The 40,722-nt window shown below is 63.7% G+C and carries 32 protein-coding genes; 6 read left to right on the top strand and 26 right to left on the bottom strand.

Annotation, left to right across the window (positions count from 1 at the left end):
• Nucleotides 1–554, top strand: a 554-nt coding sequence (locus ACREXZ_RS28855) for a hypothetical protein (protein ID WP_431767547.1), incomplete at its 5' end; no start/stop codon positions are given.
• Between the two features lie 209 nt (nucleotides 555–763).
• On the opposite strand, the gene ACREXZ_RS28860 is transcribed toward ACREXZ_RS28855, so the two are convergent.
• From ACREXZ_RS28860 to ACREXZ_RS28890, 7 genes are all read right to left on the bottom strand, one after another.
• Nucleotides 764–1,612: an OmpA family protein gene (locus ACREXZ_RS28860; RefSeq protein ID WP_431767548.1), complete on the bottom strand. Its 849-nt coding sequence runs from the start codon at nucleotides 1,610–1,612 to the stop codon at nucleotides 764–766.
• 723 nt (nucleotides 1,613–2,335) lie between these two features.
• Nucleotides 2,336–3,091, bottom strand: coding sequence for an ROK family protein (locus ACREXZ_RS28865; protein WP_431767577.1), 756 nt, complete (start codon nucleotides 3,089–3,091; stop codon nucleotides 2,336–2,338).
• A 211-nt stretch (nucleotides 3,092–3,302) separates the two neighbouring features.
• Nucleotides 3,303–4,871 (bottom strand): glucose-6-phosphate dehydrogenase, encoded by a 1,569-nt coding sequence (gene zwf / locus ACREXZ_RS28870; RefSeq protein WP_431767549.1) that lies wholly within the window; start codon nucleotides 4,869–4,871, stop codon nucleotides 3,303–3,305.
• A 126-nt stretch (nucleotides 4,872–4,997) separates the two neighbouring features.
• On the bottom strand, nucleotides 4,998–7,727 hold the full coding sequence (locus ACREXZ_RS28875) for an MGH1-like glycoside hydrolase domain-containing protein (RefSeq protein ID WP_431767550.1): 2,730 nt from the start codon (nucleotides 7,725–7,727) through the stop codon (nucleotides 4,998–5,000).
• Between the two features lie 110 nt (nucleotides 7,728–7,837).
• Nucleotides 7,838–9,775 carry an amylo-alpha-1,6-glucosidase gene (locus ACREXZ_RS28880; RefSeq protein ID WP_431767551.1) on the bottom strand — a complete coding sequence of 646 codons (1,938 nt, stop codon included), beginning with the start codon at nucleotides 9,773–9,775 and terminating at the stop codon, nucleotides 7,838–7,840.
• Complete coding sequence (locus ACREXZ_RS28885; protein WP_431767552.1) at nucleotides 9,772–10,470, bottom strand: nitroreductase; 699 nt, start codon at nucleotides 10,468–10,470, stop codon at nucleotides 9,772–9,774. The genes ACREXZ_RS28880 and ACREXZ_RS28885 overlap by 4 nt, the downstream gene beginning before the upstream one ends.
• 45 nt (nucleotides 10,471–10,515) lie before the next feature.
• Nucleotides 10,516–11,061 (bottom strand): glutathione peroxidase, encoded by a 546-nt coding sequence (locus tag ACREXZ_RS28890; RefSeq protein WP_431767553.1) that lies wholly within the window; start codon nucleotides 11,059–11,061, stop codon nucleotides 10,516–10,518.
• A 441-nt stretch (nucleotides 11,062–11,502) separates the two neighbouring features.
• On the opposite strand from ACREXZ_RS28890, the gene ACREXZ_RS28895 reads away from it, so the two are divergent.
• Complete coding sequence (locus ACREXZ_RS28895) at nucleotides 11,503–11,904, top strand: hypothetical protein (RefSeq protein ID WP_431767554.1); 402 nt, start codon at nucleotides 11,503–11,505, stop codon at nucleotides 11,902–11,904.
• A gap of 57 nt (nucleotides 11,905–11,961) precedes the next feature.
• Nucleotides 11,962–14,118 (top strand): phosphocholine-specific phospholipase C, encoded by a 2,157-nt coding sequence (locus ACREXZ_RS28900; protein WP_431767555.1) that lies wholly within the window; start codon nucleotides 11,962–11,964, stop codon nucleotides 14,116–14,118.
• Between the two features lie 158 nt (nucleotides 14,119–14,276).
• On the opposite strand, the gene ACREXZ_RS28905 is transcribed toward ACREXZ_RS28900, so the two are convergent.
• The 8 genes from ACREXZ_RS28905 to ACREXZ_RS28940 all read right to left on the bottom strand — a co-directional run bounded on the left by ACREXZ_RS28905 (nucleotide 14,277) and on the right by ACREXZ_RS28940 (nucleotide 23,999).
• Entirely contained in the window at nucleotides 14,277–15,617 is a 1,341-nt protein-coding gene (locus ACREXZ_RS28905; protein WP_431767556.1) for a Fic family protein, read from the bottom strand.
• Between the two features lie 288 nt (nucleotides 15,618–15,905).
• The gene (locus ACREXZ_RS28910; protein WP_431767578.1) at nucleotides 15,906–17,303 is read right to left on the bottom strand and encodes an MFS transporter; all 1,398 of its coding nucleotides are present in this window, start codon (nucleotides 17,301–17,303) and stop codon (nucleotides 15,906–15,908) included.
• Between the two features lie 208 nt (nucleotides 17,304–17,511).
• Nucleotides 17,512–18,402 carry a LysR family transcriptional regulator gene (locus ACREXZ_RS28915; protein WP_431767557.1) on the bottom strand — a complete coding sequence of 297 codons (891 nt, stop codon included), beginning with the start codon at nucleotides 18,400–18,402 and terminating at the stop codon, nucleotides 17,512–17,514.
• A 146-nt stretch (nucleotides 18,403–18,548) separates the two neighbouring features.
• Nucleotides 18,549–19,343 carry an HpcH/HpaI aldolase/citrate lyase family protein gene (locus tag ACREXZ_RS28920; RefSeq protein WP_431767558.1) on the bottom strand — a complete coding sequence of 265 codons (795 nt, stop codon included), beginning with the start codon at nucleotides 19,341–19,343 and terminating at the stop codon, nucleotides 18,549–18,551.
• Complete coding sequence (locus tag ACREXZ_RS28925) at nucleotides 19,340–20,761, bottom strand: MmgE/PrpD family protein (RefSeq protein ID WP_431767559.1); 1,422 nt, start codon at nucleotides 20,759–20,761, stop codon at nucleotides 19,340–19,342. Before ACREXZ_RS28925 ends, ACREXZ_RS28920 begins: the two co-directional genes overlap by 4 nt.
• Nucleotides 20,762–20,780: 19 nt before the next feature.
• Nucleotides 20,781–21,959 carry a CaiB/BaiF CoA transferase family protein gene (locus ACREXZ_RS28930; RefSeq protein ID WP_431767560.1) on the bottom strand — a complete coding sequence of 393 codons (1,179 nt, stop codon included), beginning with the start codon at nucleotides 21,957–21,959 and terminating at the stop codon, nucleotides 20,781–20,783.
• A gap of 10 nt (nucleotides 21,960–21,969) precedes the next feature.
• Nucleotides 21,970–23,133, bottom strand: coding sequence for an acyl-CoA dehydrogenase family protein (locus ACREXZ_RS28935; RefSeq protein ID WP_431767561.1), 1,164 nt, complete (start codon nucleotides 23,131–23,133; stop codon nucleotides 21,970–21,972).
• 17 nt (nucleotides 23,134–23,150) lie between these two features.
• Nucleotides 23,151–23,999 (bottom strand): FAS1-like dehydratase domain-containing protein, encoded by an 849-nt coding sequence (locus ACREXZ_RS28940; protein WP_431767562.1) that lies wholly within the window; start codon nucleotides 23,997–23,999, stop codon nucleotides 23,151–23,153.
• A gap of 319 nt (nucleotides 24,000–24,318) precedes the next feature.
• Here ACREXZ_RS28940 and ACREXZ_RS28945 point away from each other — a divergent pair, with 319 nt between their 5' ends.
• Nucleotides 24,319–24,723 (top strand): transposase, encoded by a 405-nt coding sequence (locus ACREXZ_RS28945; RefSeq protein ID WP_431767563.1) that lies wholly within the window; start codon nucleotides 24,319–24,321, stop codon nucleotides 24,721–24,723.
• A gap of 110 nt (nucleotides 24,724–24,833) precedes the next feature.
• Here ACREXZ_RS28945 and ACREXZ_RS28950 read toward each other — a convergent pair whose 3' ends face one another.
• Entirely contained in the window at nucleotides 24,834–26,234 is a 1,401-nt protein-coding gene (locus ACREXZ_RS28950) for a sigma 54-interacting transcriptional regulator (protein ID WP_431767564.1), read from the bottom strand.
• 496 nt (nucleotides 26,235–26,730) lie between these two features.
• Nucleotides 26,731–27,435 carry a response regulator transcription factor gene (locus tag ACREXZ_RS28955; protein WP_431767565.1) on the bottom strand — a complete coding sequence of 235 codons (705 nt, stop codon included), beginning with the start codon at nucleotides 27,433–27,435 and terminating at the stop codon, nucleotides 26,731–26,733.
• A 694-nt stretch (nucleotides 27,436–28,129) separates the two neighbouring features.
• Here ACREXZ_RS28955 and ACREXZ_RS28960 point away from each other — a divergent pair.
• Complete coding sequence (locus tag ACREXZ_RS28960) at nucleotides 28,130–28,807, top strand: OmpA family protein (protein WP_431767566.1); 678 nt, start codon at nucleotides 28,130–28,132, stop codon at nucleotides 28,805–28,807.
• Between the two features lie 45 nt (nucleotides 28,808–28,852).
• On the opposite strand, the gene ACREXZ_RS28965 is transcribed toward ACREXZ_RS28960, so the two are convergent.
• The 9 genes from ACREXZ_RS28965 to ACREXZ_RS29005 all read right to left on the bottom strand — a co-directional run bounded on the left by ACREXZ_RS28965 (nucleotide 28,853) and on the right by ACREXZ_RS29005 (nucleotide 39,032).
• On the bottom strand, nucleotides 28,853–30,166 hold the full coding sequence (locus tag ACREXZ_RS28965) for a galactosyl transferase GMA12/MNN10 domain protein (RefSeq protein WP_431767567.1): 1,314 nt from the start codon (nucleotides 30,164–30,166) through the stop codon (nucleotides 28,853–28,855).
• Nucleotides 30,163–30,858: a class I SAM-dependent methyltransferase gene (locus ACREXZ_RS28970; protein WP_431767568.1), complete on the bottom strand. Its 696-nt coding sequence runs from the start codon at nucleotides 30,856–30,858 to the stop codon at nucleotides 30,163–30,165. Before ACREXZ_RS28970 ends, ACREXZ_RS28965 begins: the two co-directional genes overlap by 4 nt.
• Nucleotides 30,859–31,025: 167 nt before the next feature.
• Nucleotides 31,026–32,876 carry a tetratricopeptide repeat protein gene (locus ACREXZ_RS28975; protein WP_431767569.1) on the bottom strand — a complete coding sequence of 617 codons (1,851 nt, stop codon included), beginning with the start codon at nucleotides 32,874–32,876 and terminating at the stop codon, nucleotides 31,026–31,028.
• A gap of 61 nt (nucleotides 32,877–32,937) precedes the next feature.
• Nucleotides 32,938–34,065 carry a DUF2827 domain-containing protein gene (locus ACREXZ_RS28980; RefSeq protein ID WP_431767570.1) on the bottom strand — a complete coding sequence of 376 codons (1,128 nt, stop codon included), beginning with the start codon at nucleotides 34,063–34,065 and terminating at the stop codon, nucleotides 32,938–32,940.
• Complete coding sequence (locus tag ACREXZ_RS28985; RefSeq protein WP_431767571.1) at nucleotides 34,062–34,544, bottom strand: DUF4019 domain-containing protein; 483 nt, start codon at nucleotides 34,542–34,544, stop codon at nucleotides 34,062–34,064. The genes ACREXZ_RS28980 and ACREXZ_RS28985 overlap by 4 nt, the downstream gene beginning before the upstream one ends.
• Before the next feature lie 57 nt (nucleotides 34,545–34,601).
• The gene (locus ACREXZ_RS28990; protein WP_431767572.1) at nucleotides 34,602–35,183 is read right to left on the bottom strand and encodes a hypothetical protein; all 582 of its coding nucleotides are present in this window, start codon (nucleotides 35,181–35,183) and stop codon (nucleotides 34,602–34,604) included.
• A gap of 10 nt (nucleotides 35,184–35,193) precedes the next feature.
• Nucleotides 35,194–36,324: a DUF2827 domain-containing protein gene (locus tag ACREXZ_RS28995; protein WP_431767573.1), complete on the bottom strand. Its 1,131-nt coding sequence runs from the start codon at nucleotides 36,322–36,324 to the stop codon at nucleotides 35,194–35,196.
• On the bottom strand, nucleotides 36,321–37,484 hold the full coding sequence (locus tag ACREXZ_RS29000) for a DUF2827 family protein (RefSeq protein WP_431767574.1): 1,164 nt from the start codon (nucleotides 37,482–37,484) through the stop codon (nucleotides 36,321–36,323). The genes ACREXZ_RS28995 and ACREXZ_RS29000 overlap by 4 nt, the downstream gene beginning before the upstream one ends.
• 102 nt (nucleotides 37,485–37,586) lie before the next feature.
• Entirely contained in the window at nucleotides 37,587–39,032 is a 1,446-nt protein-coding gene (locus tag ACREXZ_RS29005; RefSeq protein WP_431767575.1) for a YadA family autotransporter adhesin, read from the bottom strand.
• Here ACREXZ_RS29005 and ACREXZ_RS29010 point away from each other — a divergent pair.
• Nucleotides 39,025–40,722, top strand: a 1,698-nt coding sequence (locus tag ACREXZ_RS29010; protein ID WP_431767576.1) for a hypothetical protein, incomplete at its 3' end; no start/stop codon positions are given. The two genes, ACREXZ_RS29005 and ACREXZ_RS29010, sit on opposite strands and share 8 nt — an antisense overlap.

The following is a 40,722-nucleotide window of genomic DNA, read 5'->3' on the forward strand; positions in this document are numbered from 1 at the left end:
TCGTGGTGTTCGCGTTGCTACCGCTCGCGGTGCCATTGACCGAGTTCGAGTTTGCGCCCGACGCCGTACCGTTCGTGGTCTTCGCGTTGTTACCGCTCGCGGTGCCACCGACCGAGTTCGAGTTTGCGCCCGACGCCGTACCGTTCGTGGTCTTCGCGTTGTTACCGCTCGCCGTACCATCGATCGAGTTCGAGTTTGCACCCGAGGCCGTACCGTTCGTGGTCTTCGCGTTCTCACCGCTCGCGGTGCCACCGATCGAGTTCGAGTTTGCACCTGACGCCGTGCCGTTCGTGGTCTTCGCGTTCTCACCGCTCGCGGTGCCACCGACCGAGTTCGAGTTCGCACCCGAGGCCGTACCGTTCGTGGTGTTCGCGTTGACGCCCGATGCGCCGCCGTTGTTCGTCGAGGCGCCATTGCCCGACGCACCGCCGCCCTGTGGAGCTGAAGCAGCGGACGGAGGAGGGAAGGCTCCACTCGCGTCCTGCTGGAGTTCCGCCCCGGTTGTGGGGTCCAGACACCTTCCATGTCCCCGTGGATCCGCTCCAGTCCCCTGAGTAAAAGGTCCAATACCGCCCGGGCCTGTCCACGTATCTCCGGCACGGTTACATGCGACATCGCTACTCCTATTTACAAACGGATGTCCGGGTCCGATAGCACCGGGGAGAGTTTGCCCATAAGCAACATTCAACGAAGAAGCCAGCAACGCCACAAGAAGCGGCGACATCTTTTTACGATTCATTTCAAAAACTCCGGCACTCAAATATCAATTGATCGATTTAATGAAAATCTCAACCCGACGATCCGATTTCAAACAATCGATCACTGCCGGACTCCGCCCACCGGGGCAATGCGAAACTGACTCGCTTGCTCCCACTCCACGCGTATGAATAATTTCTCGGTCAATGCCGTGCTTCACGAGATAATCGCGAATGGCATTGGCACGCTGTACCGATAATCGCCGGCTCGCTGCGGCTGACCCGATACGGTCGGTATGTCCGACGATATCAATCGACCCGATCTTGTTGACCTGCTTCAACTGCGCGATCGTGTCGTTCAATTCGTTTATCCCTTCGTCGGACACCGTTTTCATACTGGCTCCGCCGAAAGCAAACAACGCATCGCTACGCAGCGAAACGTGATTGACCGTCGTCGCAACAGGTTCAGCCTGAAGTTTGGGATTCGCAACCGGCGGCGCAGGCGGATTAACCAGATCCGCACATGAAGCTTCCTGCCAATAGGTCGCCTCTACCTTCATCTTCTTGTCGAACTTGACCTGGTATTGGCAGGTCACGACTTCGCCGGCGTGGCGGAAATTCAACAGGTAGTTCCATTCATGAACGCCAAAGACGCCCTCATGAAAATGGGGCACGCCGATCAGGTAATGCACCTGATCCTTCGACAGCCCGACCGCCATGTTGCGCAGATTGCCGATGTCTACAAATTGCCCCTCCGGCAGCGTCGCTGACGAGCGCTGCGGAAACACCGGTAGTTGCGGCGCCGCTTCGGTCGCTTCGGCTGCTTTCGGTTCATGCGGCTTATTCGACGCACACCCTGCAATCCCGATGGCGATCGAAATCATAAAAATCTTCAAATGCGAATTAAACTTTGTCATTAGTCATCCTTATTTTATTTAAACGAGAAAAACCCTTTGCCCCTGACTTGTATGGATCAGAGGTATCTTTTTAGCCAGCTCTTCAAGAGAAACCGCGTGCCGTGGAGATCGGGATTCGCCTTATCGACGTGACCGATCCCACCCAAAATGGCATCCGTTTAAATGAGTTTTTCAACCGGCGCTCGCGGCGACACCTGGGAATCCCAGTTTCCCGGCGAGCGAATCGAAGTGGCTGCTCTATTGAAATTCCATGCACCCGTCGACGTACTGGTAGTACGTCACACGGTAGATTTCGAATGCTGTTCGCGGCAGAGCAAAGTGGGACGCATCGATCACATAGATTTCGCCAAAGATCTCATCATCGGAAGCGTAAGGGTATCGATATTCCGATGATGCTTTGTGAATTAATATGTCTCTTCCGGCATCACCAGTTTCGCGAGATGCCGATAATCAAAGCGTGAATATTTGTGAATAATCAGACAACAAAACGCGTCTCGATAAATCGAGTCCTGCCGGCCTCGCTGACGCGCGACGAAGCAGCGGTGATATCAATGCCGGGATGAGATGAATGAAATCGCCGCACACACGGGACGTGTGCGGCGTCGTCAAAGAGAGTCGACCAGGTAACGAAGAGAAGGTGGAATCCGCACGCCGTGACGTTCGAAGTCAAATACGCGCCGCAGGGGGCGCGCCGCGTGCGTCCAGGCCGGTCTCGCTAGTTCATCAACCAAACGCCCCGGTCCGCGCATTCGCATCGGGCAACTGCCGCGTCTCGCGCAGCGAACGCGGATGCCACAGCTTCGCGCCGCCCTCGATGCCCGCATCGTTCGACACGACTGCAACGTTCGGCGGCAGCTTGAACGTGAGTCGCGCCGCGTTGCCGCCGCCGATCCACAGCTTGTCGTAATTCACGAGCGACGAGAGGATCTCGATGATCTTCCCGACGCGACGATTCCACTGCTTGCTGCCGGCTTTCTTGCGCGCGGCGTCGCCGATGTACTGATCGTATGCGCGGCCCTTGCTGACCGGATGATGCGCAAGCTCCAGGTGCGGCATCAGTTCGCCGTCGCGAAAGATCGCGGTGCCCACGCCGGTGCCGAGCGTCAGCACGAACTCGATCCCGTGACCTTCGATTGCCGCAAACCCCTGCATCTCCGCATCGTTGATCATCCGCACCGGCAGATCGCCGAGGCGCGCGGCAAACGCGGACGCGAGCGGAATGTCGTGCCAGCCTTCGACGCCGATATTCGGCGCCGTCAGCACGCGGTTGTTACGCACGAAGCCCGGAAAGCCGATCGAGATCTGCGTCGGCGGGTACGTCGCGATGATGGGCTGCACCAGCGCGACGAGCGCATCGACGAGTTGTCCCGGTGTGCATGGATGCGGCGTCGCGACGCGCACGCGTTCGGTCAGCATCTTGCCGTGCGCATCGATGATCGACGCCTTGAGCCCGGTGCCGCCGACGTCGACGGCGAGAATGTGCTCGGTCTTGCGGCCGCGTGTGCTGGCTGCGCGGGTCGCTTTCTTCGCGACAGGCTTGGCGGATTTCACGGCCTTCACCGCGCGGACCGTTTTGACGGTCCTGGCAGCCTTAGCCGTCGCGCGCCCCTTGGCGCCGGACGTGGAAGTGGTCTTGCGAGTCGTCACGCTATGCCCCCTGTCGGTTGAAATCGTTCGTACACCCGGTTCACTACTTCGAATCCTGCTTCTTTGCAGCAGCCGCAGGCTCCTGCTCGAGCGACCGCCACGCGTGGCCATTGCGCGCGAGCAGCGCATCGCTTTCCGCCGGACCTGCGCTACCCGCCGGATAGCCATGCACAGGCACCGCCCCACCCTTCGGATGCAGCACATCCTCGACCACGGCCCAGCTCGTCTCGATGCTGTCCGCGCGCTGGAACAGCGTCTCATCGCCGAGCATGCAGTCGTACAGCAGCGTTTCGTAGCCGACGTTCGCGCGTTCCGCGAAGAAGTTCGAATAGTCGAACGACGATTGCACCGCGCCGATCTGCATCACGGGTCCCGGCACCTTCACGTTGAAGTCGAAGCTCGTGCCGTGCGCGGGATCGATGCGCAGCGTCATCACGTTCGGCGTCAATGCATCGACCGGCGTGTCGCGAAAGAGCCGGAACGGCACGGGCTTCAGCTGCACCGCGATTTCCGTGCGCCGAGTGGTGAGCCGCTTGCCGGTGCGCAGATAGAACGGCACGCCGGCCCAGCGCCAGTTGTCGACGAACACGCGCGCCGCCGCATAGGTCTCCGTCGTGCTGCCTTTCTCGACATCCGGTTCCTCGCGATACCCCACGCCCGCCGGCCCTTTTTCATACTGGCCGAACACGACGTCGTCCGGATGCAGCGGCTTCATCGCATCGAAAATCTCGGCCTTCTTGTTGCGCACGTTTTCGGCGTCGAACGAATTCGGCGGCTCCATCGCGACCATGCCGAGCAGCTGGAACAGATGGTTCGGCAGCATGTCGCGGAACGCGCCGGTCTGCTCGTAGAACTTGCCGCGCCCCTCGACGCCGATCGTCTCGGCCGCGGTGATCTGCACGTGATCGATGTACTCGCGCCGCCACACCGGTTCGAGCAGCGCGTTCGCGAAACGCACCGCGAGAATGCTCTGCACGGTGTCCTTGCCGAGAAAGTGATCGATGCGGTAGATCTGCGATTCCTGCGCATACGTCAGGATGTGCGCGTTCAGTTCGCGCGCCGACGCGAGATCGGTGCCGAACGGCTTTTCGATCACGAGGCGCCGGAACGCGCCGTCGCTTTCCTTCAGCAGGCCGACCTTGCCAAGCCGCTCGACGATCGGCTCGAAGAAGCGCGAGCTCACCGCGAGATAGAAGACGACATTGCCGCCACCTGCGCTATCGAGCTGCTGCTTCAGCTTCGCGAACGTATCGTCCGTTTCGAACTCGCCGCCCATGTACTGCAGCCGCTGCGCGATGCGGTTCCACGCATCGTCGTCGAGCTTGCCCGCATGGAACGTGCTGGCTTTGTCGGCGGCGAACTGGTCGAGCGAGCGTTTCAGGTCGTCGCGCCAGGCGGCGGTTTCCTGTTCGCCGTGATTCACGCCGACGATCTTCATGCCGGGGTCGAGCAGCCCATCCACCGACAGGTTGTACAGCGCGGGCATCAGCAGACGTTTGGTGAGGTCGCCACCGGCGCCGAAGATCACGAGCGTGCACGGCGGCGCAGGATGCCGTCCGGCGGGTGCCGGAGCGGATGCGGAAGAAGCGGTTGCGTTCGGGGTAGTCGTCATGGGTTGCGCCTGAAGAAGAGTCGAACGAAGCGGTACAGGAAAGACAGCACCCGAACCCGGACAGTTCAAAACAATCCGCATCGCGGAGGCGCCGACGTTCCTTCACGCTGCGCCCAGCCCTTGCGGCTACTTCATCTCCGCCATATCCGCACCGGCCGTGGCCGGCATGCTGCCGGACACGCCTACTGCACGGGGCTGCAACAGCAGCGCGACGAGCCCGCTCCAGCCGGTCTGATGCGATGCACCGACGCCGCGGCCGTTATCGCCGTGAAAGTATTCGTGGAACAGCACGAGATCCTGCGAACGCGGGTCCGCTTCGAGCAGCGGGTACGCGGCCATCACCGGCCGCATCCCATCCTTGTTGCGCAGGAACAGCGTCGTGACGCGGCGCGCGAGTTCGTCGGCGATTTCGCTCAATGAGAACTTCTGTCCCGAGCCGGTCGGGTACTCGATGCGGAAATCGTCACCGTAATAGCGGTGGAATTCGTACAGCGATTCGATCAGCAGGTAGTTGACCGGCATCCACACCGGTCCGCGCCAGTTCGAATTGCCGCCGAACACACGCGAATCCGATTCGGCCGGCAGGTATTTCACGCTGAAGCTCTGGCCGTTGTGGTGGAACTCGAACGGCGCGTCGCGATGCACGCGCGACAGCGCGCGCACGCCGTGATCGGACAGGAACTCGGTTTCATCGAGCGTGCGGCGCAGCAGCGCCTTCATCCGATGGCCGCGCAGCAGCGACAGCAGCAGGCTGTTGCCCTTCCCTGGCTCGTTCCAGCGCGACACGAGGCGCGCCAGATCCGGACGATGCTCGAGGAACCACACGAGCCGGTCGCGCAAGCCAGGCAGATCGCCGTGCAGCCGATGTTCGAGCACGTGCACCGCGAACATCGGAATCAGACCGACGATCGAGCGGATGCGCATCGGAATGCTCGTGCCGTCGGGCAGCCGCAGCTTGTCGTAGAAGAATTCGTCGGCGCTGTCCCACAGGCCGGTTTCGCAATCGTCATCGCAGCTGACCGCTTCGGCGATGTACAGGAAGTGCTCGAAGAACTTCACGCCGATGTCGACGAACACGTGATTCGCCACCGCAAGTTCGAGTGCGATCCGCATCAGGTCGAGCGCATACGCCGCCATCCACGCGGTGCCGTCGGACTGGTCGATGTGGCCGCCGGTCGGCAGCGGCGACGAACGGTCGAAGATACCGATGTTGTCGAGCCCGAGAAAACCGCCCTGGAAAATATTGTGGCCGTCGGCATCCTTGCGGTTCACCCACCACGAGAAATTCAGCAGCAGCTTGTGGAACACGAGTTCGAGGAAATCGCGATCGGCCTTGCCGGTCAGCGCGCGGTCGATCTCGTACACGCGCCATGCGGCCCACGCGTGCACCGGCGGATTCGCGTCGCCGAGCGCCCATTCGTACGCCGGCAGCTGTCCGTTCGGATGCTGGTAGCGGTCCTTTACGAGCAGCAGCAACTGGCGCTTCGCAAACGCGGGATCGATCAGCGCGAACGCGGCCGCATGAAACGCGAGGTCCCATGACGCGTACCACGGGTACTCCCACTTGTCCGGCATCGACACGATGTCCGCGTTGCACAGATGCCGCCAGTCCGCGTTGCGACCGCGCTTGCGGCCGGCCGGCGGCGCCGGTTGCGCCTGGTCGCCGTCGAGCCAGCGCTGCACGTCGAACTGGTAGTACTGCTTCGACCACAGCATGCCCGCGAGCGCCTGGCGCTGCACGAGCCGCGCGTCGGGATTCGGAATCTCGTGCTGCAACGCCGCGTAGAACGCATCGGCCTCGGCGATACGTTGCGCGAACAGTGCATCGACGTCGAGCGGATCGCCGTCCTGTGTCGAGTCCGGCCGCCAGCGCAGATAGACGACCGCACGACCATGCGGACCGAGTTCGAGTGGCACGTGCGCGGCGGCCCGCGTGCCGGTGTCGCTACGCACCGCGTTCGCGTCGCCGTCGACGAGCCAGTCGTTGAAACCGTCCTTGAACGGCCCTTCGCCTTGCATGCCGAAGTGGCGCCGTACGTTGGTCTCGTTCTCGCAGAAGCGCCAGTCGGGTGCGGGCATGCCGGGGGTACCGGTCCACGCGGTCACGACGATGGTCTCGTGTCCCGCCTGACGTCCGGTCAGCTCGATGTCGCCGCGCTTCGAACGGTTTATCGTCAGCGACGGCTTCTCCTGACCGCCCTTCCACGACCACTTGTTGCGCGCCCAGATCTGCGGCAGCACGTCGATCGATGCGGCCGCGTCGGCGCGGTTTTCCACCGTCACGCGCATCACGATGTCTTCGGGCGTGTGCTTCGCGTATTCGACCTGCACGTCGAAATAGCGGTCGTCGTCGAACACGCCGGTGTCGAGAATCTCGTACTCGGGCATGTCGGCGCCGCGGCGCGCGTTCTCCCGGATCAGGTCGTCGTAGGGGAACGCCGCGTGCGGGTACTTGTAGAGCATCCGCATGTACGAATGAGTCGGCGTGCCGTCGACGTAGAAGTACAGCTCCTTCACGTCTTCGCCGTGATTGCCCTGTGCGTTCGTCAGGCCGAACAGGCGTTCCTTCAGGATCGGATCGTGCCGGTTCCACAGCGCGAGCGACACGCACCAACTGAGCGTGTCGTCGCCGAAGCCGGCGATGCCGTCCTCTCCCCAACGATACGCGCGGCTGCGCGCGTGATCGTGCGGGAAGTAGTCCCACGCGGTGCCGTTCTCGCTGTAGTCCTCGCGCACGGTACCCCACTGCCGCTCGCTGAGGTACGGTCCCCAGCGCTGCCAGCGCGCGCATTCGTGCGAATGCAGGCGGGAGCCTTCGATGGTGTCGAGCAGATTGGCGGCGCGCAGCGGTGGCATGAAGATCCTTTTACCTGGCTTGCCCCTGGGCATCGGGACCCACATCGTAGCGCGGTTTGCACGTGCCTGCGCCTTTGTGCAGTGCGCTATAAACGCGCCGCGAGTGCGTGCTACCCCCCGGCAAGCAGCCGCTCGATCCGCAGCAGTTCGCCAAGCGACCACGCCTGGAACGGCGTGCCGCCCGGTGTGTGCGGCGCGTCGCCGTCCGCGACTTCGGACACGTGATCGAGCCCGGCCTCGTCGAGATGCGCGTACAGCGGCGCGAGAAAACCCTCGCGCACTTCGGCGCGACTCACGTCGCTCATGCCGTGCACACGCAGCCATGCCTCGACGAACGGCCCGAGCAGCCACGGCCATACGGTGCCCTGGTGATACGCGCCATCGCGCGCGCGGGGGTCGCCCGTATAGCGACCGCGATACGCGGGATCGGACGGCGCGAGCGTGCGCAGCCCGAGCGGCGTCAGCAGATGCGCGTGGACCTGGTCGACGACCGCGCGTGCCACCGCGCCTTCGAGTAACGCAAACGGCAGGCCGCCCACGGCAAAAATCTGGTTCGGGCGCAGCGCACGATCCACGGTGCCCGCCACGTGATCGACATCGACGACGTCGAACAGACCGCCGCCCGCCGGATCGACGAAGCGCTGGATGAATGCATCCGTCGCGCGCGCGGCAGGTGTCTGCCACGCGGGATTCCACGCGGACGCGATACGCAGCGCGTTGACCCACAGCGCCTGCACTTCGACCGGCTTGCCGATGCGCGGCGTGACGACCCAGTCGCCGACCTTCGCGTCCATCCACGTCAGCTGCACACCTGGCACGCCGGCGCGCAGCAGGCCGTCGTCCGCGACGGCGATGCCGAAGCGCGTGCCTCTTGTATAGCCCGTGAGGATTGCGTCGACGGTGTCCTGCAGGCGACGGCGCGTCGCATCGGATGCCGCGCCTGTCGCCAGATAGTCGTGTACCGCGACCACGAACCACAGCGACGCATCGACCGAGTTGTATTCCAGTGCGCTGTTGCCGTCCGGAAAACGGTTCGGCAGCATACCCTCCGACAGCGTGCCGACCCATTCGAGCAGGATCGATTCCGCTTCGTTGTAGCGACCCGTCGCGAGCAGCAGCCCGCGCATCGCGATGAACGTGTCGCGGCCCCAGTCAGTGAACCATGGGTAACCCGCGACGATCGTGCGGCCGTCGCCGCGTGCGATCACGTACGCGGCGGCGGAACGCTGCAGACGCGAGCCTGCGGCTGCGCGCCGTGCGCGTTCGGCGGCGGCGAGTGTGTCGGCACGTTGGGCTGCGGAGTACGTTTGCGTCTGCGTGCCTGTCGACTCCGCCCGCAGGATCATCGTCGCAGGTCCGGCAGCGAGGTCGAACGAGAATACGCCGGGCGTCGCGAGGTCTTCGGTGAAATCGAGGCCGCGTTCGCGTTCGCGCGGATAGCAGAAGTTGCGATACCAGTCCGGCGCATGCGCATACGTGCCGTTGGTCGACGCGACGATCGCGGGCAGGCCGCCGTACGGTTTCCAAGCGACCTGTTCGCCGTCGGTGTGCGCGGTGAAATCGAATGCGGGATTCTCGTGATGCAGCGCGTGATAGTCGCGACCCGACAGCAGCACGCGTAGTTCGAGCCGCAGCGTTCGAACAGCGGCGCTCGCTGTATCGACCCGCCAGCGCAGCACGGTCTCGCCGCTCTCCTTCGCGACGAAAACCTCGGCGACGACCGTCGTGTCCGCATCGACACGGATGCGCCACGTCGGCCACGGTTCGGTATCGAAGCCGAGCAGGTTCGCGGCAAGATCTGGATAGACGACGTCGGGTGCATAGCGTTGCATCGTGAGTGGGACGCGCTGGCCGTCCACGTCGAGCCACGCTTCGACGCCGTTCGCGAGCACGACGCGGCCCGCGGGCGTCTGCACACAAAGCAACGCGTGATAACGGCGGGTGCGCGCGATGCCGACGGTGCCCGACGCGAAACCGCCGCGGCCATCGGCTTCGAGCCATTCGTCCTGAAGGCGCGCAGCACCGATAGGCGTTTCAAGGCGCGTCATCGATCGACCGCTCCGACGAAGCGGACGAAGTCATCGACGCTCTCGCGCTCGCTGATCAGTCCGTTTTCCGGTTGCGACGGATCGGCATAGCCGAGACTCATCCCGCAGACGAGCATCTCGTCGGCCGGCCACTGCAGATGCTCGGCGACGATCCGGTGATAGCGGTTGAATGCGGCCTGCGGGCACGTATCGAGCCCGAACGCACGGGCCATCAGCATCACGTTCTGCAGGAACATTCCGTAGTCGAGCCACGAGCCCTGTTCCATCTGCCGTCCGATCGTGAACATGATGCCGACCGGCGCGCCGAAGAAACTGAAGTTGCGCTCGTGCTGCACCTTCATGCGCGTCTTGTTGCCGCGCTCGATGCCGAGCAGCGAATACAGCGCCCAGCCGAGCGAGCGGCGCCGCTCGAGATACGGTGAATGCCACGTACGCGGGTAGTACGCGTATTCCTCTTCGTGCTCGCCGTCGACGTCGGGATCGTCGATCGCGGCGAGAATCTTGCGCGACAGCGCGTCGCGGCTCTCGCCGGTCAGCACGTACGCTTTCCATGGCTGGATGTTGCTGCCGGACGGCGCACGCCGCGCGCATTCGAAGATGCGCCGCAGCGTCGCCTCGTCCACCGGGTCGGGCAGAAATGCGCGCACCGAACGGCGCGACATCAGCGCTTCCACCACCGATACGTCATCGCTCATCGAAGAATCCGTGGTTGGACATACAGGTGGCAAACACGCGTTCGCTCAGCTTGCCAGTTGCGCGTCGATCGCTTCGAGCAGACGCGGATCGTCGGCGGTGACGTCCGGTGCGAAGCGCCCGACCACGCGGCCGTCGCGGCTCACGAGGAATTTCTCGAAGTTCCACAGCACGTCCGGCACCGGGTTCGGCGCAATGCCATAGCCCTTCAGCCGTTCGCGGAACGGACCGTCGCCGGACGCGGCCGGCTGCGCGGCGGTCAGCGCGCGATACAGCGGATGCTGCTGTTCGCCGACCACCGTGATCTTCGAGAACAGCGGGAACGTCACGTCGTATTTCGTGCTGCAGAAATCCTTGATCTCTTCATCGCTGCCGGGCTCCTGGCCTTTGAAGTCGTTCGCCGGAAACGCGAGCACTTCGAGACCCGCCGCGCGCTTCTGTTCGTACAGCGCCTCGAGCCCTTCGTATTGCGGTGTGAGCCCGCACTTCGACGCGACGTTCACGACCAGCAGCGCCTTGCCCTTGAACTGGCCGAGCGTCAGGTCGGCGCCGTCGATCGAGCGCACCGGGATGTCATAGATTGCATCAGTCATGTTCCGTCCTCTCTTGTGTCGACCCGAGTTAGCGCTTTAGCGCTTACTCGGGTCCCATGCAACATCGTTGCACTGAAAGACCGCCGCGCCAAAGGAGTCCGGCGTGCGCATCGGGGACCGCAGCTGCACACACACGCCGTGCGACCCGGCCAGGAACATCGATGATGCCACGCGACGCGCAATCGTTCAGGCGAGGTGGTTTCGCGTGCGCTTTTACGTCGTGTTTCCGGAGGCGTTCTGCGCGTGTTTCGCAACGTGCGAGACCCCATGTAGCCATACCTTTTCTCTCATTACCTTTCCATTTCCTTTCGAATTTAAAAAGAAATATCGCGATCTCCAGGCACGCGCAAACGTTTCACAATTTCTTCTTCAACAGAGTGGAGACTGCATCCGCACACAGCCGACCGCCTCGGTAACACTCGATATCAACCGGATGCCCCGATGAACGGAGACGCCCTTTCGCGCGCGGCTGCCGCCGCGCTCGCGACGCTTACCGCTTTTGCCTTGACCGCCTGCGGCCCTGACGAAGCCGCATCCGGCGATGCGCGCAGCAACGCATCAACCGCCCCCGCACACGACGTCGCGAACAGCTTCGCCGCAAATGCCGCAGTCATCCAGCCAGGCCCGGGTGCGACGCCTACGCCTCAACCGTCCGCGGGTGCCGCCGCGACCGTTGCAGACGCCGCACCATCACCCGGCCAGGCCGCCAGCTCGTCAGCACTTCCTGCATGGCCCGACTACGTCGCGGACAACCCCGTCGCGAGCGTAGAAGCGAGCCTCGCCGCCGACAGCCGGCAGATCGCGCCGGTCATGCACGTCGCACCAGGAGACGAGAGCCACTGACATCAACCGTGCGCGTCCGCCGCGCGCCCTTTCCCCCCGAGAAGAAGGTGATTAGCAATGACCTCGAATAGCCGTCGCCGTTTCCTTCAAACCGTAGCATCGTCGGCGGGTGCCGCTGCCGCGATGACCGCGTTGCCGGAGTCGATCCGCAACGCGCTTGCCATACCCGCCAACTCCCGCACAGGCACGATCCACGATATCGAGCACATCGTGGTGTTCATGCAGGAGAACCGGTCGTTCGACCACTACCTCGGCCACATGCGCGGAGTCCGTGGTTACAACGACCGCTTCCCGATTCCGCTGCCGGGCGGCAAGCCCGTGTGGTACCAGCCGTCGAAGGAAGATCCGACGAAGCCCGTGCTGCCGTTCCATCTGAACACGCAGACCACGAGCGCACAGTGCATCGGCGATCTCGACCACAACTGGTACCCGACGCATTACGCGATCAACAACGGTGCGCACAACCAGTGGCCGCAGTACAAGACCGACATGACGATGGGCTACCACCTGCGTAGCGACATCCCGTTCCACTACGCGCTCGCCGATGCGTTCACCGTGTGCGACAACTACTTCTGTTCGCTGCCCGGCCCGACGCACCCGAACCGTTCGTACCTGATGACCGGCATGGTCGATCCGACCGGCACGATGGGCGGTCCGCTGCTCGACAACAACGACTACGTCGACAACGACGGCCCGCCGAAGTATCAGTTGCTGTCGTGGACGACGTATCCGGAACGCTTGCAGGCCGCGGGCGTCTCGTGGCAGGTCTATCAGCAGGGCCTGACGGGTGCCGATCCGCTGAACGGCAACTACGGCACGAACGTCCTGCAGAATTTCGCTAACTTCATCAACGCGCAGCCGGGCTCCGCGTTGTATGAGCGTGCGCAGACGGTTCGCACGATCGCCGATCTTAAGAACGACGTGCTCGCGAACAATCTGCCGCAGGTGTCGTGGCTGTGCCCGCCGGCCGCGTACTCGGAGCACCCGAAGTACACGCCGGCCTACGGCGCCGAATACACGTCGCAGATTCTCGACGCGCTGACGTCGAACCCCGAGGTGTGGAGCAAGACCGTACTGCTCATCATGTACGACGAGAACGACGGCTTCTTCGATCACCTCGTGCCGCCGCAACCGCCGGCAAATAGCACGCAGGGCAAGTCGACGGTAAGCGTCGACGGCGAGATCCACAACGTGATCAACCCGGCGGGACGCGGGGGTACCTATACGGTCGACAACCTGCCGTATGGCCTCGGACCGCGCGTGCCGATGACGATCGTGTCGCCGTGGAGCAAGGGCGGCTTCGTATGCTCGCAGTTGTTCGACCATACGTCCGTGATCCGCTTCATCGAGGCGCGTTTCGGCGTGCAGGAACTGAACATCACGCCGTGGCGCCGTGCGGTGTGCGGCGATCTGACGACCGCGTTCGACTTCCGTACGCCGGATGCGAAGTTGCCGCCGCTGCCCGACACGAGCAACTACATGAGCATGGCCGACAACCAGTGCTCGACGCTGCCGCCGCCGACCGTGCCGGCCACGCCGACGCCTGGGCAGATCGATGCGCAGGAGCCGGGCATCCGCTTCGCGCGCGCATTGCCGTACGAGCTGCACGTGAACGGCCACGCGGATCTGAAGGAGAACACGTTCACGATCGACTTCGGCAACACCGGCAATCAGGGTGCGCACTTCTACGTGTACGGGACGAACCGCACCGACGGTCCGTGGCGCTATACGGTCGAAGCGGGCAAGTCGCTCAGCGACATGTACGACCTGACGACGACCAACGGCGTGTACGCGTTCGAAGTGTTCGGTCCGAACGGTTTCGTGCGCAAGTTCGCGGGCAATGCGACGCCGTCGACGGCATCGCAAGGCAACGGCCTGTTCGGCCACCACGGCGCGCCGGTACCGGAAATCAAGGTGCAATACGACGTCGCGAACGGCAACGTGTTCCTGAAGTTCAGCAACAAGGGCGGCGGCATCGCGCGTCTGACGGTCACGGACAACGCATATGGCGCACGCCCGCGGCCGGTGCTGGTGCCGGCTGGCGCGCATATCGAGGAACCGTGGGTGCTGGCGTCGAGCCATCACTGGTACGACCTGACGGTGACGAGCCACGACGACGCGAGCTTCTCGCGCCGCATCGCGGGTCACGTCGAGAACGGCCGGCCGAGTATCAGCGATCCGGCGGCAGTTGCGCCGGTGACGACTGCGGTGTGATGTGATGGCGGCGTTTCGCGCCGCTGGTTTCGGTAGTGTGTTTGCCTTGCATCGCATGAACCCTGGACGCAGAGTGCGTTCAGGGTTTTTTCGTTGTAGCTCACTCGTTTGCAGAGCGCGAGGCACGCGTTCAAGCCGGTGCGCGACGAGCCTGCAGGCTATTGCGGCCGTCCTGCCTCGATCCATTGGCGAGTCTGTCCCAGTGTCAACCGGTAGCGCGCGCAATTGTGCAGGCCCAGCGTGCGTAGCTCGGCGTCAAGCAGTGGCTGGAACGCGCCGACCTGATCCTCAGGCAAGAACAAGGCCGCGACCGCTTCGTCGAGCGTCTTGCGGTCACGCACAATGCTGCCGATCGCTTCGTTCAGGGCTTCGCGAAACTGCAGTCGCACGGGATCCGGAACACCCATCGCTTCGAGCGTGACGGCGTACTTTCTGATCGAGCGTCGATACGACCACTCGAACAGGTCGACCGCCAGGGCCACATCCCGATGTTCGTAGACGCCCATCATGGCGAAGGCGTAGTCCTCGGCATTGACATCCAGAAACGACAGCGGCGCGCAGTTGTAGAGCATCAGCGGAATGTTGGCCGACAGACGGCTCGTCCGTTTGTTACCGTCCTCGAACGGCTGCAGGTACGCCAGGTTCACCCACAGGAAAAACGCTGACTCCACGGGATTCTTGATCTGCCGTGCTTTCGCGACGATGTGTTCGAACATCTGCTCGAGCAGCGAGGGCACTTGTGTCGGAATGTATGCGGTGTCGCTGATGTTGACGACCTTCTGGCGAATGCTGCCCAGCCCGCTGGCATCGGCGAGAAGGTCGCGCATCAGGACGGCATGCAGGTTACGGATGAGGGCGGTAATCAGTCCGTACTCGGGCACCGCGTCCACGAGGAATTCGATGGCCGCCTTGTGGTTAAGCAGCATGACGGCATCCATGTCACCGCCGGTGGCGCCGCTTTTGAACAGCTCTTCGGTGGCCAGCAGCGAGTAGCGATTGCCCTCGAGGCGCGAAGACGACCAGGACAGGTCGAGAAGCAACGGTTCCAGCACCTTGCGTGCGTAGGTGGCAGCCGGCTGCTGACCCTTCATGCGCCCCTCCTCGGCCAGCGTCGTCGCGAGTGTCTCCGGTAGCAGCGAACTCTGGTTCGGCACGTAGTCGTCCACGAAGCCACGCTCGTAAGTCACGATGTCGCGAGCAGCCAGTGGACGGGACAGCCCGTTCCGTAGCTTCTGACTTTCCGTCGACCAGACAGGCCCCGCGCCGGACATCGAGGAGATGGGGACTGCCGGAGCAACAGGCGTCGCCGCGGCTATGCGGTAGCGCGTCGCGCGCGCCTTCCCCTCCCGAAGGACCTCGCCGCCTTGAACCAGGGGATCGAGGTACCGCTTGACGGTAGACCAGCTGGCCGAAAGCTGGCCGGCAAGCTCCGTGGAACTGACCCAAGGGTTTCCTTGTGCGCTGTTCCGGCCTAGCACGGCAAGGATGTCATCCTTCATGGGCATCACACACGCTCTGGTCGATTCAAGATCAGCCCATATTAGCTCAAATTGGCTCAATCAGCCCAGAATCAGCTCAAATAAGCTCATCCCTTGATGAATCAGCTCATCCAGCCCGCTGGCGTGAGCTGATTCTCGGGGAACGCTCGTTTCCTCGATCTGCCGGCGTGCTTCCCCCAAGTCAGGTCAATTTCAGGGAGATCTACAAATAAAAAACCTCGACCGCGCCTGAAAACCAGGCGTGGTCGAGGTCTCCAGAAGCGATAGCTGCCCGAGTTGAGTTGCCGCTTAATGCGCCACAGTCGGCTCACCTGCCGCGAGGCGCGCACCCACACCATCCTGCTCGCCAATCCCTGGTGAGATCGCTTCAAGCGTCAGCTGGCTGGTCTCGATCCTTAACGCAAGAACCGCGACGCCGAGCAGCGCGAGCACGGCGCTCACCATCGTCACGACGCCAGTCACGCCGAAATGCGTGTACAGCACGATCGCGACATAGGGCGTCGACATCGACGCGGCGCGTCCGCAGGTGCCCGCGAGACCCGTGCCGCGCAGCCGGTGCGTGGTCGGGAAAAGCTCGGGAATGTAGATGAACAGACCGAGCGTGCAGACCGTGTAGATCGCGGTGACGAGCGTGAAGCCGACGATCGAGATCGCTGCGGGCGCGCGCATCTGCACGTACACATAACCGAGCGCAATCGTGACCGCCGAGAACAGCACGAGCCCGTTGCGCCGGCCGATGCGGTCCGCGGCGAAGTAGCCGAGCACGGCCCCGGCCGGCGCGCCGAACGACATCAACAGCACGAAACCCAACGACTGCACGATGGTGAGCCCTTCCTTCACGAAGAACGTCGGCAGCCACGCGACGAAGCCATACAGCGACATGTTGATCGCCATGCAGGTCAGCGCCGCGACGAGCGTGCGGCTCCGCATGCCGCGCGCGAACAGCGCCGAGAACGGCGCATGCGGCGCCTCGTGACTGACCACCTGAGCGACCGGCGGCAGCGTACCGACGCGCGCGGCCACCTCACGTTCGATCGCGGACACGGTCGCTTCGGCTTCTTCGAGCCGACCGACCGTTTCGAGCCAGCGAGGCGATTCGGGCATCCGGTGCCGCAGCACCCACACGATCAGCGCGCCGATGCCCGCGATCGCGAACATGTAGCGCCAGCCCAGATGCGGAATCACCCAGTAGCCGATCGCGGTCGCGCCGAGCAGCCCCGAATTGACGATCAGCGCGAGCAGCGACGTCCAGCGTCCGCGCGACGCGGGCGGCACGAATTCGCACAGCGTGCCCGCGGCGACCACCAGTTCCGCGCCGAGCCCGACGCCCATCGCGAAGCGCAGCAGGATCAGCCAGTAGATGTTCGGCGCGAAGCACGCGGCAAGCGACGCGAGACCGAAGATCGCGAGATTCGCCTGATACGAGTAGCGCCGGCCGAACCGGTCGCCGAGATAGCCGGACAGCCCGGCGCCGATCATCATCCCGAGGAACGTCGCCGCAATGAAGAACGAACCGAGCCGCAGATCGGTGAAGCCGCTTTTCACCATCGCGGCGAGCGAGCCGTTGGCGAGGTAGATGTCGAACGCGTCGAGGAACGCGCCCGCGCCGATCAGCCCGAGAATTTTCCAGTGAAAGCGGCTGACTGGCAGCCGGTCGAGGCGGGCGCCCGAGTTGACGATAGCCAGGTTAGCCAAGTGTGTCTCCGGTTGGTTCTATCGACGGGACCGTCCGAAGCGCATGCCCTCTGGTGGGGCGTTGGAAAGCGACAGAACGGTGTCGAGGAATGGTTTGTACCGGAAGCTTGCGCCCGTCGAAAGCCGAGCGGAATTTGCTTTTTTGGAACGGCTCGTTCGATCTGTGCGAACGGCCTGTCGCACTTGTGGAGAGCGCCCGTCAGCCGGCGTCGCTCACCAGCATGTCGATCAGCGTGCGGGAAAACTGTGGCAGATCGGCGAGGCTGCGCACGCAGATTTTCAGCTTGCGCTCCGACCACGCGTCGTTCAGCCGGACGATCGCGATGCGCATCGTCTGCGTGTGCCGCCGCGCGACGGATTCCGGCACGATGCCAATCCCGACGCCTGCGGCGATCATCCGGCACGCGGCTTCGAAATTGCCCACCTGGATGCGCAGCTTGATGCGGCGGCCGAGCCCGTTCGCGGCGATCGTGATGAACGAATGGATCGCGCTCGACGTCGGTAGGCCGATGAAATCGTCGTCGAGCGTTTCCGCGAAATCGACCGACGCGCGCTGCGCGAGCGGATGATCCGGCGACGCGACGAGCACCAGCCGGTCGTCGCGATACGGCAGCATTTCGAGGTGGCCCGCATCCACATTGCCGGCGACGATGCCGATATCGGTCGCGCCGTCCGCGACGCCCTTGACGATCTCGCCGCTCAGCACTTCGCGCAGCTCGACGTTCACGTCCTGATGATCGCGCAGGAACTGGCTCAGCACGGTGGGCAGAAATTCGCTGATCGCAGTCGTGTTCGCCCAGATCCGCACGTGCCCCTTGATGCCCTCGCCGAAATCCTGCATGTCGGCTGCAAGATGCTCGACGCGCTCCAGTACGAGCCGCGCGTGACGCACGAACGATTCGCCCGCCGGCGTGAGCGTCATCCCCTGGCTCGTGCGGTACAGCAGTCGAAAGCCGAGATTCTCTTCGAGGTTCTTCACGCGGGTGCTCGCGGCCGGCGGCGACAGATGGCATCGCTCGGCGGCGCGCGCGAGGTTCTTCGTGTCGGCAAGGGTGACGACGAGCGTCAGGTCGATGAAATCGACATGCATGGCGGTCCGGATTGCAGCGGAATCGATGTTGCAGGATGCCGCGGCGAAGCGGCGATCATCGATATTAACCGAGTGCGGATCGGCCAGCAGGGAAGATCGGATCGAGGGGTGGCGGATGGGTTGCGGCGCGGTTGAGACGTGAACCGTCAGCGACCTGTGATGCGCTGTGCCTTGAGAATCACCGGCATGTCGACCATTTTGCCGTCCACTGCGACAGCCGAGCCCCCGCTCGCGTGCACGGCTGCGAGCACGCGTGCGGCCCACGCCTTTTCGTCGTCGGTCCACGCGTACGCGCGATGCACCGCGTCGATCTGCTTCGGGTGGATGCACAGCTTGCCACCGAAACCGAGACGCCGCGCGCGGCGCGCTTCGAATTCGATCGCGACCGGGTCGTCGAGCGCGGTCGACACGCCGTCGACCGGCGCATCGATGCCCGCGAGACGCGACGCGAGCACGATCTGCGAACGGAAGAACAGCAGTTCGTCGCCGTCGCCTTCGAGGTTCAGATCGATCTGGAAATCGAGCGTGCCGAACAGCACGCGCGGCACTTTCGGCGCTTCGCACAGCGCCGCGATACCCGCGATGCCGACCGCGGTTTCGACGATCGGCAGCACCGCGAGTTGCGCGTGCGCATGGGCTGCAACCGCGCCTATCTGGTCGCGCGATTCCGCTTTCGGCAGCACGATGCCCGCGACGCCCGGATGACCGGCGAGCGCGGCGACGTCGTCGGCGAACCACGGCGTGTCCGCCGAGTTGATCCGCACGAACTCGGGCCGCGTGGCATCGACGTGCGCGAGCACGGCGGCGCGCGCGGCGGGCTTGGCATCGGGCGGCACCGCGTCCTCGAGATCGAGGATCACTGCGTCGGCACCGGCCGCGCGAGCTTTCTCGAAGCGTTCGGGCCGGTTGCCCGGCACGAACAGGTACGAGCGCGCGGTCATGCGGCCGCCGTCGCGGGTACGTCGGCTTCAGCCGCAGCCTGTGGGACGCCGTCGAACAGTGGTCCGAGACGCGGCGCCGACACGACGTTCCATGCGGCGTCGAGCAGCCGCGACGCTTCAGCTTCCGTCGCCGCGCCCGAGAAGGCCGCAAGCTGCCGGAATTTCGCATCGATCTCACCGCGCGACAGCGTGTTGCCCGGATCGCCCTTCGGCTCGTCGACGCGGCCATGCAGTTCGCGACCATCGCGCGTCAGCACGCTCACCTTGCCGATCCAGCGCACCGGATACGCACGATCGACTTCGTCGTCGAGCGTCATCGTCACCTTGTCGCGGAACGCGACGATGTCGGCGGCCGAGAAGTCGCGCTCGAAATCGTTCACGCCCGCGCGGCCGCGATACGCGACGAGGCCCAGCACCGTACCCATGTTGAACTTCGCCTGATGCACAGTGGATGGCGTTTGCACGGGACCCAGCACGTCGAGTGCGCCCTGATGCACGCGTGCCGTCACGCTGACGATGTCGTGCGCGTCGAGCGCATGCTCGACGAGCACGGCGAGCAATGCATCGGCGGCCGGATGCGTGTGCCGGCACGCGGCGTGATACTTGAACGAGGTTTCGACCGTCGCCCAGCGCTCGCCGAGCCGGTCGACGAGGCGCGCCGGGTCCGCATCCGTCGACATGCCCGCGGCCATCCCCTGCGCACCTTCGAGGATGTGCGTCGCGCCCTTGAAGCCGTCGGCCGCGAGCGTCGCGGCCATCAGGCCGTTCGCCGCCGCCATCGCGGTGTGCAGCTGCTTCGAGTCGGCGGCGTCGCGCAGGAACTCCCACAGGCCACTCGCCTGCGTGCCCGCGGAGCCGAACGCGTCGAGCATCCGGTCCGGCGCGAGACCGAGCAGCCGGCCCGCGGTCGCGGCGGCCGCGACCGTGCCGACGGTGCCGGTCGTATGGAAGACCTTGTAGTGCGAGCGCCCAAGAAATTCGCCGATGCGGATGCCGACTTCGTAGCCCGCCACCGCTGCCGCGATGAACTCGCGGCCAGACGCGCGGGTGGCCTGCGCGAGCGCGAGCGCGACCGGAAACACGACGGCCGCCGGATGGAACACGGAACCGTTGTGCACGTCGTCCTGCTCGACGAAATGCGATGCGGCCGCGTTGACCATCGCGGCGAAATACGGCGTGGCGCGCGTGCGGTCGATCAGCACTTCCGCAAGGCCTGTCGTAGCACCAGTACCCGCCGCGCGCGCGAACCGCGCGATGCTCTCGACCGGCCGCGCGCCCTTGCCCGCGAGCGTCGAGCCGAGCCAGTCCACGTACAGGTTCACGGTGCGCTCGACCACATGCGACGGAATCGCATCGAAGCGCAGTTCGGCCGCGAAGGTCGCGAGGGCGCGACTCGGATGATCGGTGCTGTCGGTCATCGCTGGATCTCCAGAAGGTTCAGATGGCGCCGGCCGCACGCAGCGCATCGATCTGCGCATGCGTGTAGCCGAGCTCGCCGAGAATCGCATCGGTTTGTTCGCCGAGCGCGGGCACCGCGTCCATCCGCGGCTCGACGGTATCGGGCACGCCCACCGGCAGTGGTGCGGGTACCGGGCCCGCTGGCGTGTCGACCGTGCGCCAGCGCTCGCGCGCCTGCAATTGCGGATGCGCCCACACGTCGTGCAGCGTGTTGACCTGCGCGTTCGCGACGCCCGCGCGGTCGAGACGCGCGATCACCTCCGCAGCACTCAACGTCGAGAACGCCGCGACGATGATGTCGCGCAGCGCGTCACGAGCCGCGGAGCGTTTCGGATTTGCATCGAAGCGCGGATCGACGGCGAGCGTCGGGTCTTCGAGCACCTGTTCGCAGAAGAGCTTCCATTCGCGCTCGTTCTGCAGGCCGAGCATCACGGTCTTGCCGTCACCGGCGGGAAACGGACCGTACGGGTAGATGGTGGCGTGCGCGGCACCCGACTGCGCGGGCGGACTCTGGCCGTCGATCGCGTAGTACAGCGGATAGCCCATCCACTCGACCATGCTCTCGAGCATCGACACATCGATCCGGCAACCCTCGCCGGTACGTCCGCGTAGCAGCAGCGCGTTGAGGATGCTCGAATACGCATACATCCCTGCCGCGATATCGGCGATCGAACAGCCGGCCTTCGCGGGCGCGTCCGGCGAACCGGTGATCGACAGGAAGCCAGATTCGCTCTGGATCAGCAGGTCGTAGGCTTTCTTGTCGCGGTACGGACCGTCGGCGCCGTAGCCGGAAATGTCGCAGACGATCAACCGCGGATGGCGCTCGCGCAATGCCGCGTAGCTGAGTCCGAGCCGCTCGGCCGCACCCGGCGCGAGATTCTGCACGAGCACGTCGGCATCGGCGACGAGCGCGTCGAGAATGTGTGCCGCGTCCGCGTGCTTGACGTCGAGCGTGAGGCTTTCCTTCGAGCGGTTCACCCACACGAAATGCGATGCGAGGCCGTGCACGCGCGCGTCGTAGCCGCGCGCGAAATCGCCCGTTCCCGGCCGTTCCACCTTGATGACGCGCGCCCCCATGTCGGCCAGTTGCCGCGTGCAGAAAGGCGCGGCGATCGCGTGTTCGAGCGTGATGACCTTGATGCCGTCGAGCGGTCTCATGATGTCACTCTCAGAACGAACGCGGCAGACCGAGGATATGCTCGGCCACGTACGCGAGGATCAGGTTCGTCGAGATCGGCGCGACCTGATAGAGCCGCGTTTCGCGGAACTTGCGCTCGACGTCGTATTCGCACGCGAAGCCGAAGCCGCCGTGAAACTGCAGGCACGCGTTCGCCGCCTCCCATGACGCGTCCGCCGCCAGCAGCTTCGCCATGTTCGCCTGTGCACCGCATGGCTCGTGCGCATCGAAACGTTGCGCGGCTTCGAAGCGCATCAGGCTCGCCGCTTCGACGTTGACGAACGCGCGTGCGATCGGAAACTGCACGCCCTGGTTCTGCCCGATCGGCCGGCCGAAGACGACGCGCTCTTTCGCGTACGCGCTGACCTTGTCGATGAACCAGTAGCCGTCGCCGATGCATTCGGCGGCGATCAGCGTGCGCTCGGCGTTCAGGCCGTCGAGGATATATTTGAAGCCCTGCCCTTCTTCGCCGATCAGGTTTTCAGCGGGGATTTCGAGGTTGTCGAAGAAGAGTTCGTTGGTCTCGTGATTGACCATGTTCGGGATGGGCTGCACGGTCATGCCGTGGCCGACCGCTTCGCGCAGATCGACCAGGAAAATCGACATGCCTTCGGACTTGCGCTTGACGTCGGCGAGCGGCGTGGTGCGCGCGAGCAGGATCATCAGGTCCGAATGCTGCACGCGCGAGATCCATACCTTCTGTCCGTTGATCACGTAGCGGTCGCCGCGACGCTCGGCGGTGGTCTTGATCTTCGTCGTGTCGGTGCCGGTGGTGGGCTCGGTCACGCCCATCGACTGCAGACGCAATTCTCCGCTCGCGATCTTCGGCAGATAGCGCTCTTTCTGTGCGGTAGAACCATGGCGCAGCAGCGTGCCCATGTTGTACATCTGGCCGTGGCACGCACCGGAATTGCCGCCGGCACGATTGATCTCCTCCATGATGACCGACGCTTCGGTGAGACCGAGGCCCGAGCCGCCATACTCCTGCGGGATCAGCGCGGCGAGCCAGCCGGCCTGTGTGAGCGCATCGACAAACGCTTCGGGGTAACCGCGCGACTCGTCGATCTTGCGGAAATATTCGCCGGAGAACTGCTGGCAGAGATCGCGAACCGCTTCGCGAATGTCCTGGTACTGGTCCGAATGACTGGTTTGCATGGTGGGAGAAGAGAGGATCAGGCGAGCGTCGCCGACGCACGCATCGTCAGATAGCCGTCGTGGTCTTTCGCCCACAGTTCGATGCTCGTGCCGTCCACCGACGGCTTGCCGCAGACGGTGAACGGATTCGGCACGAAGGTGGGTCGCAGCGCGCGGAACGAGAACGTCGCGAGCGTCGCACCGGGCAGCTCGCGACGCACCAGATCGACGAGCAGCGTCGCGATCAACGGACCATGCACGATAAGGCCAGGATAGCCTTCCTGCTGCGTCACATACGGATGGTCGTAGTGGATGCGGTGCCCGTTGAAGGTCAGCGCGGAGTAACGGAACAGCAGCACCGGATCCGTCTCGATCGTGCGTGAGAACGCGTGGTCGAGCGGCGCTTTCGCGGGCTCCTTGCGCGGTTCGCCGGCAATGTCCGAAGACGCCTCGCGATACACGAGGTCCTGCTCTTCGTCGATACGCAGTTCGCCATTCACGTCGATCTCATGCCGCACGGTGACGAACACGAGCCGGCCAGTGCGGCCCGTTTTGTCCTCGATATTGACGATCGTCGACACGCGGCGCGCCTCGTCGCCGGCCTTCAGCGGCGCATGAAACGTGAACCGCCCGCCCGCCCACATTCTGCGCGGCAGCGGCACCGGTGGCAGGAAACCGCCGCGCTTCGGATGGCCGTCCGCGCCGGCTTCGGCGAGCGGCGAAACCGGCAGGAAATACAGCCAGTGCCACAGCGGCGGCACCTCTTTTAGTTCGGGCGCGCGGTCCAGCGTCGCACTCAATGCGGCGAGTGGAAATGCCGTCACGGTGTCGCGTTGCGTCTCGGATCTGTCGAGCCACGCATCGAGCGTCGCGGTGGTGTCGGACACGGCGGTGTCTCCGGATAGATGAGCTTGTGGACTCCACTATGAACCCGAATGCCGCCCCACGCGAAGTCGCGATTTCCGAATCGGTACTTCGGGATTCGTTAATGCGATACGCAGCGATGCGCGCGGGACGTGGCCAGTCGCGCGCCAATCGAGACGAGACCTGTCCTTCATTTGTCAATGATTGACATTTTCTCACCGGCATTCGCGGTAGCCTAGAGCGGCACGCTACCGTGTGCACCCAGCCCCGTCGCACCAGCGCTTCCCGCCCGAAGTGCATCCCAATGTGTGCGTTCTTCTGTGTGCTTTTTTCCGCCTGCGAATGTCGTCAAAACCATTGTTACCGAATCCTGTCCGCCCGGAACCTCCATTCCGCGACCTCACGGAAGACGAATGGATGCGCGTCGCGCGCCTGCTTCCGGAAATGAAATCGACCGGGCCACGCCGCGGCCGTCCGCATGCGGATATCCGTCAGGTCGTCAACGGCATCCTCTGGGTGCTGCATCATCGCAAGCCGTGGAGCGCGATGCCGAACACGTATCCGGTGCATCAGACCTGTCATCGACATTTCCTGCGCTGGCAGGAAAACGGTGTACTGGCCACAGTCGCGACCGAGTTGTTCGGCACCGATACCCTCTGCACCGACTATGGCGTGCGCAGCCGCAAGATCGCGAGCCAGCCGCACCCGGTGCAGGCGTTGATGGTCGACTGGCCGTCGCGTCCCTGAGTGCACGTTGAGTCAGGTATCGCGGCCTGTCTTTCTTCTGTTTGCCGGGGCCGCGTTCGTCGTCCCCCTCCTCTTCTTCTTTCAGGCGCCGCGCCGGCGCCTTCTTTGACTCATCCGCTATTGCGCGACGACCGGAACGCCATGACATCGATGCCGCGGGTACGCAGCAGTCTCGACAGCGTCACGCGCGAGATGCGCAGATCGCCCGCCGCCTTGCTCAAGCTGCCGTGGTTTCTCAACAATGCCCGCTCGATGATCTCGCGGTCCGCATCTTCGCGGGCCTCGGCCAGTGACACCGTGCGGCTCTGCGTGTATTCGCCGAGATCGAGATCGTCGGCGGTGATGAACGGATGCTCCGACATCACGATCGCGCGCCTCACCCGGTTGATCAACTCGCGCACGTTGCCGGGCCAGCCGTAACAGTAGAGCGCGGTGATCGCATCGGGTGCAAAGCCGCGCACCCTGCGCTGCGAATCCGAACGATGGCGGTCGAGCGCACGTCTCGCAAGCAGTTCTATGTCCATTCCGCGCACGCGCAACGGCGGTTCGTCGAGATGAAGCACGCACAGCCGATGGAACAGGTCCTCGCGGAACCGGCCGCTCGCGATTGCCTCGGGCATATCGACGTGCGTCGCCGCGACGATCCGCACGTCGACGTCGATCGGCTGATGGCCGCCGATGCGCTCGATGGTCTTTTCCTGCAGGAATCGTAGCAAGCTCGCCTGGCTTTCGAACGGCAGATCGCCGATTTCGTCGAGGAACAGCGTACCGCCCATCGCCTGCTCGACGCGGCCGATCTTGCGCTGGTTCGCCCCGGTGAACGCGCCGCGTTCGTAGCCGAACAGTTCCGATTGCAGCAGGTGCGGCGGAATCGCGCCGCAATTGATGGCGACGAACGGCCGCCCGCGGCGCTCCGAGCGTTCGTGGATAGCCTGTGCGGTCAACTCCTTGCCAGTGCCCGACTCTCCGGAGATGAACACCGGTGCGTCGGTTCGCGCGACTTTGCGTATCGACCGGAAGAGCGAGATCATCGCCTCGCACGAACCGACCATGCTGCCTTCGACGTGCACCTGATGCCCGCCCTTCAACCCGGTACGCTGCAGCTCGTTACCGTCGGGGTCAAGCTCGCGCATCCGCGACTTCAGCATGTCGAATGCAGATGCGATCGACAGCGTAAGCTGAACCGGCGAGAACGGCACCGACAACACATCGAAGCAATGATCGACCGCGAGGGTGCGCACGACAGGATCGGCCAGCTGATCAGGGCCTAGCAGACCCACTGCACCAACGTGCGGCAACGCGAGCAATCGTTCGAGCGCCATGCGCGCGCTGACATCGAAGCCGTGCGAGAAATCGATGACCACGCACGCGAGGTCGCTCGCACGCAGCGTTCTGCGAAGTTCATGTGTGGGGAGGGAGGACGTGACGGACCAGAATTGAGATTCGAGGTCGGGCATCCATTCGGGCTGCGGTCCAGCCGTGAGAACCAGGACGTGTCTCGTCGTTTTCATTGCATTGTTCGTGTCTGCTGCAACCGCTTGCGATCCGCTGCACGGTTGTAGACCCCCGGGGGAAACCGGAAAGACGTAGTTGACGTCCGTATACCGTCGTCAATTTCGAGATCGATCTGACTTTTCGCCCATGACCTTATTTAATTTTGAGATTTGGCACAACTCAAATTGCATGGCTTTTACAATAGTTAAAAGTCTGCGGCCAAGACCCTAAGTTAGACTGAGCTTCTGTATTGCGCAGCCAACGCGATTACGCATAAGAGCGACCAGACTGACTGACGGGTGCCTATGAAAAAGCATGCACGGTTAAAGCAATCGCGCCGGCGCAATACGCCGCACACGGCAGTCGACATGCATGTCGAAAAACATACGGCCCCACCACCGCTCCAGCCGCAACCGTACCTGATCGACGACGAGGTCGAGCATGTATCGGCTGCACAGGCTCCGCGAAGCGCGCACGTCCAGCTTTGGGATGAGTGAAGGAAGAGGTTACGCGTTATTCGTTAATCGCGCCGATCTCGTCGATCGATTCGAGGCGATAGCCGTAACCATAGATGGTCGTGATCTTGAAGCCCGTTTCGGGCTGCAACTGCATTTTTTTTCTCAATACGGAAATATGCGTGTCGACGGTCCTCGATTCGAACCGCACATCCGATTTCCATACCACTTCGAGCAGATGATCGCGCGAGACGGGCTGGTTCAGGTGCTGGAACAGCATCAGCGCGAGATCGCGCTCCTTGCGTGTCAGAAGCAGCCGGTTGCCGTTCATCGTCACCGCGCCGCCGGTATGAAACGTATATGGTCCGAACGTGATCGTACCGGGTACCATGACCCGCATCTGCTTGCGTCGCAACAGCGATTCGACGCGCGCGGCGAACACACTCGGCGATACGGGCTTGACGACGCAGTCGTCGGCGCCGCCGTCGAAGATCGAGACGATATCGGTATCGCGCCGCCGGGTTGTGAGAAACAGGACGAGCACGCTGGGCGGCAAGTGCTTGCGAACCCATTTCAGCACTTCTTCGCCGGACATATCGGGCAATGCCCATTCGATTATCAGAAGATCGGCCGACTGCCGCTGCAGATGCTTGACGAGCGTCCGCCCTTCCGTGAACCGGTGACACACGTGACCCGCCGTACCCAGTACGTCGCTGATCGTGTCGAGGATCTGTACATCGTTATCAAGGATACAAATTCTCATATTGATGCGGTTCCCGACGGCTGACTCGTTCTATCTATGCGGCAGACCTACCGCGCAACACTGCGGACGCGGCATGGGCATGACAAGCCGCCTTCCGCCTGGCTCCCCCGCATGGCTCCCCGTAAGACACGCCGATCGATGTTTTCTTCTTACACCTGGCCACACCAGGCAAGCGATCGGATAACCGTGTCCAGCCAACGCGTGTAACACCTTCCATGAATGCATTCTCCTGGAAGCCCCGCTCGAAGACTGTTAAATAATGATAAGCATGCGCACCGCATTCATTTTTTCGGTATAGCAGCAGATGTCCATTCGGACGAGTCCAGCCGTTGGCCTGAACACACATTTATTCACAGTGCAAGTCCTCTGCTCCTCTAAACTCAAGTCGCTTCAACGGCTTATCGAGTTTCACCGTTGAGGCGCACTTCCTCCTTGATATGCGCATCCCCGAACCCCCGACTACGGGACGCGCATTTTTTTCTGATGTAGCGAGATCCGCCATTTATGCGCATTTCGTGTCAATCTCGCCTAACATTCATTGGCAATCCCGAGCGAAACGCTAAGCTGTATTGGCCGGAGTATTCGGGCCGCGTTGCAGTGAGCTTGCGTGGTCGCTGTGCTAACCGATCGCCCGCCTGTTCCAGAAATCGCCCATCGCCGGGCCGACTCATACACACACTCCTGGATTGCCGACATGAGAAAAATCGCCCTCTGCGGACTCGCCTTCTCCGCTGCGCTGGCAGGCTGCTCCGCCACATCCGGACCGACGTTCAACGCTTACTCGGTCGATGTTCCCGGCCATGAGAAAGCGTATCGAGTCGAGTGCGGCGGCATTTTCGAGAGCTCGAAGGCCTGCATGAAAGCCGCGCAGCGCATCTGCGGCGACCAGCCTGTGCGTGTAGTCGAATCGGTCGACACTATCCGCGCCGCCGGGGCTACGAGCGATCCCCGCACGTTCACCTTCCAGTGCGGCGCGGTGCAAACCGCGGCCGAACCGGCCGCGACATCGGAACCGGCGGCGAGCGCTGCCCCGATGAACCTCGAACTCAACGGCGAAGCAAACTTCATGACCGATCGGGCGAACCTCGCACCGGCCGGTATTGAAAAGCTCGATGCGCTGCTCGCCGCGAACAAGGACACGACCTTCGAGGAAGTCACGGTGAACGGCTACACGGATTCGCGCGGCACGCGTGCACACAATATGGCGCTGTCGCAACGCCGCGCCAACACGGTGGTCGCCTATCTGAAGGATCACGGGATGAAGTCCGCGGCGTTCACTGCTCGCGGCCTGGGCCCGGACAATCCGGTCGCGTCGAACGCCACGCCAGAAGGACGCGCGAAGAACCGGCGCGTCACGATCGTCATCCGCTAACCCGTTGAAGTCTCGCCGCCGATGGGCGGCGAGGGCGGCGCGCCGCTAGTCGAGCAGCGCGTCGTCGTGCGCCATCATCAGCGCCCGCATTTCCGTCCACATGCCGTAGTAGTGAACGATGAAGCTGTCGGGTCGACGCAGCGTCCACGGCGTATTGAAGACCGTCGAATCCAGCACGGGCGCATCGTCCAGCAGTCCGGCACGATTCATCGCTTCGATGAAGTACATCTGGTCGCCGTTGCTCGCATACACGGACGACCGGTCCACGACACCCGCAATATCCGCCATCAGATCGCCCAGCATCGCGTTGTTGCGCTCGGTGCGCCGAAATCCCATGACGCCCGAGTTGAACGCCCATTGCCCGACGTCACGGGCGAGCAACCAGTCCCGGTTGTCCAGCAGGGGTTCGAGCGGCTGATCCAGATCGGCGATCAGCACATCGGCATCGATCCAGAATACCCACTCGTGATGCTGCAGGTACGCGTGCAGCAGCCACGGCTTGAACCAGTTGCCGCTCGCCTCCAGGCCGACTTCCTTCGGTATGTCACGATGAACGTACAGCGTGTAGCCGTGCGCCTCGCAGTAGCGCCGGAAATTGCGTTCCGCGATCCGGCCATATGAGTCGATGTTGGACGTATAGAGCGTGGTCAGCGCGATGCGCGATCCGAACGGCCCGTACGTACTGCGCTCGGCGCTGTCGGGTGCCTCGTAGACGGGGAAGTCGAACAGCGGCAGACCAGACGCGAGATGCCCGTTCACGTGCGTGACGAGTATGTCGCGAAATCTCGGCGTCACGCCTTTGTTCGATGGCATTTCGGGCGCATCGTCGATGCTTATCGAGAAGGTCGGCACGCGGCTCCACACCGGGTCGTAGTTGTAGCCCGCGCCCATCACCGGGCAAACACCGTCGATCAGACTCTGGTAGTGAACCGTCTCCAGCCCTTCGAACAGCGCGGCCTCGGAGTCGACCGGTTCGCCGCCCAGCCGGCAACGCCGCACGACCGCTTCGACCGCCGCGCGTCCCGCCGGCGTGTTGCGCCAGATCTGCACGTCGATCTGCGGCAGCACGTGACCGGACGTGCGGGCGAGCAACCAGTTGCGATCTCCGAGCACCCGTTCCAGCGGTATCACGCGAACGATCGCCGCGTCCTCGCTCAGCAGCAGCACGCTCTCGCCTTCTGCCGCGCGGCGCAGCGTGTGCAACAGCCATTCGTATTTGTAGAGCAGGCACAACGGCCGCCGGTCGGTCACGGCGGTCGCGTCGTTGTAGTCGTGCCGGTATCCAAGCCTGCGCGCGTAATACCGATGATTGTGGAGGCTGGCCGGTGCCGTCCGGCGGAAGTGACTCAGAACGATCATGACGCGTGTCCCGCCTGTACGTAGCGTTGCCGAAGCCGTGCGCAGATGCTGTCGATCTCCCACAACCCCAGACAGCGGTCGTACTGCGGCACGGTCAGATTGTTGGGCCCGTAGATGATGCTCTCCTGACTGCCTTCGATTAGCAGCGCACGCGGCGGCGGCAAATTGTACGGCACCATTTCGAGGTTGATCGGCGTCCACTGTCCCGTCGCGATATCGGCGTTGCGCGGGTAGGTGCGGCACGTGAACGTGGTCGTGAGCAGATAGCGCGCGCGGCTGTTCGCGAAAGTCTCGAACGCGCGGAACACGTCCGCATGCGAAAAGTGGAACAGGCAGTCGCGACAGAGGATCAACTCGCAATCCGGCAGCGGATCGGCCAGCAGATCGAGATGCAGGAAGCGCCGGTGCGGCGAACCGTAGGTGGCCTGGTTGGCGGCGATCAGATCGGGCACGATGTCGGCGCCGGTGTAGTCGATGCCTTCGAGGTCGACGTGCCGCATCCAGTTGAAATCGCCGCACGGCACGTCGAGCATCGACGTAATCCCGAAACGCCGCAGAAACCCCGGCAGCTCGCGGATGATCTGCTCGGTGTTGCGCAATTCCGACCCCCAGCCGGACACGCTCTCGGCGGAAAGCCAGCCTTGCTCGCGATAGATTTTGAGGAAGACGTCTGAGGTGTCATCAGTAGACATGGCTCGGCTCTTTGTCGTGGTGAATCTCGTGCCCCGGTCGCGCGGCGCGCCCGTCGGTAATGGTAATTCCGCGGCAGCGCCTCGCACAATGGCGATGCCCGTAAAAGCAATCGCGTCGCGATTGCGTTAAACATGCTCTTCAAACACAAACAGGCGCCAATCCGGATTCAGTGGCTGCCCGAACGCCGGGCCGCGAGCTGCGCCAACGCGTCGTGCAATTCGCCCATCACCGGCGACCAGTCGCGATAGTCGCGCTGGCGAAACAGCTTCATGCTGCTGTACCACGGACTGTCGCGACGCTCGAGCATCCACACCCAGTGCGGATTGACGTCGAGCAGCAGCCACGTCGTCACGCCGAGCGCGCCACCCAGATGCGCGACCGACGTGCACACCGTGATCACCAGATCGAGGTTGCGAATCAGTGCGGCGGTTTCATCGAACGATACGAGGTCGGGCGTGGGATCGTTGACCGCGAGCCCCTGTTCGCGCATCCGCGTGACGCCATCGCTGTGACCGACCTGCAAGCTGTGGAACTCCACGTCCGCGATGCCGCCGAACGCGTGCGCATACTGCTCGGGATCGACCGAGCGCAGCGGATTGCGCTGATGCCCAAGGCTGCCGCTCCACACGAGGCCGACGCGCAGCGCACGGGACGGCCCGAGCTTCGCGCGCCACCGCTCGACTGGCGCGGAGTCCGCTTCCAGATAGCCAGCGGCGGCCGGCAGCGTATCGGGCGTCACGCCGAACATGAGCGGCAGACTGCCGATCGGAATATGAAAATCGAAGCTAGCCGGATCGACGCTCAAACCCGCGACGGGCTGTACGCCGTAGCGCGCGAGACTATGCGCGAACAGCGACTGCAGGCCATTGAAGGTGTGATACACGAGCGTGCCGCCCGCCGCCTTCACGCGCTCGGCGAGCGGCGGGATGAAGCGCACGAGCTGGATCGCGTCGCCGAACCCCTGCTCGCCCCACACGAACAGCCGCTTGCCGGCAAGATCCTCTCCGCGCCAGCGCCGCTCGGGATGGAACGCCGGCGTCCTCGACAGTTCGATCGATCCCTGCCAGCGCGCCTCGTGATTCACGAGGCCGTTCACGTAATCGCCCCGCACCAGTTGCAGCATCGCCACCGACCACTGCACGCGCGGCGAATGCGGCGTGAGTTCCGCGCAACGGATCACCGCGGCGAGCGCGTCGTCCCAGCCCTGCAGTTCCTTCAGCGCGCTCGCGCGCGCGCCGTGCGCCTCCGCATACGACGGCGCCAGCACGCACGCGCGCTCGGCGGTGATCAGCGCGTCGTCCGGTTCGCGCAGCGACAGACATGCGCTCGACAGGTTGACCCACGCAAGCGCGTTCTCCGGATCGCGATTGAGCACATCCAGCACGAGGCGGCGCCCGGTCGCGGGATCCTTCATCTGGTTGTACAGCGCGCCGAGGTTGTTACGCAGCATCGGCACATCGGGATCGATCCGCGTCGCGTGGCTGTACGCGTCGAATGCCGCGTCCAGTTCGCCGATGCGCTGTTGCGCAAGTCCCAGCACGAACCACGGCTGCGCGTGTTCGCTGTCGGCCGCGCACCACGCTTCGGCGATCGCTATCACCTCCTTGTGCCGTTCCAGTTGCACGAGCACTTCGACCCATTCCGACGGCCAGCCGCGCTCGCTGTTGCCTTTATCGTCCGCATTGCTGCCGGCTGCGACGGCGTCGCTGCGATTCGTGTGCATCAATCTCGCTTGCCAGGCCCGCTCGAACCATTGCAACGCGACCGCGTGCTGGCCAAGCGCGCGCGTCGAGCGCGCCATCTCCACCAGCGCCGGCGCAAATCGATCGACCGCGGCAAGCGACGGTTCGAGCGTCGCCACCGCCTGCGCGTAGCGTCCGCGCAGCCGCAGCAAGCGGGCCGCGAGCGTCAGCGCACCGGCATCGTCCGGCTGCTCGCGACGCCATTGCGAAATGTCTCGCGCCGCGCCGAGTAAATCGCCCTGCTCGAGGAGTCCAGCAATGCGGCCAAACAGCATGGTTGAATTCACTTATCAAGGTGTGATGTGAACGTCGCGCTTACCGCATGAAAACTGCCTGCTAGCGAAGCGGCCGGCGCACCAGGTCTTCGAGCAGCGCATCGTACGTGGCGACCAGCTGCGGATGATCCGGCAGATAACGCGCAATCATCGTGCGCTGCGTCTCGCGATACCACGATGCATGCGCGTCGTGCTGATCGAGCGCGGTCAGCACCTGCTGCGCGCCCTTCGTCGCGTCGTTATCCGGATAGTAGTAACCGAGATCCGGACACAGCGACGCGTTGTGCACCAGCGCATACCCCTGCCAGCAGGCTTCGAGATAAATGTAGTTCAGCGGATTCTCGAGCTGGTGCGAAATCACGATGTCGGTGTTGCTCGACAGAAATTCCGGCGTGTCGTGCCGCCCCAGGAACACCGCCTTGTGTGCCCGCACGATGTCGAGCTGGTTCATCAGCGAGATGAACTCGAGGCTCTCGCGCGCGATCTGCTCGGCGTTCGTAACCTGCAGAATCTCGATGTCGTCGGGCCGCGCGCGGTACGCGAGATCCGCGATCAGCGTCGGGTACAGGCAGAACTTCACGATGTTGATGTTCGGCTCGATGACGGACAGCCGCTTCGGACCGCCGCGCGGCCGATACCGGCCGTTCTCCGGCAAGTCCTTGCTACGCGCATCGACGAACATCGGGCTCCAGATAAACGGCGCGACCCGCGCGGGCAACCGGCGCAGCACCTCGAAATACGAGCGGCTGATGCGATCGACCTGCGGAATCATCCAGATGTCGTCGTAGTGCTGGTTGATGAACAGGTTCTCGCCCCACAGCGGCTTGCGGAACAGCACCGACTCCATCGCGTGCACGTATTCGAACCCGCAGCAGTACGACACGAGCCGCACGCCGCGCTGCTTCAGATACGCGGTCTGCGCGCCATCGATCTGGCCGCCCAGTTCGATCAGCACGTCGAGCGAGTCTTTCGCGTCGTCGAAGGTCTGCGTGGGCCAGCGGGTCAAGTCCCACGGAAGTTTATCGGTGACCGGAATCTGCGTCGTGTTGACGAGCACCGTCGACCCGACACTCGGGCAATGTCGCAGCGCCTCGGCGAGAAACACCGCGTTCTGCTTGATGCCGTTGTTCCACAGCGTTTCCGCTTCGTGGTGCAACCCGATCGTGATGCCGACGCGCAGTCCGCTCATGGTTTCGGGACGCTCTGCTGGACGGCCGGATTGAGCTGCTGGGTCCGGCGCACGTTATAGCCCGTCAGGTGCCATTGACTGTCGGACTCCAGCCGGAAGCTGACGAGCTCGAACACGGTCTGGCCGTCCGCCGTGTGCGATGCGTAGTCGACGTTCGCGTACAGACCGTCTGGAACGTCATGGTTGTTCGTATACTGCAGCCGCATGACGGACGCCCAGCCGCGCGTAGCAATGGTGCCGAGCGACTGCCGCGCCTGCTGTAACTGCGTAACGAACAGCGGTTTCTGGATCTTCGTCTTGACGAATGGCGCGGCGTTGTCCCACAGCGCCCCCTCATGCGCCGCGTCGATCTGCTGCAGCACCGCGTCCGCATCGCGCAGCAGTTCGTCGGCAGACGCGCCGGGCGCGGCCATCGCGAGCGTCGCGACCGACATCAGCAGCAGCGTGGCGGCGGTCTTCGTCAGGGTTCCGATTTTCATCTGTTCTCTCACGGTTGGTGCTGCTTCATCGTGTGGGACACGTGCACGACGGCCGAATCAGCGCGCCGCCGCCTTCGAAAACGCGACATAGCGCCGGATCACAAGACAGCCCGGCGGCGAATCGATCAGCGAGACCGACGAGCCGGCGTCCTTGCCGTCCGTGTACACCGTCATATGACCGAGTAGCGATGTCGCGCGATAGCCCTGCAGTTCCTGCCCGGCGATGGTCTTGCACGCAACCGGCGCGACCGAAATCCGCTCCGCCGACACCGAACACGAGCCGTCCGGTTCCGGCACTGCCGTCACCGACATCGCCGCCGCTGCGTTCGACGGATACTCCAACCCGATCAGCGAAAAGATCGGGCTCGTGTTCACGCGCTTGTGATCCCAGTCGAGCAGCAGATCGTTGGTAGACGTGCCCTGGACGCCGAGCGTCGACAGCGCGGTCAATTGCGACCGGCATTGCTTGACGCCAATGTTGTTGATCGCCGCGGCCATCGAGTTCAACGGACCGGCCGGCGTCGGCGCGGCGAGAATACTTTGCGCGAATACGCTGCTACCCGGCGTGGCGGCCAGTAGTGCACCGAATGCGGCCACGATCGAAAGACGAAAACGAAACGAGGAAAACCCGGAGTTCATGGCTCGCGACTCACGTTGATTGCACATAGAGCGCGTCGATCGCATCCGCGTACGCGCGTACGTTGCCTTCGTTTTCGGGATCGAGGCGCCGCAGATATGCCTTCGCCGACTGCCGGTATGCATCGAGCCCCGCATCGTGCTCCGCGAACGCGCGACGCAAAGCCGCACCGCCCTCTTCGCAGTCGAAGTCTTGATAGCGATACCCACAATCGCCGAGCAGATGCGAATTGTGGATCAGCGGATAGCCGCCGTACAGTGCCTCGTAATACACGTAGTTCTGCGCGTTTTCCCAGTGATGCGAGACGACCACGTCGACATCGCTCGACACGACGCGCACGAACGGAAAGCGCCCTTCGAACGACGTGAGGCCATGCTGCACGATGTTCAGACTGCGCGCGAAGCCGTTGAAGGTCACGTGCTCTTTCAGGTGGAACGTGTTGTACGCCCACACGCGTTCGAGCAGGTCCGGATCGGCGCGATGCGCGACTTCGCAGCACAGCATCGGAATCAAGCCCGTCTTGACCATGCAGATGTTCGGCTCGAAGATGCCCGCGCGCCAGCGCCGACGCCCCGGCCGGTAACCGAAGCTCATGCCCTCGGGCAGCGCCGCGACCTCGCGCTCCAGCATCGCGGGACTCCACAGATGCGGCACGATCCGCACGCTCGCGCGCATCGCGCTGCGGTAGTACTGCGCGGCCGTCTTTTCGTACTGCGTCAGCGTCCAGATCTCGTCGTACGGCGCGCCCGAAATGAGCAGCCCGTGCGGCTTGTCGAACACCATCCGTTCGATGTCGATCACGTAGTCGTTGCCGACGCGCATCGTCACGACCTTGCCGCCGCGCTCGCGGAACGCGACGATCCATTCGCGGCCCAGCTGCGCGCTCATCTCGATCATCAGGTCGAGACTGTCCATCGCCGTGTTCATGTCGATCACCGGTGCCGGTGCATCGCCGAGAAAGTTCTGCGCGTCCTCGGTGCTGCCGTCACCGCCGGCGACCAGAAACACATTGCCGACACGCGGCATGCGCTTCAACAGCATCACTAGGTAGATGCAGTTCTGAAAAATACCGTTTTCCCACAGCGACTGCGTGCCTTTGCGCACGTAGATCGAGACGCCGACGTTCAGACGGGTCGTGTTCATGATGATTGCCGCCCGTCGACGAACGGTGTGTCGCGGCACAGATCCAGCAGCCGCTCCGCGTAGCCCTGCAGATTGTGTGCGGCGAACGGGTCGACCGCGTCGAACACGCGCTGCGAGCCGCTGCGATAGTCCGCGAGATTCGCATCGTGACTGGCTGCCGCATGCCGCAACTGCGCACCACCCTGCACCGCGTCGAACTCAGGATAGTAGTAGCCCGCGCCGAAGTCGCGCAGCCATTCGGAGTTGTGCACGAGCGGATAGTCGCCGGTCAGCGTATCCATGTAGCTGTAGTTCTGGTCGTTGGTCCACTGATGCGACACGACGGCATCCGCGTGCTGCACCATGAACCCGACGATATCGTGCCGACCATGGAACGTGGCTTTGTGCTCGCGCACGAGATCGAGCGAATTGGCGAGATGCAGCATCGTGGGGTGGTTTGCCATGTGCAGCGTGTTGAGCACGTGCATCGCGTCGATGCTCGAACGGTCCGCGCGATACGCTTCGTCGCAGGCGAGCATCGAGATCATCGACGTCTTCGCCACCGAGATGTTCGGCTCGAAGATAGCCACACGTAACCCCGTGCGCGCATCCGCTACCCGCTGTTCGCAAGCAGCCGCCCAGCCGAAGCGAAAACCCTGCCCCTCGACCTCGGCGATGCGTTGCCGGATGAACTGCGGATGCCACAGATAAGGCACCTCATGTACCACGCAGCGATGCAGCGTGCGCTGAAAGCTGGCGAACATCCGGTACTCGGGCAGCACCCAGATTTCATCGCAGCGGTCCGCGCGCGAGAAGTGGCTCGGCTTGTCGAACACCGGCGGTTCCGCGAGGCCCGCGAACGGATGACCGCAGCAGTAATAGACGACCTTCCTGCCGCGGGCGCGCATCAGATCGAGCCATTGAACATCGAGCGCGCCGGACATTTCGATAATGACGTCGACCTCGTCGGTCGCTTCGCGCTGCGACATCAGCGTGAGACCGAGCGTCGCCGTATCGACCTGCTCGGGCATCGCCCCCTGGTCGCCGACGTCGATCAGCGAGACAGCGCGCACGAACGGCAGCCGCTGGAACAGCCGGGCCAGGAACACGACGTTCTGACCGAGACCGTTCTGCCAGATATTCTGGCCTTGATGACTGATGACGGAGATTCCGATGCGCATGGGGCCGTGGAGCAGAAGTAGCGCGGACCGCTGTACGACAGCGGTCCGCGAGGGGTACGGCAATCATATCGTCAGAGGCGCTCCGACGCTACCGCCCGGGGCCTACCACGAATATCCCACGCCGGCGTTGAACAGCACGCGCTCGCCGCTCGAGGTACTCACGCCGAACTTGACGATCGTGTTCTGCGTGACCCGCGCGCTGCCGCCGACCGCCAGTGCCGTGTAGCCGCCGTAGTTGCCGAGACCGGCGCCGAGCATGAACGTCTTGCCCGCCTCGACCTGCGGCAGACCGGCGAGCGCACCGGCCATCGCCACCCCCGAGTACGCGTAGCGCGCCACGTTGTTGACGTTGTTCTGCACGCCTTGCAACTGCGACAGATTCACCGCGTCGGTCGGGTTCACGCCCGGCGCGACGTTCGTGACGCGCCGCTCGCTGCCGGCCGAACCCACCGACACCGTGTTCGCCTCGTTCGCCACCGAGCCCGAGCCGAGCGCCACCGAGTTCGCGCCGCTCGCCACCGAGTTCGAGCCGAGCGCCGTCGACTGCGTGCCCGTTGCCTGCGACTGGAAGCCCATCGCCGTCGAACCCTGGCCCTGCGCGGTCGCCCGGAAGCCGATCGCCGTCGTGTTCGTGTCCTGGGCAAGCGACTGCGAACCGATCGCCGTGGCACCGTTCGCGACCGTCGTCGTGGTCGCGCCGTTCACCCCGGCGACCGTGCCGGCCTGCGCACAGGTGCCTGACACAGTCGTGTCGGCGCCGTTGGCCGAGCCGCAGCTCGACGAGTCGACCGTGGTCGTCGTCGTGTTGTTGAATCCGCGGCCCTGCGTCGTCGTGTCGCCGCCGTTCTGATTGTGGTTCGGGTTGCCCGGATTCAGCGTCGACGCCGTCGTGCTCAAGCCCGTCGACAGACTGCTGATACCCGTCGAGGTCGACGTCGACAAACTGCCCAGGCCGGTCGACGTCGAGGTCGACAGACTGCCCAGGTTGCTGTTGACCGTGCTCAGTCCCGTCGACAGCGACGAGATCTCGCCGAGCGACGTGCTCAGCTGGCTGGCCACGCTGAACAGCTGACTGCCGTTGATCGCGTCGGTGCTGGTCGCCGAGATCTGGCCGGCTGCGACGTTGGTGAGCTGCCGTTCGTTGCCCGGCGAACCGAAGCTGACCACCCCCACCGGCGACGCGCCGGCGAACTGGCCGAGCGTCATCGACCCGAACGAGACCGATGAGACCGGCACCGCTGCCGTCGTGACCGTCGAACCCGCCCCCAGGGCAACCGAGTTGGCTATCGATACGGCCGCGCCGTTGCCGATCGCCACCCCGTTGCTGACCGACGCGGTGCTGGCCTGACCGAGTGCGACCGCGCCGTCGGCCGTCGCGTTCGCACCGTCACCCACTGCCACGCTGCTGGCACCCGACGCGAGTGCCGCGGTACCCGCGGCCAGCGCGTTGACGCCGGTCGCGCCGTCGTTGTTGTAGTTGGCCTGCTGCGTACCGCCGTCGTTCACGCTGTAGTAATGCGTGCGCGAGGACGAGATCGCTGTGCTCAAGCCAGTCGACAGTGAACTGATGCCCGTCGAGGTCGAACTCGAGAGGCTCGTCACGTTGTTATTGGTTGTGCTCAGGCCAGTCGACAGGCTGGTAATCCCGGTCGACAGGCTCGTGATGCCCGTCGAGAGACTCGTGATGCCGGTCGAGAGGCTGCTGATCCCGGTCGACGTCGACGTGGACAATGAAGTCAGGCCCGTCGACAACGAACTCACGCCTGTCGACAGTGAATTGATGCCTGTTGATGTCGAGCTCGACAGGCTTGTGACGTTGCTGTTGGTCGTGCTCAGGCCGGTCGACAACGAACTCACACCCGTCGACAGCGAACTGATACCCGTGGACGTGGAACTCGACAGGCTTGTGACGTTGCTGTTCGTCGTGCTCAAGCCGGTCGACAGGCTGTTGATGCCGGTCGAGGTGGATGTCGACAGAGAGCTGATTCCCGTCGATGTCGAGCTCGACAGGCTCGTCACATTGCTGTTAGTCGTGCTCAAACCGGTCGACAGGCTACTGATCCCCGTCGAGGTCGACGTGGACAGCGAGCTGATCCCGGTCGACGTGGAACTCGACAGGCTCGTGACGTTGCTGTTCGTGGTACTCAAACCGGTCGACAGGCTGCTGATGCCGGTCGAGGTCGAAGTCGACAGCGAGCTGATGCCGGTCGAGGTGGAGCTCGAAAGGCTCGTCACATTGCTGTTCGTGGTACTCAGGCCGGTCGACAGGCTGCTGATGCCCGTCGAAGTCGACGTGGACAGCGAGCTCACGCCAGTCGACAGAGAGTTGATGCCCGTGGAAGTCGAGGTCGACAGCGAACTGATACCCGTCGACGCAGAACTCGACAGACTTGTGACGTTGCTGTTGGTCGTGCTCAAACCGGTCGACAGGCTGTTGATGCCGGTCGAGGTCGACGTGGACAGAGAGCTGATGCCCGTCGAGGTAGAGCTCGAGAGGCTCGTCACGTTGCTGTTGGTCGTGCTCAGACCCGTCGACAGGCTGCTAATGCCAGTCGAGGTCGACGTGGACAGCGAGCTCACGCCAGTCGACAGAGAGCTAATGCCCGTGGAGGTCGAAGTCGACAATGAGCTGATGCCTGTCGAGGTGGAGCTCGACAGGCTCGTCACATTGCTGTTGGTCGTGCTCAGGCCGGTCGACAGGCTGCTGATGCCGGTCGAGGTGGATGTCGACAGAGAGCTGATTCCCGTTGAGGTCGAGCTCGACAGGCTCGTCACGTTGCTATTGGTCGTGCTCAAACCGGTCGACAGGCTGTTGATGCCGGTCGAGGTCGACGTGGACAGAGAGCTGATGCCCGTCGAGGTAGAGCTCGAGAGGCTCGTCACGTTGCTGTTGGTCGTGCTCAAACCGGTCGACAGGCTGTTGATGCCGGTCGAGGTCGACGTGGACAGAGAGCTGATGCCCGTCGAGGTAGAGCTCGACAGGCTCGTCACGTTGCTGTTGGTCGTGCTCAGACCCGTCGACAGGCTGCTAATGCCTGTCGAGGTCGACGTGGACAGCGAGCTCACGCCAGTCGACAGAGAGCTGATACCAGTTGACGTGGAACTCGACAGGCTCGTGACGTTGCTGTTCGTCGTGCTCAACCCAGTCGACAGGCTGCTGATGCCCGTCGAGGTCGATGTGGACAACGAGCTTACGCCGGTCGACAGAGAGCTGATACCAGTTGACGTGGAACTCGAC

This window comes from Paraburkholderia sp., from assembly GCF_050742655.1.
GTDB lineage: Bacteria > Pseudomonadota > Gammaproteobacteria > Burkholderiales > Burkholderiaceae > Paraburkholderia.

What these genes read in the sequence shown, in the direction of transcription:
- ACREXZ_RS28860 (WP_431767548.1), bottom strand. Translation starts at nt 1,612, where the DNA reads ATGACAAAGTTTAATTCGCATTTGAAGATTTTTATGATTTCGATCGCC.
- zwf (WP_431767549.1), bottom strand. Translation starts at nt 4,871, where the DNA reads ATGACGACTACCCCGAACGCAACCGCTTCTTCCGCATCCGCTCCGGCA.
- ACREXZ_RS28875 (WP_431767550.1), bottom strand. Translation starts at nt 7,727, where the DNA reads ATGCCACCGCTGCGCGCCGCCAATCTGCTCGACACCATCGAAGGCTCC.
- ACREXZ_RS28880 (WP_431767551.1), bottom strand. Translation starts at nt 9,775, where the DNA reads ATGACGCGCCTTGAAACGCCTATCGGTGCTGCGCGCCTTCAGGACGAA.
- ACREXZ_RS28885 (WP_431767552.1), bottom strand. Translation starts at nt 10,470, where the DNA reads ATGAGCGATGACGTATCGGTGGTGGAAGCGCTGATGTCGCGCCGTTCG.
- ACREXZ_RS28890 (WP_431767553.1), bottom strand. Translation starts at nt 11,061, where the DNA reads ATGACTGATGCAATCTATGACATCCCGGTGCGCTCGATCGACGGCGCC.
- ACREXZ_RS28895 (WP_431767554.1), top strand. Translation starts at nt 11,503, where the DNA reads ATGAACGGAGACGCCCTTTCGCGCGCGGCTGCCGCCGCGCTCGCGACG.
- ACREXZ_RS28900 (WP_431767555.1), top strand. Translation starts at nt 11,962, where the DNA reads ATGACCTCGAATAGCCGTCGCCGTTTCCTTCAAACCGTAGCATCGTCG.
- ACREXZ_RS28905 (WP_431767556.1), bottom strand. Translation starts at nt 15,617, where the DNA reads ATGAAGGATGACATCCTTGCCGTGCTAGGCCGGAACAGCGCACAAGGA.
- ACREXZ_RS28915 (WP_431767557.1), bottom strand. Translation starts at nt 18,402, where the DNA reads ATGCATGTCGATTTCATCGACCTGACGCTCGTCGTCACCCTTGCCGAC.
- ACREXZ_RS28920 (WP_431767558.1), bottom strand. Translation starts at nt 19,343, where the DNA reads ATGACCGCGCGCTCGTACCTGTTCGTGCCGGGCAACCGGCCCGAACGC.
- ACREXZ_RS28925 (WP_431767559.1), bottom strand. Translation starts at nt 20,761, where the DNA reads ATGACCGACAGCACCGATCATCCGAGTCGCGCCCTCGCGACCTTCGCG.
- ACREXZ_RS28930 (WP_431767560.1), bottom strand. Translation starts at nt 21,959, where the DNA reads ATGAGACCGCTCGACGGCATCAAGGTCATCACGCTCGAACACGCGATC.
- ACREXZ_RS28935 (WP_431767561.1), bottom strand. Translation starts at nt 23,133, where the DNA reads ATGCAAACCAGTCATTCGGACCAGTACCAGGACATTCGCGAAGCGGTT.
- ACREXZ_RS28945 (WP_431767563.1), top strand. Translation starts at nt 24,319, where the DNA reads ATGTCGTCAAAACCATTGTTACCGAATCCTGTCCGCCCGGAACCTCCA.
- ACREXZ_RS28950 (WP_431767564.1), bottom strand. Translation starts at nt 26,234, where the DNA reads ATGAAAACGACGAGACACGTCCTGGTTCTCACGGCTGGACCGCAGCCC.
- ACREXZ_RS28955 (WP_431767565.1), bottom strand. Translation starts at nt 27,435, where the DNA reads ATGAGAATTTGTATCCTTGATAACGATGTACAGATCCTCGACACGATC.
- ACREXZ_RS28960 (WP_431767566.1), top strand. Translation starts at nt 28,130, where the DNA reads ATGAGAAAAATCGCCCTCTGCGGACTCGCCTTCTCCGCTGCGCTGGCA.
- ACREXZ_RS28965 (WP_431767567.1), bottom strand. Translation starts at nt 30,166, where the DNA reads ATGATCGTTCTGAGTCACTTCCGCCGGACGGCACCGGCCAGCCTCCAC.
- ACREXZ_RS28970 (WP_431767568.1), bottom strand. Translation starts at nt 30,858, where the DNA reads ATGTCTACTGATGACACCTCAGACGTCTTCCTCAAAATCTATCGCGAG.
- ACREXZ_RS28975 (WP_431767569.1), bottom strand. Translation starts at nt 32,876, where the DNA reads ATGCTGTTTGGCCGCATTGCTGGACTCCTCGAGCAGGGCGATTTACTC.
- ACREXZ_RS28980 (WP_431767570.1), bottom strand. Translation starts at nt 34,065, where the DNA reads ATGAGCGGACTGCGCGTCGGCATCACGATCGGGTTGCACCACGAAGCG.
- ACREXZ_RS28985 (WP_431767571.1), bottom strand. Translation starts at nt 34,544, where the DNA reads ATGAAAATCGGAACCCTGACGAAGACCGCCGCCACGCTGCTGCTGATG.
- ACREXZ_RS28990 (WP_431767572.1), bottom strand. Translation starts at nt 35,183, where the DNA reads ATGAACTCCGGGTTTTCCTCGTTTCGTTTTCGTCTTTCGATCGTGGCC.
- ACREXZ_RS28995 (WP_431767573.1), bottom strand. Translation starts at nt 36,324, where the DNA reads ATGAACACGACCCGTCTGAACGTCGGCGTCTCGATCTACGTGCGCAAA.
- ACREXZ_RS29000 (WP_431767574.1), bottom strand. Translation starts at nt 37,484, where the DNA reads ATGCGCATCGGAATCTCCGTCATCAGTCATCAAGGCCAGAATATCTGG.